Source organism: Psychrobacter sp. FME6, assembly GCF_014861365.1.
Classification (GTDB): Bacteria; Pseudomonadota; Gammaproteobacteria; order Pseudomonadales; family Moraxellaceae; genus Psychrobacter.
Genome location: NZ_RRYW01000016.1, coordinates 1 through 47,784, shown reverse-complemented (window position 1 = coordinate 47,784; position 47,784 = coordinate 1). Strand labels below are relative to the sequence as shown.

Below are 47,784 nucleotides of genomic sequence, written 5' to 3'. Positions count from 1 at the left end.
AAGACAGTGCCATAACGTGCCACCTTTGCTCTTGTCTTTCCAGATATAGCGATAGATGCTCATATGGCTGATACCACCATGAAACCCAGCTATTTGTTCAGGACTCCAGCTCTGTTTAAGCTTGTCTGTAACCCAATCCCATACGTCAGCGATGATAGTGAAAGCGTTGTTTGATCGTCTTGCACAGGCTTCGTTGTCGGCATAATTAGCTCGGTAACCTCGCAGGCTTTTATTACGCTTAAGCTCTCTTGATATGGTGCTGGGACTTCTGCCTAATGCATCAGCTATAAATTTAATACTATGTTTCGCCCCTTTTAAGGCGGAAATCTGATATCGTTCACCTAGGCTTAGATGTGTATAGTTCATGGTTGCAATCTCACTTTGGTCGGTGGATAAAGACTTTGATGCTAGCGCATCTAGGTCTTTTTTTCACCTCGCATTTGGTATTGCACTTCATGTGTTAATCTAAGTTTTTTATCATAAGATTTATAAGAGTTTAATTTACAGATTATCTTTATGAGCTTTATAAGCTTGTCTTAATAACTCATAAGCGTATTCAAAGCTTGACTCTCCTTCTTCATCTATGTTTTCTTTAATGTATCTCATTGCTACTGTGCATTTAGTGAAACCTTGTTCTAGCATAACTTCAAGATATTGCTTCTTCTTTCGTTCACGGTACTCAGGGTTGTCAGCCCATCTTGTTTTGGCCGCCTTAGTGCCTTGTATTGAAGATATTTTTCTAAAATAGTCAGCACTATCATAAAAGATGGATTTACTACTACTAAAATACAATTGCATTGCATAGTCGTGATACATCAAGGCTATATTGAATGCTTCTGTATAATAGGCGATAAAAGATAGCTCTTTGAATGCATATATTCGAAATACTTCGAGGAACTTTAAGCTCAATCTTTTAGATTCAGATGAGGAGTATTTTGATAAAATATGATTGAACAACGAGGTGTTAGATAAAACCTCATTCAAAGAAATAGCTATTTTACTGAATAGTTCACTTATGTATTGATTTAATGCATATTCTTCTTTATTACCTGCAAAACCACTATCTTCGTATTTAGTTGAAAAATTATCTATATTGTTGAGAAAGTAAGGTGTATCTACTTTAAAGTTTTCTCTAACATATTGCATAGATGCAATTTTAGCATCTTCTAAAAAAAGTAAATTATGTTTTTTTTGCGTGGTAGTGCATTGCTCATGATTATATAGGTTGTTAGCTATACCTATATTTTCGGGCATACCTAAAATTACTTCAACAGCGTTTGATAAATTATGGTAATCACTTAACATTTTATCAATAAGAAACATATCTTCCGAAGTAATAGTACTATCGGTATTCAATTTATTTTGCATGAAATCACCTGATTTTTACCTCAAATGGAAGTTATAAGTTACTATAGTCGATCCACTATAAAATAAATACAGTGCTACTAGGATGGATTTTGCGCAGCCTCTGTGCAAGCAGCACGCAAGGAAAGTTTATACCAGTAGCACGCTGTAATGGCTGCACTCTTTTTATTTAGGACTCACTATAGCTGATAGTTATTTTATATAATCAACAAGCTGTCCTAATAACCTATCCGGTACACCTTGCGCTTGCAAGCTCTTTATCAAAATATCTTTGTCATGCAGCGCTATATCAGTAGCCTGCTCATTACGATTATTCATCTCTCTCTTAATTTCATCTGGCGTTAGTAGATCAAAACTAATCGCCTTGCCAGCCCGTAGGTCATCTAAATGATTTGCCCACTGATTCATCATCATCTGCCTTTCTGCTAGATGTGCAGATAAATCATATCTTTTTTTAACGCTAGACTGCTCAAGGTGAGCTAATTGTATTTCTATCAAGTTTTGACTAAATTGCAACTCGTATAATCCAGTGCTGGCAAGCTGCCTAAATCCATGCCCAGTCATTTTAGGATAGGGATCACCTGTATAGCCCATACGTTTTAATGCCTGATTGAACCAGACATCACTATAAGGCTTGCTACGCTCAAAGTTAAAAAATACGTAACCTGTTTTTTCTGTTAGAGGTCGCATACGCTCAATGATAGCCATAGCTTGTGGCGATAGTGGAATGATATGATCTTGACGCATTTTCATTTTATGTGCCGGTATACGCCATACGTTCTTATGATAATCAATCTCTGACCACTCAAAAAACCTTAGCTCTTTCGTTCTAACAAAGCATAACGTCATTAACTGCATGCCAGCGATAGTCTGTTGATGCGCGTTTGGATTATCTGCACCGTATCGATCAATATTGCGTAATAGCTCAGGGAATTGGTGCTGCTCGATTGCTTTCATACGTTCAGGCTTGTGAGGTCGTAATGCTTTGCTGCGACCATAAGCGATATTAATAATGTCGTAGCCTAACGTGTTGATAGCATATTCAAAAACTGAGCTAATAAGAGCAACGCATTTATGCGAAGTATCGGTTGTAAATTTACCGCGCTCTTCAAAATAGGTTTGGATTGCTAATCCAGTTTTGATGATATCTTGTGCCGTAATAGAGCCAATAGGGTAGTCGCCTATATGCGGTGCGATATGCTTATCTAAATAGTTATGAAGTTTTTGAATATTCTTAGGTGTGGTGCTAGATCTTTCGTTGATATAGCTCTTGGCGATAACTCTAAATAAGTCCTTCTGCTCAAAGTTATTTTTCTCATGGTTTTTATGCTCTGTAGGATCGATGTTATCAGCCAGTAATGCTTGAGCTTTATCACGTGCCAGCCGTGCCTCTTTTAGCGACACCTCTGGTTTGAATGTAGAGTCAATGACTTGTTTAGCTGGCTTGTAAATTCCTATTTGATAGGTCTTTTGCTTGGGCTTAAGATCTTTATCAGATTGATAGCGGTATGTCATCTGCCAAAATAATGAGCCATTTGGATGTTGTATAAGATATAAATTGTTGCCATCACCATGGCGTGTGACTTTGGTAGGTGTGGACTGTTTGGCAATGGCTTTCACGCCAGCGTCAGTTAATCGGTAGTCTTGTCTTCTCGTCATGGCTTATACCTCAAGGTGTTGAGAGGTTTAACAACAACCTCACTGCATAATTAACAACAAAAAATGGCGTTGTATATTACTTAACAACTAATTTAACAACATTGTAGAGGTGCTAGTAGGTAATGACAAGTGTTTAATAAAGACTAATAACTATATATAGTAGGTGTTTCAAGGGCTTGAGGTAATGCGAGGTTATGTCTAAATACAATGATTGGTGCGCCCACCAAGACTCGAACTCGGATCGATCGCTTAGGAGGCAACTGCTCTATCCTGTTGAGCTATAGGCGCATAATGGAGTGCTATTGTAAAAAAAAGCACTTATAAAAGCAATCAGTAATAGATAAATAAATAAAGAGGTTTTGGTTTACTTACCATTGCTCAGGGCATCAGCGATATTGACTGAGTCATCATCTGGTGCTTTTTTTGTACGTGATGTCGGATTAAATAGGTCATCTACACTGTTTTGGTAGCCATCAATATTATGGTAATTATACTTTTTCAATATGCTTTGTCCTGTACTTGAAAGGAGAAAGTTGCGAAAATTAACGGCGATAGTATTGTCTGTCAGAATAACACCTTCCAGTGCTTGTTCGTCCTTCAAAGCATAGTTGAAAGAGTTTAGGGTACGAGATTCTGTGTTATCGCGCTCGGTATCCTGCGTCTTATCATTGATATCACTATTACTTTCATCAACAGTAGAGCCCTCGGCAGCACGGTCATTGTTATTTGCTTTGGTTTGATGGTTTTTATCTTGAGCGGCTGTTAGCTTTGTTTGTAGTGGTGCAAGACGTTCAGTAGATAGGTTGCCGTCAGCGATAATCATGTCTGTACTAACCAGAAACTCAGAGCGCTCATTATTAGTGAAAGCATCACTTGATAATGTCAAAAGGGCAGTAGAGGCTACATAGTTTGTTATAACGTCCACATGAGGATAACGAGATTCGAAACCGACGATTACATCATCCAACGGACCTTGTAGGTTTTCTTCCGCTTGAATATGTAGGGTGCTTTTAGAGTCGGTGCTTTTATCATCGTTCATTCCAGCAGTTGCACTGTCATTTTCACTCGCCATAATAGGTAACGGATCTGCATTTTTACGATTGCTACTCCATAACCAAGTAAAGATAGCGATAAAGATTACTAATAGTAGTAAAATTAGCCCAGCCAGTAGCAGCTTGTAGTCTTTCATATATTACCGTTCTTTTTTTGGTTTACTTGATATGGGAGTCAGTTATTGTATTAGAGCTAGAGCTTGCTTTACAACTTTCGATGCAAGACTTCATCGGCTAAATCTGCCAGCATATCTGCAAAAATATCGGTTGCGCCGGTTGCGACAGGCATGGCTTTTTGCTTAGCACTTTTACGATTATTGGTATCATTGTTATTTATAGGAGTAGCTGGGTAGTTTGAGGGCGAGATAGGTTGAATGTCAATCGCTTTTGCCGCTTGATGCGCTGCTAAGGGCGATTGATTGGTCGTCAGCTTGTCTTTGAGCCATTTAAAACCATGTGCTTCCCACCATGCCTTAAACCGAGGTAACGTGCTGCCACGTACGGCGGCAGGCAGGTTCAACGTCCGTAATTTCTGTGCTAAAACAGGATCGCTAATGGCTTGGTGAATACTGAGGTAGAGTCCACTGCTATCATCCGTATAAGGCTTTCTGTTTTGCCATGATCGATCATCGATTTTCATACGTGGCAATTGCCACAGCTCACCACGATAGTATACAACATATAAACGTCGTTTCGGATGAACAAAGATGGCATCAATGGGACGCAAGGGCATAGTGTTTAAGTATCTCGTTGATAAAAGAATAAAAAAGAGGCAATGGTTAAATAAAAATCGTCACTGTTTTTTTAAATGATGAATCAAGACGACAGTAATTGTCGCAAGGTATTGTCATGCTAGTATCTATACTAGTAAACGATTCTTATCGGTGGCACACTGATAATTGTTATTGAAGGGGGAGCACCGCTTATCATTGCTATTACAGACTTAGATTCATTATCCTAGCAGAAACGCATAGCAGTCACGACCGCGAAACATGGATTGCTCAGTGTTGTCTGTCGTCTTTTTTATTTATAGCGCATGTGCATAGATGAGTTTTACTAATTTTTAATTTATCAAACCAATATTTATTGATGACACTCTTTCACTACCTCAATCAAACCATTAATCAGACCATTAATCAGATCACTATTTATGTTTACCATTATTCAGTCGCACCGCACCGAGCACCTAGTTGAGCAGTTACTTAACGCTTATCAATCTAAAAACCTGCCTATATTTGAAGAGTTTATTGTCATTGTGCCATCGATGGTGCTGGGCGATTGGTTAGATAAATCCATTGCCAGCCAAGCAGGCATTAGCACCTTGGTTACCACAAAGTTTTGGGGGCAGTATCAATGGACGTTGATGCAAAAGGTATTGGCTGAGCACAATGTTTGGTTAGAAGCCAATCAACGTTCGCAAGAGGTTTTGACCGTGCCAGAAGTAGCGGTATTGACTGGGGCTGTGATGCAATGGCGACTGTTTGGTTACTTCACTTATTATCAAGCACAAATTATGGCGGATGATAAGCACCCTTTATACCCATTATTATCGGCATTACTGGATGAAGAAGCAGATCGTAGTCAGCAAGATGTGCGGTTGTGGTCATTAGCGACAGACTTTTCACGAGTATTCAGCCGTTATTTGACCCATCGTGAGGATTGGTTGACGTTATGGTCTGATAATAAATCGGTTGATGTAGAGCTGCTTGTGGCCGAAAAAGACAAGCTAACGATGGAGTTTGATAAATACGCTGGCATCACGCCTGATTGGTTGGTGGCGCATTATACGGAGCTTGAAGTCGCCCAACGTCACTTATGGCGTTTGTTATTTGCCTCGGTATATGAGCATCGCGCCTCGATTGAGACGCGTTTCTGGCAAATTATGGCCAAAGATAAAGCCAATAGCGGGGTAGATATCAAGGCGATACTGCCAACGCAACTGCATATTTTTACCATTCAGCAATTACCCCAAAACGAGCTCAATTTCTTGCAACGTTTATCAACTTACCTTGATATCACTTTATTACATTACAATCCGTCGCAACTGTTTTGGGCAGATATCGTTGATAAGCAGTGGTTACAACGTCAGCAAGTGATCAACCCTGACAGTGTGTTTTTACGAGATTATGGGCACACGCTATTGTCACGTTTGGGTAAGCAATCGCGTGAGACTTTTGCCATGCTGGCGAGCTTATCAGGTAATGAAGAGTCAGATAACTTTAAGCTCGATTGGCAAGATAAGTTTGATGTCGATTATCCGCAGGCAGAAAGAACTCAATCCGGACAGCCCTTAAGCCTGCTTGCGCACTTGCAGCAAGATGTATTGATGCTCGATGAAAGCGCGACACAAAAAACCACTGCTGGGCGCTTAAGTGCCGCGCTTGGTACGCAAGTGCAATCGGATAGTCATAACGCTTCAGAAAATAAAGCTATTAACGATAATAATAGCCTAGGTAATAGTAATGATTCCGACTTATGGTTTAGCGACAATACTCTAAAAGGCAAACGCTATGAGCAGCCGCGTCATTGGCAACTCTCGCAATACGATAATAGCCTAAGTATTCATTCTTGCCATAATTTACAGCGCCAGCTTGAAGTGCTGCGCGGCATGATTGGACGCTGGCTAAACGAGGCAAATGAAGATGGTAGCACACGCCATTTGTCTGATATCGTTGTACTTCTCCCTGATGTCGATCGTCATCACGAGCTGATTAACTCAGTGTTTGTTAATGGAGAAGGGCAGGATGGTCTGACGCTACCGGCTAAAGTCACGGGTGTGGTTGATAAGTCGATTCGCCAGCTATGGGAAGCAATACGCGGCTTTTATGGGTTATTAGGCAGTGAAAGCGCACGTTTTGAAGCGGCTGAAGTTTTTGATTGGCTGATGCTGCCACCACTTTATGAAAGCCTTGGCTTAACGCATGAGCAGATGAGCCGAGCCTGTGACTTATTAGAACAAGCAGGATTTGTACGTGGCTTTGATGAAGCTCACTTGCAGCAAACACTTGATACAGATGACTATGATTACCGCTTTAGCTTTGCCCATGCTTTGGATAAAGTCGCGCTAGGTTTGATCATGCCAGAAGCGAGTATCAGCGATTGTCTGTATCCTGAACATTGGCAAGATAATGTACTGGCAGAAAAAACCGTGCCCATATCTGCCATCAGCTTGGCGGATGCTGCGATTATTGAAGCACTATGTCGTGTCTATAGCGGCTTACATCATTGCCGTTACGAGTTTCAAGCCCGCTATAATGCTGAGAATTGGCTCAATAATATTGAGAACCATATTATTCATCCGTACTTTGGTGTCCTTGATCAGACGCGTCCGATGCGTGCTATTTTTAATGCGATGAATGGTTTTAAGAGTAGTTTGCGCGCCAACCGTCATTATCAGCGCTATCATGCTGAGGATATGAATTCTACGACGATAGATAGTACAGCGACTCCATTAGAACTTGAAGCCAGCCAAGTTGAATCAAAACTATCGCAAGTCAGTAATTTGCCTTTAAAGCTCAGCTTTATGCTCGATAGTATTGAAGACGAACTTGAGAGTCAGCAGGTCAGTGCGGAACCGACAGGCGTGATTACCTTCGGGCGTTTTGGTGCACTGCGTAACGTACCGTTTGGGTTGGTTGTTATGCTCAATATGGACTTGGCGGAGTTTCCCAATCGTGACCATGACAACCGTTATGATTTGATGAAATCTGGGCTGGCACGTCGCGGTGATAGATTTAGTGAAGATGACGATAATGGCGCGTTTTTAGATGCGCTGCTGTGTGCTCGCAATGCCTGCTGGATTTTTTATAATGGCCAGCGTCTTACCGATACTCACGAACACTTACCCGCCAACCCAGTGAGTGAGTTACTACAGTTTTTAAAAGGTGAGGTTCAGTGGCAGTGGGACCCTTTAAAAACCGAACAACTTAAAAATCAATCATCAACGATTATTGAAGAGCAACAATCAGCATTGGCAGCGCAAGTACAGCGTTACCTGCCCAAGCTTATCGAGCAGTGGTTGGTCACTCATCATCCAGCGCTACCCTTTGCCCAAGAAGTGTTTGTGCAGTCAGAAACGCTTAATGAGCAAGCAGCGAGTGGTTCATTTGATGGTGTTTCATCTGGCTCAACGGCTGATGAAGATGCTGGTCAAGCACTAATAAACTTACTTACGCGTGCTATGCAAAAAGAAAAAGCCTATCAGCAAAGTACCAATGCTCCAGCACGGGTGTGGCATGAAGTGTTTGAGCGTTTGCAGTCTCAAGATGACGGTGCCATATCAACTGTTAAAGTTAATCTGCCCAGTCAAGAGGACTATGCCAATATTGCTCAGCGTATTGTATTAGACAATGTATTAGACAATGCAACTGTACAAGGGATAGATGAGCGCTTTGAAATCAGCCAAGTAGATATGCAGTATCTGCACTACCAAGTGCGTCATCCCGCTAAGCATTTTTTACGAGAACAGCAAGTACATGTGGTATTGCCTGAAGATGAGATGGTGCACCAAGAGCCATTATCGTTGTCAGGCCTAAGCGCTTATGAGGTAAATAAGCAGCTACTCGATGAGTTAAATAAAGACAGTGACGTTGAAGGTAGCAGCGCAGACAATCACACCACGCACTCTGTAAGCAAGCTATTATACGATCCAGTGATGCCAGCTGGTGTGGCACGTCAGTCAACTCTGCAGTATCAACAGCTTAAATTACAACAGCAGTGTCGAGAGTTTGCCGAACAACTATCAGCATTAGGTATAGATACTCATCGTAGTGGTAATAATGCCCTACTAACTCCTTGTACTGAGATTATGACCACGGTTGCCGCACCAGATATCAATCTGCAAGGGAGGCTGCAAGTGAAAGGTATGATACCAGTAGAGGCGCTTACTACTAATTATAACTCGGAAGACGGCTCCTCCTCACCTGAGCTGTGGCTAAACATCTTGCCCAATAGTGCGCGTACCCAGTATTTACTGCGCTTTTGGTTGTCACATGTCTACTGGCAGGTCGCGCGGCGTACTACCGAGGTGCAAGTTGCTGCTGGCGATGGTAGAAGCATTTGGCGTTTTAATAAAGGCAGCGATGAGTACAAGAAATTCAAGGGAAAAACCACGTTTGAGCTTGCACCTATTGCCTATGACATTGCCTTGGCTGAGCTTCTTAAATGGGTGAGGTTTGCGCATATGGCTGGCAAGATACCCATGACTGTATTACCTGTTCATGCGCTTTCTTACCTTGACAAGGTCAATGATGCCAAAGCAAAAGATTTAGATTATCAGCCTAAACCCAGTGATTTTGAAAATTGGTTATGGCCAAGTTATAACAGCGACGTTATATATGATAGCTGCTCACAGCATGAGATATGGCAATATATCCTTTATAAGCAAGACGCCTTTACTAAATTAAAAGACGCTCTGCCAGCATTAGCCCAGCCTTTATTTGGTGCAATGGATGAATCCTTACAAGCGCTATAAGGCAGTCTGTTTTTATTAGTAAATAATAATGATGTTAATAGTAAGATTTTGAACAAGTGATTTTTTATGGATCAATATAACAACGCTAACAATACTGCTCATGACTTAGAGAATGTCGGTCATACCTATAGTGGGGATTATAATAATGATTATGGCCATACTAGCCCTGCTAATTTAGCGAATGATTTAACTCAAAACAATGCTAATAAGTCGGAAGAACCACCTGCGATTCGTATCAAATTAAACGGTCAGTATCTGATAGAAGCGTCGGCAGGTACAGGTAAGACATGGACCTTAACCGGTATTGTGCTGCGATTATTAATCGAAGCCAAACGTGCGCCTGAGCATATTATTGCCACCACCTTTACTCGTGCCGCTGCTGCTGAGATGCGCCAGCGTATCCACGACCGTTTGGTTGATTTTTATCAGCTTTTACAGTGGCTCAATAACGTCCAGGCAAATCCAGAGACTCATCACATTCTCTACCCGCAGCTTACGGTAACTCATACTAAAAATGATACTCGAGCGGCGAATGCAGAGCCGTTAGACCAAGAGTTATTAATCAAAGAATCATTAATCAAAGAGTCGTTGGATAAAAAGCCAGCGGACAAAAAAGTAAGCCCAGAGCAAAGGCAGCTACGTAAAGAGTGGTTAGAAAAAAAGGCTCAGTTGTCAGGTAATGCAGATCTAATGGCTGACCCTATCAATAGTTACTTGTTGACCTATCTATTAGACCATACCGAAGATTACCCATTGGCTGATGCCATGAGACGCTGCGCTCTGGTGCTAACCACACTCGATAAGCTGTTTGTTGGTACTTTAGATAGCTTGTCACAAAAATGGCTGTCTGAGTATAGTGCTGAGACCGGGCACCAGCAAGGCATGCAAATCAGCGACCAAGAGCAGATAGTGATAGAAAGCATTATTCATGATGCTGTACGTGCCCATCACAGCTATTTGTATAACCACCAGCCTGAGATTTATCAATTATTGCAGCATACCAACCGCTTGACGGCGCCTGCCGATCATATTGGCGTTGCCCAAAAATCACTCCAATTTATCTCAACGCCCATCGAAGATGTCGAAATGGGTGAGGAGATAGACTTTGTTGCTTATCAGCAGGCACTAGAAGCTTTTAAGCAGTGTGACTTAAAGGATATCGAACCGTATTTTGATAAAGATTATCGTAAAGCACAAGGCTTCAATGCCCGAGCTAGCATTGGCACAAGAGCAGAGACGATATTCAGTATCAGGTCTGCTGTCGAACAGTATGATAACGCTTTCTTTGCCAATTTAGATGAAGATGCGCAAAAGTTTTATGAGGCAGTGCCTTATGTTTTTTTGAGTAAGGATGATGGCGGTAAAGGCTTTAATACAGGTAAAGAAGAGCAGCGTCTTGCTTTTATTAATCTTGAAAGCATGCAGGCATTAAGAGCGATACAAGAATATGCCAATCAGATAGAGATGTATCTTGACGCGCTTATAGAAAACCTTAATCGTGACATCGCATTGAAGGTGCGCCAAAAACTCCCATCGATATTAGAAGCACGCCGTGAGACGACTTTTGCCTTACAAATGGTACGCCTAAATCAAGCGCTAGCAGGTAAGCAAGGTGAGCGGCTGGCACGTTATATTCGTCATCATTATCCTGTGGCCTTGATTGATGAGTCGCAAGATATCAATGGTGAGCAAGCGCGCATGATTGAGCGCATTTACTTGTCTAAAAATGCTGACAGTAATAAAGATAATGCTAATCAAAGAGGCAGTCGCGGCTTCTTATTGCTCGTCGGTGATCCAAAACAAGCGATTTATGGTTTTCGTGGTGGTGATGTTGCCAACTATAACGCCATGAAAGCCAAGTTTGCTAAAGATACTATTATGAGCTTGGATATCAATCGGCGCTCTAATGAGCGTTTGATTACCGCCTTAAACCATTGGTTTGGTAGACCAGCTCCTGTAGCGGATTCACAAGATGTTGGTTTTGACAAAGCCAGTCAGTTAGCGCAGTTGGGTAAGAGTATCTACTACCAGCATATTACAGCGGCAAATACCAATCCGCGACTCTCATGGCAAATATCTGCAGAAAGACGAGTAAAGGCGTCATCAGCAAATTCGGATGTTTTATCTAGCAGCCCTGTTAGTGTGATTCATCTGCCGTATGATAAACAAGCCAAGTACGATGCGTGTGAGCTCACTGCCTTACATATCGCCGCGTTGCTGGCAAGTCAGCAAACCATCGAAGGGCGACCGATTAAACCAAATGATATAGGCGTATTGGGACGACGTAAGCATGAGCTAAAACAAGTCGAGGTCATGCTCAGTAAGCTTGGCGTACCGACTTTAGAGACTGCAGAAAAAAACGTCTTTGATACGCCTATCGCCGCTGATTTGGCGGCTTTATTAGAAGCAATGCTACGGCCCCATCGCCGAGACATCATTAATCGTGTATTGACCAGTAACTTTTATCAGATGAGTTTGAATGACGTACAGGTATTGATGTCAAGTGATGAAGCTGATGCTGACCAAGCAGAGATAGAAGATGACAGAGCGAGCATAGAAAAAGAAATAGATACAGAGCAAGCAGAATTAAAACAGCGTTATCAAGACTTCCAGCTGTACTTAAAGACCGCCGCATCATATTGGCAGCACAACGGGATTTTATCGGCATTGCATTACCTGTTTGGTCGCAATCCTATGGTTAGCCAAAATACTCGACAAGCTGATAGACAAGCAAAGAATCAAAACGTTTGGGTCGGTCTAGCTGACCTAGAAGACGGTGCGCGCTATTTGATGGATTTGCGTCATTTGCTCGACATTTTGGCGCAGCACGGCATGCATATCGGAGAGTATGAGCTACTGGCATGGTATAAGAAGAACATGCATAGCAGTCGCACGCCTGAATGGGCACAGCAGCAGCCATTACCGACTGAGTCAGGTGTGCAGCTGATGACCATTCATAAGTCTAAAGGGCTTGAGTTCCCAATTGTCTATGTCGTTGGTATGGATGGCGCCAGTCCCAAAGCTGGTGGTCGTAGCAATCATAATTTGTTTTTATACGACCATGACGTTCATGACATTGAGGCAGATAAGACAGAGCGCTGTTTATCTGCCAGTAAAGGCAAGCCGCATAGTAAGTCTGCTAAGGGTGAAACACCCACAGACTATTACGCCCAATTTGAAACCACTGAAAACTATGAAGAGCTCAGACGGCTGGGTTACGTTGCCTTTACACGTGCCAGTGAGCAGTTATATATGGTACTCAAGGACAGCTATAATAAAACGGATGCTGAGCGTAAGCCAAGCTTACAATGGCTAAGCTGTGAAGATCATAAGTTTGTACTACCAGACAGACTAAAGCCCTATATTGGCTGGCTAGAATATGCCGCTGTTGAGCCCGCTGCCGAAGAGGTTGTGAATAGCAAAGCTTCTAAGAAATCCGATATTAATGAACCTACTTTGATTGCTGATACGGGGTTACGCATCGATTATCAAGGTGCGTATGCACAGTTACAACGCAACTCATTTAAAGGTTGGGCTAAGACCAGCTTTACCGCACTATCGCGTCAGCTGAATGAGCAGAGCCAAGCATTGGCTGTTTTCGATGATGGGGTAGAGGATGATTTAGACCTGACTGATAGTATGAACTTAGCATCTAAGTATCTAGATGGTAGCGAGTCGCAGCAGGATTCACAGAATGGCGGTAATGCTATTAATCCAATCACCAGCGATGACATTCGATTTCGTTTTGTCAAAGGTGCTAATGCTGGTACATTTTTGCATGAAGTTTTTGAAAGGATAGACTTTACAGATAACAGCAAATGGTCAGTGATTATTGATCAAAGCATTCGTCAGTATCAGTTGCCGATAAGCTATGCCAGCGCCACTTCGCAACAACGCCTACAGCCAGACAATACGATGTCTTTAGAGTTGGGTGCCGATGGTGTTCAGTCAGAGTCAGATGAAGCCCGTCAGTTAGGTGTTGCCCATGATCAATTAATATCATGGGTAGAAGATGTGTTGGCAGCACCGTTATTAGCCTCTGGTCAGGCTTTGCAGGAAATACCGGCTAGGCAGCGTATTGCAGAGCTTGGCTTTAATATGGGGCTGTCAGAAGATTTTACGCCTGAACATATCAATCAAATATTTACACAGTATTTACCCGACGAGCCAGAAAAACACATTGAGCTTTCCCCGCAGTTTTCTAACCATATTTATCGTTATTTACGTGGTGAGATTGATCTTGTATACGAGTGCGCTGGCAAGTTTTATGTAGTTGATTATAAAAGTAACTATTTAGGAAATAGCCTAAGCAATTATAATGGCGACAATCTAAGTGCAGCCATGAATAAAGCAGGCTACTGGTTACAAGCCGCCATTTATCAAGTGGCATTGCATCGTTTTTTACGTTTACGTCTAAAAAACTATGAAGGCAATGAGATGCAATATTTAGGCGCTGTAGAATATGTATTTTTGCGTGGTATTGACTCAACAGGTAGAGAGAACTACGGACGTATTCAGTGGCAAATACCGTTTGAGCTGGTCAACGCATTGGATGAGATGTTCGGTAGCCCCAGTGTCTAGCCGATTAACAGATTAAAACAATGATAAAAATGGATAGATAATGAGTGACATTAAAAGTACAGCTAGCGGTATCAAGCAAGAGAAAACAACCAACGCGGGTCACAAGACTAATGATCAAAATATTATGAGTAATGATATCGGCAGTAGCTGGGCGACGACTGTTAGCCAGTATCTATTGCAGCGACGCGCACAAACGCAAGTGGCTTATCAGAGTCAGTTGGTACTTAATACGTCTGAGCAGGCTAAAGACGCACAAGGCTGGTTGTTTGAGGTATTATTTGAAGTGCTGATACAGCGCTTAGAAGAAGGGCATACCGTATTGGTACTCGATGTATCTAATGATAAAGCAAGCAATAATACACTTAATATAGATACTGGCTTATTTGCTTGGCAGCAACAGTTACTGCAACCTTTATTACAGCCACTATGGTCGGCATTAGTGAGTGCGACGCCGGATATATCGGTTACTGAGCTATTAGAAAACGAATTAATATGGGTTACGGCAATGCGTCAATCAACATTGCCAGTGTATGAGAGGCAGGTATTAGGACAACGCCACAAAGTATGCGCCGAGCTTTATAAAGCTTTGGTAGACATAGCAAAGAGTTCTACTTCAATAGAAAATAGCCTAAGCAAATTTATCCAGCTATTAGAAAAAAACACACTATTTACCAATACTAAAAAAGAGGAAAGTGAAATTGCCAGCCCAATTATTTTTCAAATGGACAAAACCTCAAATAACAACATAACCAAAACTACCTTATGGCTGCATCGTACTTGGCAAGCAGAATACGCATTGGCACAGCATGTTATGCGTATCAAAGACCAAGCTCTTATAGAATTACCAATAACGCTCAACCCGCTATTAAATACCGAACAACAGGATGCTATCCATATGGCAAACCGATCGGCGTTCAGTATCATCACCGGTGGGCCAGGGACCGGTAAGACCTTTACCGTAGCCCAGCTAGTCATGGCACTGCAGCCAGAGAGCGCTGAAGACAATGAAAGCCACGAGTCAAAAGCCAATTTAGCATTGGCAGCTCCAACGGGTAAAGCTGCTCAGCGCATGCAGGAATCATTACAGGACGCTATACAGCAAGCCGGCGTCTCTATACAGCTACCAGAAGCGAAGACCATTCACCGCTTGCTTGGCATCGGGCGGGGTGGTCGCCCTCGCTACAATAAAGACAATCCGCTCAGTGAAGACATTATCATCGTTGATGAAGCTTCTATGCTTGGGGTGGAGTTGGCCAATCATTTAGTGAGTGCTATTAAGCCCAATGCGCGGTTGATACTACTTGGTGATGCCAACCAACTGGCAGCAGTCGATGCAGGGGCGGTACTGGCAGATTTGTGCCGTATACCTGTGCTACAGGACGTACATCAGTGCTTAGTAGCCAGTCGGCGTTTTACAGAAGATTCAGGTATAGGCAAGCTTGCCAAATTGATTAACCAAGCCGATGAAGACCAAATAAGCGCTCGCAATATGTCAGCCGTTTGGCAGCTCCTTCAAGACGACGACACCTTAGATTTTTATCATTTAGAAACATCTACTACGACGGATGAAGATATTAATAATAGTATAACAACTGATAAGATGAAAAATAGCCTAAGCAATTATAAATTCTTAAAAGAAATCTCAAATAAATACTTTCAATACTTTAAAAAAACCCAAAAAATACTAACAAAAATAAAAAAAGCGAAATCTATACCAACAAAGGAATACCTTAATAACTTTGTTGAACTTATAAACATATTAAATCAGTTTCGAGTATTAACGGCTGGACATCATGGACGTTGTGGCGATCATAAAATTAATAGCTACTTAAGTGAGCAGCACAAAACCCAACTAAAATTACCACTATCAAAATCACCTTGGTATCACGGTCGTCCAGTGATGGTTCTACAAAACAATTATGAACTAGGGCTATTTAATGGCGATATTGGTATTTGTTTGCAAACTGAGAAAGGACGTTTGCAAGTATTTTTTGAAAACAAAAAGCAAGGTATTAATATTAATATGCTAAGTGATGAGATGATTGCGACTGCTTATGCGATGACTATCCATAAATCGCAAGGGTCAGAGTTTGATCATGTGGCTATCAGCTTTGACGATAATAATGCGCGCTTGCTGAGTCAAGAGTTAATATATACCGCTGTAACACGTGCTAAAAAGCAGGTTTCTATTTTTAGTACAGCATCTGCATTCACCCGCGCATTATCAACGCCAACGATGCGTCAAACTGGGCTAAGTTTACAGTTTGAAAGACTGATAGATAAGTCTTAAAAAGAAAGATAGAAAAAGGATTAAAATGCATGTTTTTTCTACTGTGCTAGAGTATATAAATGAATTCATATACAAGCCTAATCAGTTGACTGCAGCTTCGGCTGTAGAGGAGAAGCAAAATTCAGAATACGCAGCTGGTAGGTTTGAGTTATCCTGTAAATCAGCGATTAGAACCGTTCGATTTAGAGTTGCCAAACAAACACCTAGCAAAGTAGGGCAGTTTGTTACTTTCTGGGAAAAAGATGATGAAGGTGCTAACCAACCTTTTCAGTATAATGAATCACCAGATTTATTAGTTATAACTACCTTTAAAGATGATAATACACTTGGACAGTTTGTTTTCCCAAAAGATATTCTACTTAAAAACAATATTCTTAAATCTCATTCTACCAAAGGTAAGATGGGGATAAGGGTTTATCCTAGCTGGGACAAACCAACTAGTAAGACCGCCATAAGAACCCAAAATTGGCAACTGGATTACTTCTTTACCGTTGCCGATACACGCGTATTGCCGTCTGCAAAAATACTAGAGTTGTACGAGTAAAAGTATGAACATTTCACCAAAAAAGAAAAAAGCATCCAAACGGATGCTTTTTTTAAATTCAAATCCGTAGATTTAAACTTTGTCTTCTTTGATAGCGTAGATACCAGGCAGATGACGTAAGTAACCATGAAAATCCATACCGCAGCCATAAACATAACGATCTGCGACATTGATACCCACAAAATCCACTGCAAAGTCTGCAACTTTACGGTCGTGTTCTTTGTTAAGTAGTACACAAGACTCAATAGATAATGGCTTTTCTTTACCCAGCTCTTCAACGATGGCTTTTAGAGTAATGCCTTCATCAAAAATATCATCAATCAACAATACGTGTTCACCAGCGATACTGACATCAGGTTTAAACTTCCAATCAAGATCATTAGTACCTTCGTTATCACGATAGCGTGACGCATGGATGTAGTGCATACGATGGTAGAAGGTCAGATGAGTCAGTAATTGACCAGCGGGAATAAGTCCACCGTTCATAACGACCATAACAATTGGATTCAAGCCAGCATAGTGTAAGTTGAGCTGGGCGGCAAGGCGCTCATAAGCAGCGGCGACTTCGATACTGCTGATAAGGCAGTCTGAGTTACGCAGGGTTTTTTCGATTTCTTGGTTACTAATTTGGGTCATGAGTTGCGCCTTCGATAAAAGTGCCGCCTATTTTAGCAAATTTTAGCAAACTTGCCCAACATTACATTTCTAATAAACCCAAAGACTCTTGTTTTATTCTGGTTTTTCTACGATGAAAGGACGGTAATAGTTTGCTAAACGATTCAATGAATTGTCAGGTAAGTCAGGCAGTAGTTTATTCAGCGCCATACCCATCCCTTTATCAATAGCAGCTTTAGCGACTGGGACAGACTTACGTTTAATCATGCCTAACTTGAGAGTATCAGCATAGCGACTGATAAAGTGAGTCAGGGTCTCTTCATTCATTGTTTCAAGCGCTGTTTTGAATATCTTCATATCTACGTGTTCAGGGGTAATAGCAGCAAAGCCTTTATTGATGGTTTGAGCATCTGCTTCAGATAACTTAAAACCCACACGTTTTACACCTTCATTATCAGTAAAAGTTGCTTGATCTCTTAAGAAATGAAAGCTTGGCAGTACTTCCTCATTATTTTCTTTACCCAGTAAGATATTTAACAATGTATCTGTCGCCCGTTCAACCGTAGCCACAACTTTACGCATAGATGCCTGGCGTTCAGGGTTCGGAATAATCTCAACCAACCCAACCAATAAGTTGTCGATAAGGTCACGCGCCGTTTGATGGGTTAACGCATCGCGATAAGGGTAGTAGTCTACTTGTTCATCTGATGTGATGACTTGCTCGGCCTCAATGATTAGCTCTTTTAACTTATCTGAAGGGACGAATCCAAAATAGTATGTCATTAATTTTCCTTAGGTTTAATTGCCACTTAATATATTCAACTCACTCAAAAGTGCTTAGGGCGTATTTTTATTTGCGGCCCATTTAAAAATTTTGTTCAGATTAAGAACACTCGTTGCTATTATTTATGTGCTTGGAGCTTACTTGCCAGCGCCCATGCCATATCTGCACGTAGTAGCTGAGCTTGTTCGGACTTACCGCTACTGAGTGATGACCATTGCGGTTTACCACGCGCTTTTTTTAACTCACTTGGTAGTTTATGTACAGGCCATAACGTCACTAAACTCTCACCTTCAGTGTCCGATTTAGTCTTATCTTTCTCACCATTATAAATCAGCTGGGTAGCATCGGTGGCAGCATGACCACGGTGGCGTAACGCCGTTAGTAAATCGATTGCCCGAGTAGCCAGTAGAGTCAAAGTAGCAGGGTCAATATATAAGCGTTTTACCCCGGTAATTCTATCGGCGATACTGCTGGTATTAGATAGTAACCCGCCTGCAATACCACCAATGGCAGCGCCCAAGCCTAAGGTAGTGCCTAGCGCGGCTGCATCAATACCTAACCCTAATAATGCACCAGCTGCCGCACCAGACGTCGTGCGAATACCGTAACTTTTGAGCAGTTCAGGGTCAAAGGGATCTTGTTGGTACGCTTTTAGCTCAAGCGGTGTTGCTGCTACTGCATTATCATAAAATTTATATAAATTGAATAAGTTGTTTTGCATTGTACGTTCGCTTTGCCTAACAGCCTCTTGCATTTGCTCTAATACAGGCAACGGATCGTCATCTTCATTAATATCACGGACGAAAGCGGCCACATTGAGCAAAAAGTCAGCGATGATAATATGCGCCTCGTCATACAGCTGTTCCCAGTTTTCAGTCCGGCGCACCATTAACTGTTCAAGCAGCTCAGAATGAGTCAACATGGTGGCAAGGTTTTGCCACAGACGCATCTCATCCTCAAACTCGAAAGCAACTGAATCGAAGCGCGTAGAGATGTGCAGATTACGTCTTGCCAGCATGGTCTGCCATTCATCGATATTGGCATCCTGACTGTCCGTGAAGTTAAACACTGGCATAACGGGTATCGCGGCCCAAGATAAGATAGCTAACTCGTCTTTATATTTGCCCAATACTGGTTCACGCGCATCGACGACGTAGATTGCCATATCGCTAGCCAGCAGCTGACGGATAACTTTGGCTTCTTGGCTATAGTCGTAATTCTGCGAGTCATAGCCTGGTGGATTATCTTTACTCGAGCGACTATTATACGAAACATCACTACCGTTGCTTTGAGCGATATCTGCGGCCAAAAACTGTTGTAGGCGTTCAATACCATCCCGGCGACTGGCCGTATTGTCTTCAAGCCAATCCATCAACCCTGATGCATCTTCTAGACCAGGTGTATCATATAACGCCACCAGAACCTCACCAGTTTGGCTATCCGTTAGCTGGGCTTGCTCTACATGGCGTGTGGTTGCGGCCTCATTTTTAACTTCACCAAAATATACATCGCGTAGTAGCGTGCGTAATAGTGAGGTTTTACCGGTATTAGTATGACCAACGACTGCTAATTTAAGCGCTTCGCCACTGGCAATTGTTTTTTTATGAGGGGGTGTATTAATGGGCGCTGCTTGTTTGCTTAAAGACAGTTCCTCGTTATTAACAATGACTTGATCTGATTGGTGGTTTTCTTGATTCTGAGGCATTGGTGGGTTTGTTGCATCAGCAGGATAAGCTTTATCCGCAAAAAGGCTATCAGCATGACTACCGCTCCGAGCATTATTTTGATTGTTATCATCGTTATTCATAATAAAATCTTATCGTTATTATTAATATCCAAGAAATGTCTTAGCTGATTATGACAAATTATCAAAACAATCTGGTTGAGTATCGGTATTAATACCTATAAGGATTGTTAATTACGCATTGTCGCTAAGGCGAACTAAACCGATTTTTCGGGCGGCAAGGGCGGTTTGCCATTGTTGATAACGAACATCCTTTTTCGCTAAGTACTGCTCTTGTGCTTGAGCTGAACCCAATTCATCCGTAACCATATTATTATCAATAACATCCTTAGTAATACGGTTATCACTAAGCAGCTGTACAATAAGTCCGTCTTTTGCGTGACTAGCAATTTGATCGAGTTTACGCAATGTGCCACGGTCAGGCAACGCTTTGCTGTGAATGCCGAGTAACACTTGTACCGGATGACCTTCTAAATAAGTTATCAGCCGTGCCAAATCATCACGGTCATCAAGGATGCCAAAGTCTTCAATCTCGCTATGGTTATTCATCTCGGTATCAAGACCCAACTGCCACCAGTTATTCTGCTCTGATGGATATTCAAGTAACGCTACCAGTTTCTTGCCGACGCTGACAGTCGCTTTGGGTGCGATAGGCGCAGGTGCTTCATTAAAATCATCAGCATCAACCACATGACGCTGCCAAAAATTTAAAATCTTTTGATAATAAGGTAGTTTGATATCCAAACGCATTTTTTTACGACGGAACATCAATGCACAAAACGCCCAAGCAATCGCTCGCGGTACAATGCCGTACATCAGCAAGCTACCTACCAACAAGCCTGCCCATTGCCGCGCGACAGTTAACGGCATCGCATCCGTCACCAAGCGGCTCTGTACGATAGCAGTACTGTCTGGCACCGTAAACCCAACTATGCTTGGCAACCAGCCGAGTACTTGGGTGAGGGTAATTAGCGCCTGATCTGATAATAATGTGGACTCCCAGCTAAAGCTATACTGACGCACAATCAATAAAAAAATAATCGCCAGCAGCATACCAGTCAATGTAGCAAGCCATAACTGGTGGCTAAATCGTCCCAAATACCAGCGCATCCCACTGTGTTGTAATTGACGTTCGTATAAATCGACTGCTGCCTTAGTCACATCATCTTTTCCACGGATTAGATAACTGGGGCTCACAAAACTGGCAAACCAATTTGATGAATGCTTCCCTTGATTAATCAAAGTCATCACCAGCCAGCCTAACAGCATGATCGTATGAAAACCTAATAAGCAGACCAACACATAAAAGAAATTAACGACATTGGTCTGTAAAAGGGTAAACAACCCCAAAAAACCAGATACACACCAGACCACGCTCATGACCGCCATGATGCCTTTAATACGACCATCAATCTTACCGAGTACTCGTGCCAGCGCACCATTACTATCGATGCGTGAGGCACGGCGGTGCAACTTTTGCAGAGGTTTGCCGTCTTCCCCTTGCAGCTTTTCAGTGATGAGAAGTGGGTCAGTAGCAAAAACATGCTGCTGAGTCTCAAGCGTACGTACCAGCTCAGTCAACTGATCTTGGGGTGCTAGCATGATTAGATGTCCATATAAACAATTATAGTGTAAAAATAGGTGTTATTATCGTTACTAATATTGGGTAAATACTTTCCAATGACAAAAAATCCTGACCATATGGTCAATAATCACTGGCAGTTATGATAAATACGCGGTATGCTAAAATCGAACCAGCAATTTACTCTAAATATCTAGCTCAAACACTCATGTACATTCTAATGTCAAACTCAGCTAATACCTAGCGCTATATAACGTAAAGTTATAGCTTAAAACTGATTGAGATTAATTGAAAGGGAGGTTGATACTCCTTTTCGTGGGCTGTGTGTGTGAAATCTTAGATAGATAAAAGTTTTTTTGTAATTCTCATGAATTCCAATCTAGAAGTTGTCAAAGAACAAGTCTAGAATATATTAACAATAGAATATGTAGGATACTATTTAATATGGATATTAAATCTACTTCTCAATCAACACTTGCGCGCCCAGAAGATGAAAACCTGGGTCTTGTAGCAAATATTGCTTATGGCTTTCAACACGTCCTTACTATGTATGGCGGCATTATTGCTGTTCCACTAATTGTTGGTCAGGCCGCCGGTCTAGGACCTTCTGAAATTGGTTTGTTGATTGCCGCTTCTTTATTTATTGGTGGTCTGGCAACCTTATTGCAGACCATGGGTGTACCTTTCTTTGGTTGTCAGCTGCCTTTGGTACAAGGTGTATCTTTTGCAAGTGTTGCAACTATTGTAGCAATCGTAACCTCGGGGGGTGGGCTACCAGCAGTATTTGGTGCGGTAATAGCAGCTGCTGCTCTTGGGTTTTTAATCACGCCCATTTTCTCCCAAATTATTAGATTCTTTCCGCCACTGGTCACTGGTACGGTCATCACAACCATTGGTTTAACCTTGATGCCAGTAGCTGCACGCTGGGCAATGGGCGGTAATAGCAACTTGCCAAGCTTTGGTAGTATGACCAATATCGGCCTTGCCGCGTTTACATTGGCAGTGGTATTGCTATTAAGTAAGCTTGGTAACGCCGCTATCAGCCGTTTATCGATTCTGCTCGCTATGGTTATCGGTACTTTTGCTGCTTGGGCGTTTGGTTTGGTTGATTTCTCTGGCATCTTGACTGGCGATATCTTCGCATTCCCAAGCCCATTCCATTTTGGCGCTCCTAAATTTGAGCTTGCAGCCATCATCTCCATGTTCATCGTCGTATTGGTTATTTTAGTCGAAACCTCAGCAGATATTTTAGCGGTTGGCGATATTATCGATACCGAAGTGGACTCAAAACGTTTAGGCGATGGTCTTCGCGCTGATATGGCTGCCAGTATCGTTGCGCCAATTTTTGGTTCATTTACCCAAAGTGCCTTTGCGCAAAACGTTGGTCTGGTTGCAGTTACGGGTGTTAAAAGCCGTTTTGTAGTGGCTTTTGCCGGTATTATCTTAGTCGTGTTAGGCTTGATGCCAATCATGGGCCGCGTTATTGCTACCGTTCCGACTGCAGTATTAGGCGGCGCGGGTATCGTATTATTCGGTACGGTTGCTGCCAGTGGTATTCGTACCCTTGCACAGGTCAGCTATGAAAACAACATGAATCTAATCATTGTGGCGACCTCTATCGGCTTTGGTATGCTGCCTATCGCTGCACCAGCGTTTTATGACCAATTTCCAGACTGGTTTGCCACTATTTTCCATTCAGGCATCAGCTCTGCTGCTATTATGGCCATTGCTCTAAACTTACTATTCAACCATTTAAAGGTTGGTAACTCAGAGAACCAGTCGGTATTTGTCGCTGGTACCCAAGATCGCTCTGTACGCCCTGCAGTGATCATCGATTTAACTGAAGGTGATTACTTTAGTGAAGGTAAATTGTTTGATATAGACCATAATGAGGTACCTGTTGTGGCTGTTGAAACAGTTGATACTGAGCAACCGCCTCCTCACTAAACTAATTGTTTAGAGTGTTTAGAAAGTCACAACGCTACAAACTCTAGAATAAAATATATTAACGTATAAAAAGCCACCTTCGACGGTGGCTTTTTTATTGTCTTTCATCTTGTGTTTTATTAAAGATATTAAATATTGTTCGACAAATGACACACCGATATCATGGTAAAAACATAAAAACTCAGTCAAGATATAAAAAAGCAATCTGAAATCTATTTTAATAAAAAAGGAGGAGTTTCTTATGAGCCCTAAAAACTATCTAATTATTGGCGGTACAGGCGGCATCGGCAAGGCCATGATCGAGCAATTATTGAGTGGTATTTCTGATGCCAGTAGTGATAAAGATGGTGATAAAGATGGCGATCAAAGTGATAGTGCAAAAAACGGCATTCAGGTCTTTGCCACTTACCATAAAAGCCTTCCTGATTATGAAGCGGAAAACTTACATTGGTTACCCATGAATATCTGTGATGAGCAGAATATCAAACAAGCAGCTGACATCATCAAGCAGCAAACCACTCATATAGACTGGGTGATTAACTGTGTGGGGCTGTTGCATACTGAGCAATCGCAACCAGAAAAAGCACTTAAACAAGTTGAGGCTGATTTTTTCTTACAGAATATGCAAGTGAACGCCTTGGCTAGTCTGCTCATTGCGAAGCATTTAAAGCCACTTTTGGCTAACGCTAAACGAACTAATAACCAGCCAGCAATTTTTGCGACGATATCGGCACGCGTTGGTAGTATCAGCGACAATCAGCTGGGCGGTTGGTATAGCTATCGTATGAGTAAAGCGGCGCTTAATATGGGTATGAAAAACCTCAGCATCGAATGGAGTAGGTCACTTAAAGATGTGTGCGTGGTCGTCATGCAACCTGGAACCGTCAACACACAATTATCAGCACCTTTTCAGGGTAACGTGGCTAACGAAAATTTATTCTCGCCAGCCTTTAGTGCCGACTGCTTATTGGACGTGTTAAGCAAAATGACCGCAGAACAATCAGGCAGTTTTGTGGATTGGGCAGGGGAGTCAATACCTTGGTAGGGTTTTTAGAAGCCGTTACTGTTAATAGAATAGATAAGAAAAGGGCGTGTCGTTAAATTAATGACACGCCCTTTTATTGGATAATCAGATAGTGGTTAAAATACCTAGTTCACCACAAACAAATCCATAAATTCATTGACCGGTGTTTGCTCTAAGCGCGCTTGGTCGCTACAAAGGGCAAAAATATCCGCGCAACGACTGTCTATAAACCGTGTTGCCAGACTCGCTCGAAACTTGGCTTCTAACACAGGGATGCCTTCTTCACGGCGGCGTTTATGACCGATAGGATATTCGACAGCCACCTTATCGGTACTACTACCATCCTTAAAGAATACCTGAATGGCATTGGCAATCGAGCGCTTACTTGGATCGTGGTAATCTTTTGAATAACTTTCGTCTTCCTCTACCACCATCTTTCGGCGTAAGCCATCAATCATAATATGATGCTGAGCGTGGTAATCGTCTTCATAATTCTCCGCCATCAAATCACCCGTGAGTAAAGGCACCGCAACCATATACTGTAAACAATGATCGCGATCAGCAGGATTGGCCAGAGCCCCTTCCTTGGAGATGATCCGAATGGCTGAATCATGGGTGGTCAAAACAATTTTTTCAATCTCATCAATTCTGTCATCAATTCGTGGATGTAGAATAACCGCAGCCTCGCATGCAGTCTGCGCATGAAACTCAGCAGGGAAACTTAATTTAAATAAGATATTTTCCATCACATAACTACCAAATTCGCGCTGGAAGGTAAATTTGCGTTCATCCTCGGGCTTGAGAGCTAGGTCTTTATTGGTGTGGCTAAATAGCACGTCATAAAACCCCCACTGCGAGGCGGTTAAAGCCCCAGGGATACCCATTTCCCCGCGCCGAGTAATATCGACTAAGCGTACCGCACGACTGGTCGCATCTCCTGCGGCCCATGACTTACGGCTACCAGCATTGGGTGCATGACGGTAGGTACGTAGTGCTTGTCCGTCGACAATCGCTTGTGAGAGGGCCGCCATAATACGCTCACGGGGCAGCTTGTATAGTTTTGCAACGACAGCGGTTGAGGCCAGTTTCACCAAAAACACGTGATCCAGCCCGACACGGTTGAATGAATTGTCTAATGCCAGCACCCCTTGAATCTCGTGCGCCATAATCATGGCTTCTAACACCTCCTTCATGGTAAGCGCAGCATCGCCTTGGCTGATATTTTGCTGACTGATATAGTCTGCGACCGCTAGGATACCACCCAAGTTGTCTGAGGGATGACCCCATTCAGCCGCAAGCCAGGTATCATTATAATCAAGCCAGCGTACCATACAGCCGATATCAAAGGCGGCTTTGATAGGATCTAGTCGGTAGGAGGTGCCCGGAACACGCGCACCATTAGGGGTGATTTGATCGGCGCAATCAGGACCTAAATGCTTGGTACATTCAGGAAAACGTAGCGCGAGTAGTCCACAGCCGAGGGTATCCATCAGGCAGTAACGCGCCGTACTCCAAGCTTCCTCACTATCTGGGGAGTCATTATCTATAGAGTAACTGAGCACATAATCGGCGATTTTTTGAATCTCAACGTCGTACTCTGGACGGACATTGCTCTCTACCGTCGCATTTTGGTCATTTGAACCATCTAATATGGTTGACATGGTTGTCTCCTCTTCCTTGGGTTTGCTGCTTCATTGACCAACTATCTCGGTCATCATTTAAAAGTAGCATACTCAATATGGAACAACCAAATTGAATTATGTTAAGAATTAAAACCTTGCACGCCGCTTAAATCATTAAATACAGCAAACCTAACACAAATAAAGCCGCCATTATAAATAGCAAAAAACTTAATATTTTGGTCGTTGTAGAGGCGGTATTTGCACTTTCTTTCTTAACCTTGGTTTTTTTAATCACGTATAAAACCATCTTTACATGCTCAATGCCATCTTCGAGATAATAATCCCCTTCGGGTATAAACCCCAAGGATTCATAAAAGCTGAGCAAGTAGGTTTGTGCAGAGATGATAATCGGTCGCTTTTTGCCGTACTTTTTACGGCAGTGGGCAATGGCTTGCGTCATCATCTGCCGTGCTAGGCCGTCGCCTCTGTGCTCTGATAGTACCAGCACGCGACCAATGGCAGGCATAGAAGTATGATTGGACTTGATGGCAGGGTCAGCGACCGATAGATTGGATTTTAATTGATTAAATTCAGGTGGAATGATGCGGCAATAGCCCACCAACGCTTCGTTCTGATGGGCGATAAGATGCAAGCAATCAAAGTCTAGCTCATCCATATCTTGATATGGGCAGTTTTGCTCAACCACAAATACTTGCGAGCGCGCTTTTAAAATATGATACAGATCAACTGTGGTCAGCTCATCAAAAGTTTTTATAGAGAAATTACAGGTCATAATTCAGTAGCTTCTAACAATTTAAAGGACAATCAAGGTAATAGTGTGAGCATTATAACGATTTCGCTCTGTATTAACTATTTAAGGTTTGACTGATTTTATCCAAATTTAAGCTATCAGACATGGCACTAAATATCTCAAAGTATTTACCGCGCTGCTCATATAAATCCTCGTGAGTACCTGTCTCGACCACACGCCCATTTTCTATCACCACCAAATCATCAGCATCGATGATCTGGGCAATGTTATGCGAGACCATAATCACCGTACGGTCTTTTTTAATCAAATCTAGGCTCTTTTTCACCTGTTGACTGGCAATGGCATCAAGGCTGGCGGTTGGTTCATCCAAAAACACAATCGGTGGGTCTTTTAAGAACATTCGTGCCAGCGCAATACGTTGCTGTTGACCACCCGATAGTGATTTAGCGGTACTTTCATAGCCTTCTGATAACGCCACGACTTGCTCATGAATCGAGGCTTTTTTGGCAGCAATGATAATATCTTCATCGCTCGCATTCATATCCCCATAACGGATGTTTTCACTGATGGTACCTGAAAAGATATGATTGCTTTGTAGCACTAAGCCGATATTCTGACGCAGCTCATGAGTATCATAGTCGGCCAGATTGTGCCCATCTAGGCATATCATGCCAGCATCTGGCTCGTAAAACCTCACCAATAGATTGATAATCGTACTCTTGCCAGCACCACTTAGACCCACCAGCGCGGTAATACGATTGGGTTTAATAGTGAAGCTGACATCCTTTAGCGCTTGGGTGCCATTCGGATAGGTAAAATCGACATTTTTGAGCTCAATATGACCTTTTAAGTGTTTACTACTCAAACCTGATATTTTTTCAACTTGTTCGTCAGCCTCTAAAATCTCAAAAAAACCTTCAGCGTAAGTCAGGGCATTGTTAATTTGGTCATAAATACGATGCAATTGACGGATAGGCGCAGCGACGTTTTGAAACAGCATGACATGAAATAAGATCATCCCAATGGTCATCTGACCGTTTAGCACAAAGTAGGCGGTCAGTAAGATAATCGCTACCACACCGATTTGTTCAATAAAGGTTTTTACCGCATCATAAATAAAACCAATGCTACGAATACGCAGCTGATTATCAGTCATGTCTTTTTGAATGGTTAAGTGCTTTTTCGCCTCGATAGGCTCACGGACAAAAGATTTAACCACGCTGATTGAATTAATCAGCGAGATAACCAGCCCGCTTTTGGCTTCTCGAAAGCCGCGCATCTGCCGCCGAAAACCTTGCAAACGCCGCGCTTGTTTTTGGCTAATAAAAAAGTAAATCGGTATGATAACCAGACCAACCAAGCCTATCCAAAAATTGGTCGAAAACATAATAATCAGTGAGACGATGGCACTGGCAAATAGCGGCAGCATATCGATAAAGAAGTTTTGCACCAAGCTGGTAAGGCTACTCACACCATAATCGATACGGGTTTGCAATTTACCACTATCGTTTTCGCTACTGGTGTAAAACGCCATGCGATAGGTCAAGATACGTTCGATGATTTTTTGTGATAAATCACGCGATAGATTGATACGAATCTTTTCACCGAAAAATCGCTGCCCAAATGAGATAAATATCGATAGTATCTCTTTAGTCAATAAAACAGCGCTGATGATACCGAGCATGCGTATACCAGCTTCCCACGGGTCGGCAAGGGTAGCGATTTCGGTCAAGGTATCGACGGTATAGCGCAGCACAAAGGCGTTGACCTGCGCGGTAAACGAACCCAGCACCGTCAATATCAAGGTAGCAACGATTAATAGCCGATAGGGCTTAGCAAATACCGCAAGCTTTTTGAGAATATCCCATAACAATGCCCTGCGCTCTTTTTTTGCGACCGGCGGTTTCTTATCGAGTGGGGGTTTTCTGAGATTAGAAGTGGTTGGCATGTATTAAACCCAACAGTTTGAGTATTTAATTGGTGAAACTTATTATGCCCTAATTAAGGTAAAATTTATTATTGATAATGTTTATATATACACTATTTATTTTTTGGGGCAGTCATTTGAAAATTCTTCCATACGTCTTAATCAGCCTTTTAGGTGGTGCGATTGTTCCGCTGCAACTGGCTATTGTCAATGCTTTTCGAGAAAGTACACAAGCCTCTCAAATACAATCCACCTTTTATTTATACTTAGGAGGTGCAATAGCTTCTTTAGTACTGTCGTATGTGATGAGTGGTGGTATCAAACCGCCAATGATTGAAAATGCGACGTGGTGGATGTGGTTACCAGGATTTCTGGGCAGCTTTTATATCTTATTCATATTTATTGCTGCGCCAAAGATAGGCGCAGGCAATACCCTGCTTTGGGTATTTCTTGGGCAAATGTATTTTGCCCTGATTCTAAGCCAAACTGGCTTGTTTGGCTTAGAGGTTAAAACGATAGATATTTATAAAATCGCTGGTTTAGCCTTAGTTACCATAGGCGGGATGTTATTGATATATGGTGAGACTAAAGTTAACGGTTAAAAAGCATCCGCTGGCACAAACACCTCACCAACCATAATACGACGCGCTGAACGACTCATGGAGACTTTTTTAGCTTGCCAGCGACCATCGACTTGTTCTGTTTTTCCACCTACCAAAAGCGTTCCAGAGGGATGGCCAAAACGTACTTCACCTAACTCACCGCCACCTGCTGCCTCATTGACCAGTGTACCTTGCGTCGTCGCTGCTGCGGCTATCGCGACCGCTGCTGTACCCATCATGGCATGATGCAATTGACCCATACTCATCGCCCGTACGACTAAATCAATCTCATTGACATCAACGGCTTTGCCACTAGAGGCGCTATAGCTTTGCGCAGGGCCAACCCAAGCAATTTTAGGAATATGCTGACTGCTTTGCGCCTCACTGACATCTTTAAACAAGCCCATCGCCACGCCGCCTTTGGCGCGGATATTTTCAAGTTTGGCAAGTAGCTCGCTATCACTATTGATATCACCTTGTAGTTCTGTGCCGGTAAAACCCAAGTCTTCTGCTTTCATAAAGATCGTTGGGATACCCGCACTGATAAAGGTCGCTTTTACGCTATCAGTAGCTAGACCACAGCCTGATACATCGAAATCATCGACTAGATTGTTGGTGGGAAACATAGCGCTAGAGGCATCAACGGGATCAATAAACTCGATTTTGACCTCAGCAGCAGGGAAGGTCACACCATCTAACTCAAAGTCGCCTGTTTCTTGTACTTGTACCTTGCCTTGCGCGTCGGTATAGACAGGCACATGGGCGATAATGGTTTTACCGATATTCTGTTGCCAAATACGCACTTCGCAAATGCCACTGTTCGTACCCGCACTGATGCTACGAGCAACTTTATCAGCGGCAACCAGACCCATATTAATCGCACAAGCACCAACCGCTGCGGTTAAATTACCACAGTTACCCGCCCAATCAATCATCGGCTTTGCAATATTGACCTGCCCAAACAGATAGTTGACATCGTGGTCTGCTTGTTTCGCTTCAGATAAGATAACCGTCTTAGAGGTGCTAGAGCTGCCATTGCCTAAACCGTCAATTTGTTTACCATAAGGGTCAGGGCTACCAATAACCCGCAATAGAAAATTATCACGCGACTCGCCAGCGACTTGGCAACGCTCCGGTAAGTCGGACAGTTTAAAAAAGGTGCCTTTTGAAGTACCGCCGCGCATATAGGTAGCGGAGACTGAGATTTGCGGGGCGAATTTTGGTTGGTTTGAGGTTGTTTGAGTCATTATTGGCAATCCTTGAGATAGAGTCTATGAAAAGTAATATCGATACACCACATACTGCTGGTATAGTTTTTCCTTGCTTGCTGTGCCTACGCAGACAGAGGCTGCAAAAAAACCATACAAGCAGTACCGTAGCGTTTTTAAAATGTTTTAACTACAGTTAGTATATGTTTGTACTTTTATTGGTAATATAAATAGATATGTATAGTAGCTAACAATAGAGAACATGATGGAAATAGATAAAAAGCTGAACGAAAGCTCAGCTAAAATTAAGCAGATTATGCAAGACAATCCTGATTTATCTTATGAGTTTGTGCGTCAATTACTAGTCGCTCAAGCAGAGGTGGACGCTGGTAAGGTTGAGCCTTTTGAGCTTAGTTAGATTAGGATTTAATTTAGAAACTAAGCCTAATAATGATATCGACACGAAATAACCGTCAAATAATCATCTTCAACTTTATATACTAGCCGATGAGTATCATCAATTCGTCGAGACCACAATCCTGATAAGTTCTCTTTTAAGGGTTCAGGCTTACCTATACCTTCAAACGGATTACGCATACATTCTGTAAGAAGTTTATTAATACGTTTTATAGTTTTTCTATCTTGGGTTTGCCAATATATATAATCTTTCCAAGTTTCATCTGTCCAAGCCAATTGCTCACTCATAACTTTCTACTTACAATTGTAGCCCTTAATATTAGGCGTCTTCAGCGTTTTTATTAAAATTTTCGTCTGTAGGTTCAATTAGACCGCGAACTACCGTTTTACCAGCCTGATATTGAGCCATAGATTTTGCTAAATGAGCAGCATTAGCAGGCGACTTTAATAAGTAAACGGTCTCCATCAGGCTATTATAGTAATCAAGTGACATGACTACGGCATCATCAGCATCACGACGAGTAACGATAGTTGCATTTGCATCATCATTTACTGTGTCTAAAACCGATTTGAGATGCTTTCTAGCTTCTGAAAAACTAATTACTCTCATGACATACTCCGATACTTGTACAATTAATAGTACATGTTATGCTATTTATTAAAGTATATCAATAAGTATAAAAAAGCCGACACCATATAAACCTACAGCATCGGCTCACTTATTAATCAATAATCATGATGCTTAAGCAATATCTAGCGTGCCATCGATGAACTCTTTGGCAAAGCGCTGGAGCATACCACCCGCGTTATACATTTTGACCTCATCAGCGGTATCTAAGCGGCAGATAATCGGGGTTTCAGTCTTGCTGCCGTCAGCACGGTTAATCACTAATGTCATCAGCCCACCAGCAGAGACTTCGCCAGTGACATCAAAGGTTTCTGAACCATCAATATTTAGCGTATGGCGAGTCGTACCTTCTTCGAACTGTAGCGGTAGGGCGCCCATGCCGACTAGGTTTTGACGGTGGATACGTTCAAAATCTTCAGCGACGACAACTTCCACGCCCGCTAAACGCACACCCTTGGCAGCCCAGTCACGGCTTGAGCCTTGGCCATAGCCGTCACCAGCGATGATGATAAGCGGCTGCTCGCGGTTCATATAGGTTTCAATCGCTTCCCACATGCGCATGACCTGACCTTGTGGTTCAACCCTAGCTAATGAGCCTTGGATAACTTCACCTTTTTCGTCACGTACCATCTCATTTAATAACTTAGGATTGGCAAAAGTCGCGCGTTGTGCAGTTAAGTGATCACCGCGATGGGTCGCATACGAATTATAATCTTCAGCAGGCAGCCCCATGGTATCTAGATACTCGCCAGCAGCCGAATCACCCAAAATAGCATTGGAAGGTGACATATGGTCGGTGGTAATGTTATCGCCCAATACTGCTAACGGGCGCATGCCTTTTAGCTTATTCATTGCGGCCATTTTGCCTTCCCAATACGGCGGACGACGGATATAAGTGGTCATTTCTCGCCAGTTGTATAATGGGCTCAGAGCCTTTCCAGCGTCCTTTTTGGCTTCATCAAACATCGGAATATAGACAGCATTGAATTGCTCAGGCTTCACCGCTTTGGCAACGATAGCATCGACTTCATCATCATCGAACCAGATATCTTTTAAATAAACATCATTGCCGTCTTTATCTTGGCCTAATACATCTTTTTCGATATCGAAACGGATATTACCAGCGATCGCATAAGCGATAACCAATGGTGGTGACGCTAAGAACGCTTGCTTGGCATATGGATGGATACGACCATCAAAGTTACGGTTACCTGATAGTACCGCGGTGGTGAATAAATCATTATCAACGATTTCTTTTTCGATATCAGGATCGAGCGCGCCACTCATACCATTACAGGTGGTACAAGCAAAGCCGACCACGTCAAAGCCAATTTCCTGTAGCTCAGGCATCAGTCCGGCTTCTTCTAGATACATTTTGACCGTTTTAGAACCAGGTGCTAAAGAGGATTTGACCCAAGGTTTGCGTAATAAGCCTTTCTCATTAGCGTTACGAGCAACCAAGCCAGCAGCAACCATATTGCGTGGGTTCGAGGTGTTGGTACAGCTGGTAATCGCGGCGATAATAACCGCGCCATCTGGCATCAAGCCATCTTTTGGTTCGGGCATTTTCTCATCAGCGCCGTGGGCAATACCTTCTTTGACCAAGTCCGTGGTTGAGACACGGGCATGCGGTCGAGAAGGGCCGGCAAGGTTACGTACCACTGCCGATAAATCAAACTCAAGTACGCGCGCATACTCGGCGTTTTCCATGCCATCAGCCCATAGGCCAGTTTGTTTGGCGTATTGCTCGACCAGCTTAATTTGAGCCTCAGAACGACCAGTGAGGCGTAGATAGTCGATGGTTTGCTCATCGATATAGAACATCGCTGCCGTCGCACCATATTCAGGCGTCATATTAGAGATAGAGGCACGGTCGCCAACGGTTAAATTTCGTGCGCCGTCACCGAAGAATTCAATATAAGTAGAAACCACGCCTTCATCACGTAAAAACTCGGTCATAGCGAGTACCAAATCGGTACCAGTAACGCCTTTTTGCAGTTTACCCGTTAGCTTAACGCCAACGAAATCTGGCAAACGCATGTACGATGGATTGCCTAGCATGACGCTTTCGGCTTCCAGACCGCCAACACCGATAGATATCACGCCTAGGGCGTCAACCATTGGCGTATGGCTATCTGTACCAACTAACGTGTCAGCAAAAGCCACTTCATGACCGTCTTTACCTTTTACTACCTGTACCACGGGCGACATTTTTTCTAGGTTGATTTGATGCATAATGCCGTTACCTGGCGGTACGACGTTGACGTTATCAAAGGCATATTCGCACCAGTTGATAAAGTGAAAGCGGTCATCGTTACGGCGTTCTTCGATAGCACGGTTTTTCTCAAAAGCGTTTTCTTCAAAGCCTGCGTGTTCCACTGCCAATGAATGGTCAACGATGAGCTGAGTTGGGACGATAGGGTTAACCTTAGAAGGATCACCGCCTTGTTCAGCGATGGCATCACGCAGTCCTGCTAAGTCAACAAAGGCAGTCTGGCCTAAGATGTCATGACAAACAACGCGGGCAGGATACCAAGGGAAATCTAAGTCTTGCCTACCTTGTATATGTTGGGTCAATGCCGCGGTTAAATCCTCTGGTGGGCAACGGCGAACCAAGTTTTCACATAGAACTTTTGAGCTAAACGGTAGCTTGTCATACGCGCCCGCTTCGATGCTTTCTACCGCTTCACGGGTATCGAAGTAATAAAGCTCGGTATCAGGTAAGGGTTTTTTAAACTTGTCATTCATCGGTTGTACTAGGGCGTTGTCCATAAGTCACCTTTGGCAGTTGGCTGGTTGGAATGGTTTTTGTATGACAGTATTACTTTAATATGCGGTTATCATTGATGTTATTTATAACTACCGACAATACCGTCGCATAAAATAAGTTTCTTGGCAGGATCTAAATGAGCACCAATTTTTTCATCATCAAGCTGCTCATATTTAAAATGCGGCTTTAAACCTTGCATTGATGTTTTTAGATATAAGGCATCGTAGAACATGTCTGAGTTGGGCACGACATAAATATCAAGGTGCGATATAGGCTTGTTTCTATAAGTCGCATTATTGAATTTCACGGTGTAAGTGACGCTATCACTACTATAGTCATCGCCTTTTTCCATGGTGATGGATGAAATGGCGTTTTTGTAAGGCGCTGGAATGACATAGTTTTCTTTTAAAGAAAATACTGTACCGTCATAAACACCATTGGTTGTCGATTCTTCGTGGGTAATAAAGCTATTTTTGAAAGTGTTATAAGTATTGGCAGCCTTCGTTGATTTGTCGCTATCTATATAACCGCATGCCTCTTCATAAACACTAAATAATGGAGTTAAATCTGTAGCCGCACTGGCGTAGGTTGAACCCAAAGATATTGATAGGAGTCCGGTACCAATTAGTGCAAACGATAGATTTTTTGTATTAAACATAACAGCCCTTGATTGACAGTCATTTAATGAGTAGTTGTAGGGTGCGCCATGCGTACCCTACAAGTTTATTTATTCGAGCGAAGAGGAAAGCGCTACAAATTAACGCGCACTCATCTCTGGTACTGAACGCAATTCTTCACCGATATATTCGGCACTTGGTCGAATAATACGGTTATTACCACGTTGCTCAAAGACGTGTGACGCCCAGCCTGTCAGACGTGAACACACAAAGATTGGTGTGAATAACTTGGTTGGAATGCCCATGAAGTGATACGCTGAAGCATGGAAGAAATCTGCGTTACAGAACAGTTTCTTTTCACGCCACATAACTTCTTCACAGCGTACTGATACTGGGTATAACACTTCATCACCAACATCGTTGGCCAGTTTTTCAGCCCAACCTTTGATGACCACGTTACGTGGGTCTGAGTCGCTGTAGATAGCATGACCAAAGCCCATAATTTTGTCTTTACGTGCCAGCATCGCCATCATCTCTTTTTCAGCTTCATCGGGTGAGCTAAAGCCTTCAATCATATCCATCGCTGCTTCATTAGCACCGCCATGTAAAGGACCGCGCAAGGTGCCAATCGCGCCAGTAATACACGAATGGATGTCAGACAGGGTAGAGGCACACACGCGCGCGGTAAAGGTTGACGCATTAAACTCGTGCTCAGCGTACAAGATAAGTGACACGTTCATGACTTTAGTATGTAGCTCGTTTGGCTTCTCGCCTTTAAGCAGATGCAAGAAATGACCGCCGATAGTCTCATCATCAGTTTCAGTTTCGATACGCTCATTGTCATGAGTAAAGCGATACCAGTAGTTAATAATTGATGGGAATACCGCTAGCATACGATCCGCTTTGTCATTCTCTTGCTCAAAGTCGGTTTCCGTTTCAAGGTTACCGAGCATTGAGTTGCCCGTACGCAGCACATCCATCGGGTGTGAGTCAGCAGGGATACGCTCAAGTACATCTTTTAGTGCTTGTGGTAGACCACGTAATTTTTTGAGCTTGGCTTGATAGGCATCAAGTTCGCTTTGGGTTGGCAAGTTGCCATAAAGTAGTAAGTAAGCCACTTCTTCAAAGATACATTTGTCCGCAAGCTCTGAGACATCATAACCGCGGTAAGTCAGACCTGAGCCTGATTTACCAACGGTTGATAGAGCGGTCTTGCCAGCGACTTGACCGCGTAGTCCTGCACCTGAAAGTTCTTTTTTTGCTGCCATGATTAAATTCCTTTTGTTGGTAGCTTTAGTAGTAAAGTTTATTAGATAGCCAATTTTAATAAATCGTTTCTTAAATCACTGTATTGCTTGCTTAAGTCTACTTATTATCAGCAAACAGTTTATCTAACGTTTGCTCGAATTCGTGGTAGTTTAAGAAGTCGTATAGCTCCATACGGGTTTGCATGGTATCGACAACTTTGTCCTGCGTGCCGTCATCGAGTAGATGTTGATAGACGTTTAATGCCGCTTTATTCATCGCACGGAATGCTGATAGCGGGTATAGCACCATATCGACACCCACACCGTGTAATTGCTCTGTGGTATAAAGGTCAGTTTGACCAAACTCTGTCATGTTGGCGAGTACCGGTATATTCAGCACATCGGTAAATTTACGGTACATCTCAATATCAGTCAATGCTTCGGCAAAAATCATATCGGCGCCAGCTTCTTGAAAGGCAACTGCGCGCTCAACCGCTGCGTCAAGACCTTCGACAGACAGCGCGTCAGTACGAGCCATAACCACAAAGTCTTTATCGGTTTTGGCATCAAGTGCTGCTTTTAGGCGGTCGACCATTTCTGAGATACTAACGATTTCTTTATTGGGACGGTGGCCACAGCGTTTTTGTGCGACTTGGTCCTCGATATGTACTGCTGCCACACCTGCTTTTTCCATTTTCTTGACGGTCTGAGCGATGTTAAACGCGCCACCAAAACCCGTATCGATATCCACCAATAGCGGCGTATCAACGGCATCAGTAATACGGCGCGCATCTTCTAGGACGTTATCAAGGCTAGTCATACCCAAGTCAGGCAGACCAAATGAGGCATTCGCCACGCCAGCACCAGAGAGATATAGCGCTTGGTGACCAACTTGGGTTGCCATCATAGCGGTGTAAGCGTTAATCGCGCCAGCAATCTGTAGCGGCTGGTTGTTATCGTTTTTTTGTTTCATTGCACTGCGAAAGCGAGCGCCTGCTGATGAGGTCATGTCATAATCCTTACGTGGAGGGTAATCTTATCGATGTTATGGATATTATATTTGATTGAATCGTTGTGATTGATTATACCCAATTATCCATGCTTGCAAAGCGGTCTTTCAATACTTTTAGTTAGGTGAATTTAATTAAAAGTTAATTTTTAATAAACATATTCGATATATGAATAGTACTATCCATTATCTAGAGGTTTACTGAGATTAGTATTCATATCGCTTAAACCAACCACCAATCACTCGCTAGATATTTACATTTATTTACAATTACTACCATCAAATGATTAAACCATTGCACAAAAAAGCCCTCATAGCTTCGCTAAAAGGGCTTTTTTGCATCAAGTAGATTTGTATAAAGCTGAATGTATACCTAAGCTAGCTAACCAAAGAGACCCGCAAGATTGGCTAAGAACAACAGTGCAAAACCAGCTAAGAATATCAAACCAGCGATAGACAATGCATTCATACCTACTGACAGTTTTTTATGGTTTTTGACCAAGGTATAGTTGAGCCAACCAAAGATGGGTGCCGAAACGAACGCCGATATCATGGCGAATTTTAGCATCGAGCCCAATTGTCCGGTAAAGAAAGTGATAATCACCAAACCACCACCGATGGCATAAGTGGTCCAAAAGGCGATTTGCTTTTTATTGATCTCATCGTCACCTTTAAGTAAGCGCCAGCACTCAGCATTGGCACGGCCATAACCATCGGCACAAGTAATGGTGGTGCCAAACATACACATAAAGGCGACGAAGGCGACCAGTAGTCGTGACCATTCACCGATGGTACTGGTATACATATTAATCAGCTGATTGATATAAGCGGCGCCTGCAATCTCAATCTCTTGTCCTGAGCCATACTGGACAAACACGCCTAACGATAAGAAGAACAACGCCAAGACACCAGAGACCGAGTAACCCACATTGAAATCAAGCAATCCCTGACGGTGCGTGGTGTGTTCGGCTTTGACTTTAGCGGATGTCCACATCGAGGTAATCGCCGCAAACTCAAGCGGTGCTGGCATCCAGCCCATCAATGCTACGATAAAACCTAAGGTCGCCAAATTCCAAGGCGAGGCGGCGACAAAATCGGTTGCCATAACCGTCGGCTTACCAGCGGCAATAATCACTGCTGCTACTGTTGCAGTGGTAAGGGCAATCATAATCCACTTAGTCACGCCATCAAGCAGCTTATAATGACCAGCAATCAGGAAGAACCACGAGACCGCAACGATAATCAAAGCCAATGTCATGGTGGACAAACCGAGGGAAGCAGGCAACATAAAGCCTAGGATAACTGCCGCAATCAAAGATACCGCGCCCGTACTAATGACCGCCGATAAGACGGATAGGATGAAATAAATCCATAGATAGGCTTTCGAGCGTTTGGCATAGCCTGCGATTAAGCTCTCGCCAGTGTCGTAGACGTAATCGGTACCAAATCGAAAGAACGGGTATTTAAAGATATTGGCTAAAATAATCATAATCGCCAGCTGCCAGCCATATAGTGCGCCCGCCTGTGTCGATGAAATCAGATGTGAGCCACCGATAGCAGCTGTCGCCATTAAGATACCGGGACCAAAAATTCGCCAGCTAAAGCCTTCTTGCTGCGGAGCGACGGTATCGTCGGTGGCGCTTGGGTTGTTGAGTGGTTGTGTGGACATGAATACCTCGAAATGGTTAAAACGGCAAATCATCACTTACCTGTGTCAGTCTGCCAATGATCGTTAGAAAATCGCTTTATACAATATATATAACGCCTATTTTATAACGTTAAATACAAAACGATTCATCTTGTATCGACTTTAGCACACCGATGCTATTCAGGAGAATGATTATTCTAATTATTATTACTATTTGTTTGCATAGCCATTCTTGATAGTTAGCATAATTAATTATTAATATCAAGAGTTAGTACTGAGTATTTTTTGGCGGTTCTTTATACCATAATCCGCAGCCGATAGCTGATAATTTATAGCTTTGAGGCAAATTTTTGCTTTCGATAGGTGATACCGCGCTGTTCATACACCTGATAAGTAGCAGTGAGTAAGTCAGGGATTTTAGGGTGGACAAAGTCTTTGAGGGTATGTAAATAAATAGGGGAGGTCACGTTTTCGTGTACCAAGCGTTGATAGCTGATTTGTTCTGTACGCACCGTTTGTAGGCTGGCAGGTACAAGCGTAACCCCTTCACCAGCAGCGACTAGTCCCAATGCTACTTGTAAGTCACTCACCGTGGTAGTCATCAGTGGCGCGATACCGTATTGTGCAAATAAATGCAGCAAAGGCTCGGTGACAGGCTCGTTAAGCGTACTAAACGATAGAGGCTGGCCTGTTGAGTTGGTTCTTTTTGTATGGGCAGGCAGTTTATTGGTCGATGTTGGTTTCGGTATGGACGTGGTTATTGCTGGCGTGGCTATCGGCAAATGCGTTTGATGGTATAAAATCAGGCGGTTATTTGCCAAATCTATCAAGCGTTGCTCGCGTACATGGGCTAATGGGTGTGCTTTAGGCAGCGCGACCACATAACGCTCATGGCGCAATAGTATTTGCTGAATCCAAGGGTCTTGGTGGGCAAAACGCCCAAAACCAACATCAATATCACCAGATTTTAGCGCATCTATTTGCTGGTAGGAGCTGATATCCTTTAGGTTGACCTCAATATCAGGGTTGGATTGTTTTAAACTAGCGATGACTTCTGGCAATAGCCCGTACAGGACAGACGGTACAAAACCAATGTTTAATGCGCTGCTGGGCGCAGACAATCGCTGGGTCATACTGGTGACGGTATCAATCTCTGTCAGTATAGCGCTGATTTTATCGTAAAAGAATGCCCCAGCTTCGGTGAGATGTAATGGTCTATTGTAGCGATTGATTAATTCTACGCCCATATCGGTCTCGAGCTGTTTGAGCAAGCGACTCAGACTCGGCTGTGACAATCCCGTTTTGGTAGCAGCGGCGCTGAAACTACGCAAATCTGCGATAGCAATAAAAGCCTTGAGCTGTTTTAAATCCATATTTTATGCTCACTTATATATAATGTCATCGATGCTTATGGTTGTTTTTTCAAAGAGCATTTTTGGCTATTTTATACCAATAATAGGGGTAACCATAAAATTGTGCTTGAAGCAAATGAAGCGACCCACTATATTGTTTGTTAACGATAGTGTTACACTTTAGCAAACAACAAAACCTTTATCCTTAATTCTAGCAGTCATCTTCTTTTTCGTGGTACAAACTGGTTTGGTATTACTTCATGAGTGATAAAAAAAATAGCCATAATTCAGATTTAGAGGCAAATTTAGCCAAAATTGCTAATACTAAGCCACGAAAGCGCATGCGTAAAGATAACATCTATGAGCGTTTTATCACACGTGTTGAAAATGTCGACGGTGTTGATGACGATGATGAGTCAAAAGACACCACAGCAAATGAATTAAAACCAGTAAAAGATGCCAATAAACTGTCCTCATATGAGCCATTAAGCGCAGCAGAGCTAGCGTTATTTGCTACTCAAGTACAAGAGGGTGAAACCCTAGAGGTCTATAACGACAAAGGTATCAACTTAGATTTTTCTGACGAAGATGAAGATTTAACGACAAAGCACGTCACAATAACCAACCCCGACGAGTCTTTGGATTGTGGTTCAGAAGAAATTGAAAATAAAGAGCCTGAAAACCATGAATTCATAAACGAAGAAGTCATAAACGAAAAAATATCAAATAAGAAGTCGATAAAATCCAAAGACAAGCAAGCGAGTAGCAAAAAACCGCTCGTCATTGGTATGGTTTTTGGCTCATTACTGATCGCTGCCATCGTCATGATGCTTGTTTTTACCGGTGTGCTGTCGACTTCAACGAAGACTGATATAGCGAATGGTGCAGAAATACCAGTAATAGCAGAGAATAATTCCGATGCCAGTAGAGAGGCTGAAGTGGTAGAAACCATTGAGCAAGATACTCAGCCTGCTGCTGACGCTACTGCAGCTCAATATCAAGGTGAGGTTATTGGTTCAGAGGCACAACCAGCACCGCAACCATCCAATGATAAACCAGCTGACGCATCCATCACTTATGAGGACTTTAGACAAGAGTCGCAAAGTACGCTATATCGTGAAACTGATGATTAATCTGGCTTTATTATAGTAAGGGAGTAAGCGGCTGTTGTCCTATGACAAGCTGACTTTTACTGTCTAAAACCAGTTTTCTTACCGCTTATCAGTCAATCATAGCGCTCATACCAAAAACCATTGCATAACACCAGAGTGCTCGTATCATGACATAGAGGATGCAGTTATATACTGCTGATGACATGGATTGATTGGGTATTGTTCTATGAAACACTCAGACAGTATTGAGACTACAGTGACGCAATCAGCAAAATTCGCAAAGGGCAGATCAGCGAATAATATAGAGTTTGTTGGCGTGCTAGGCATCCTTTGTACTTTATTCTTGGCAAGCGTCTTTATATTCGATGGTGTTTTTTCAACCTTTTCGACGAGCGATCAAATAGTGCTGGCGAGTCACCCAGTATCTTCTGTTAATAATGTTGCATCTACCAATCAAAGCAATATTGCGCTAGTAGCCGACGCTACACTCTCGCAAGAAAAAAATGGTGACCCAGCAGTAAACTCTGTGAAGAGTGGTTCTACCATGAGCGAAAATGACTTTAGGCAAGAGGCGCAGAACATAATACGTCGCGATCCAGAAAGTCTAGACATGCAAGCAGCAAACTTAAATACCCACTTAAATACCCAAGCTATGGCAATGAACCGAACCATCAGCAATGAGGACTTTAGAGTAGAAGCTAAGCAGGTGTTATATCGTGATGAAAATCAATAGAGCTTTTGAATTAGAATCCCAAGTAATTATTTATAAGTAATCATTCATAAGCAACCACCTACAGTTCAGCACTTACGTATAAGCCTACTAAATCTTAAGAAGATTCATCTATTTTGCGATATTTGCGTCAAAAAAATCAAGCCAAAGCCGACGACCTTCATCATTAAAGCGCCGCACCGTATTGAAATATTGTTGCCGTGCCGCCTCATTTACTAGGGGCTCGGGCAATAATGGATCGAAGATCACACTGCGGATACCTGCATCTCCAAGCGTAAACACTTCTCGTAAAGCCGCGTCATGGCTCAAATTATCCATATGTTTTAACCAATTGTTCAGTTGATAAGACATGTCTTCATAATATCTCTCTAATTGCATGTCAGACCAAAGTCCTAAGGCTTTTTTTTGGCGAATAGAATCAAAATCGCAAGCCTTAAATACGATGGCTTCTGCTCCTAACCCTAGATTCAATAGACGTTTACGAACGCTATCTATACCGCCCTGTAGATTATTCGGGCGTATATAGAGTCCTTTGTCTAGCTCGCGAAACCCTAATAACGATAAAGCCCGGTCACGTGCGCGTAGTATTGTGCGGTTACTGCGAGGTAGACCACCCGTGGCCACGGCTATCCATGAGCCGTCTGATTTTATGGTCTTTCTATCGGAGGTATGCCATGAGGCGACATCATCGCCTAATTTTTGTGCTTCTGGCCCCAATTGATAAGTAGCAGGCCCGATTGCCTCAGCGAGCTCTGCTTGGGTTAAACGCGCCATGGTTACGCGAATACTGTTCTCTGTCATGCCAAACACTGAGCCTGCCAAAATAGCTTCAGTAGCGGTAAGAGTACTGTTGTCCGCTACCGTTAATAAACGGAGGAGGAGAAGTCGGGGACTGGGTTTATTCATATTACACACCTTGACGAAATAATTTTTATTATGTAATACTAGCTATTGTAAAATAGTAGAGGTTAGTCAAAATCGAGGAAGATAACAATTATGTCAATGATAAATCAATTTAATACTCATGAAGTAAATAATCAACCCTTTGCCTTAGCTAACTACAACGCTTGGGAAACAGATGCTGCCCTTATCGAAGCTGTAACGAGAGAAGGAGCAGGGTGGGCAGAGGAACACCTGAGTGAATTCGGTGCTCGTACAGGCGGTGATATGATTGCTAGCGGGTTTTTAGCCAATGAAAACCCGCCTAAGTTACGAGATTTTGATAGTTATGGACGGCGTATAGATGAGGTGGATTTTCATCCAGCCTATCATGAGCTGATGACTGCTGGCATGAAATATGGCATGAGTAATTTTGCGTGGCGTAATGAAAGTCATAAAAACCCTCATGTAGCTCGAGCCGCTGTGATGTATCTTGGTTCGCAAGCTGATGCAGGGTTTGGTTGTCCGATGTCTATGAGCTACGCAGCGATTCCTGCCCTAAGGCATTCACCAGAGCTAGCAGAAAAATGGCTGCCTAAACTCTTATCGCAGGACTATGATCCGCGTAGTCTACCCATGGAAGAAAAGCTGGGTTGTACTATGGGTATGGGCATGACTGAAAAGCAAGGCGGATCCGACCTACGCCGCAATACAACGCGAGCACTGCTGCAAGAGGACGGAACCTATGAGCTTATTGGTCACAAGTGGTTTTTTTCAGCCCCGATGTGTGACGCCCATTTAGTATTGGCACAGACTGAAAATGGCCTCAGTTGTTTCTTAGTGCCACGTTTTCGTCCTGATGGTACGAAAAATGCCGTTCGTATTCAACGTCTAAAAGACAAGCTGGGTGACTGGTCGAACGCCTCTTCGGAAGTCGAATTTCAAGCCGCGTTTGGTGAGTTGGTGGGCTTAGAAGGTCGTGGTATTCCGACAATTATTGAGATGGTAGCACTGACTCGGCTGGACTGTATGACTGGCTCCTCAGCACAAATGCGCCAAGCGATTGTGCAAGCTATTCACCACACCAGCCAGCGTGAGGCCTTTGGTAAATTATTAATCGACCAACCCATTATGCGTAATGTGCTTGCTGACTTAGCGTTAGAGTCGGAGGCGGCATTGGCGCTTACGATGCGTATCGCACGCGCAGTCGGCATGATAGAAAAAGATCCCCATGAAGCCGCCCTTGCTCGTATCGCGACTGCGATTGGTAAGTACTGGATATGCAAGCGTGCGCCAGTTCTTATCAATGAAGCGCAGGAGTGCTTAGGAGGAAATGGTTACGTTGAAGAGAATATTATGCCGCGTCTCTATCGACAGGCGCCGTTAAACTCAATCTGGGAGGGTAGTGGTAATGTGCAATGTCTTGATGTGCTTCGAGCTTTAAAAAAGGAGCCAGAAACTCGTGACGCTCTATTTGCGGAACTGCAGAAAGCCGCTGGCAAGAACCCTCATTACGATAACGAGCTGAGTCTTTTATCCGAACGTTTCGATGACATTGAAACCTTAGAGTTTCGCAGTCGCTACGTGATTGAACGCTTAGCATTAATGCTCCAGGCTTCAATCTTACTATTAAGTGATAATACGGAAATTGCAAAAGCATTCTGTCTTTCACGGCTCGCAAGCGAACACGGGCTAGCCTTTGGAACACTGAGCCCTGATGCTCCAGTTGAGCTATTGATTAAACGCGCTGCAGGAGCTACAAAAGCGCTATTATGAACAGATTTTGCTATTTGATAAGAAGAGTTATCCGCTTGAGCTTTATAATTGCTCTTTGGAGCAACTCCGGAGCTTATCTATATAGTTTGCCCAATCTTGCATCATTTGCACCCTAGTATCTATTTCATCTAATCGATTATAGGCACCGCCATGCGTGTCCTTTACTCTATGGCCTAATTGCAGCTCAGTCACGATATCTGAATAACGCAGTTCAGGTTGCTCCATCAGTAAGGTTTTAGCGGATGCTCGAAAGCCATGAGCGCATTGAATATCCTTATATCCCAGCCTATGAAATATTTGTACTAGCGTGGCTTTACTAATATAAGTATTACTTGAGGCACGCATCGATGCAAATACGTATTCTTTATGACCGGTAATTGATTGCATTTCTAGTAAGCGCGTAATAACCTGAGAAGCCAATGGTGCAACCAAGTGCGATACCATATCTTCACGACCTTCGCCTTTAGTAGGAGAAAACTCCCATAGCTTGTTATCCCAATCTATATCTTGCCAGCGCATAGAACGCAAATCGATACTACGCACAAAGACATACGGTAGTAAATTCATTGCCTCTAAAGTAATCACACTTGCTCCTTTAAACGACTCCATATCTCGTAATAATACTGCAAACTGCTCAGGCTTGGTAATGGCTGGCAGGTGATTACCTGAATTGGCAGGTGCAAGCTCACCGCGCGTATCAACAGCCACATTTCTATCACATAGTCCTCTTGCGACAGCAAATGAGAATACTTTTTCAGTATAAAGCCTTGTGCTTGCACCAACGAAGGCCGCTTGATTTTCATTATTTTGAATGGCCTCACAGACATTTAATATAATCTCACTAGTAATATCATTCATTCTTAAGTCGCCAATTTCACGACACATATATCCTAAGCATAAATCCCAATATTCTAGCGTCGATTCACTAAACGAGAGTTTATTAGACTTGGCTGTGCGACGACTGGCCATTTTATTGTCTCTCCAAGCTCGAACTATCTCGGCAAACGTTGCATTTTTTAAGTGAGCATATTTATTTACTTTTTCTTGTTGGCTTGTCGCCTTAGGATCAACACCCTTAGCAACCATTGCCAGTATAGAGTCAGCTTTATACTTAACTTCATTCAGACCAATCTCATCCACTCGGCCAAGCATCATTCTAGGGCGTTTACCTTCAATATGCGGATGAGGATAACGGAGGTAGTATTCCTTTTTACCATTGGGGTAAATGCGTACGCTTAAACCCGCAATGCCAGAAATACTGACAGAGTAATCTTTATCTCGACATTCAAGAACATTGATATCGTTTATATTATTGACAGCCATTATCTATATCCGTGGACGTTGTAGGTACGATAAATTAAGCATATTTATCTATTAATTTAATACTCAAGTTACAAGTATACTTCTCGCAGTCGTCATAGCTTATGAAGAGTACTTTTTGCGAATATTGAAATATAATTGGACACCATATTGGACACTGATTATTATATTATAATCATAAAACCCTTTAAATAAATAGGCTTAAGGTATAATCATCCCCAAGGCTACCTTGGGGATAAATATACCATAATAAACTAATAAAGCGTAGGCGATGCAATTATTGCCTTAAAATACTCTAAATGTTGTTTTTATCTATGATTACAGTACATAGTTAGCTATAAAAAATTGTTTGTACGCCTTATTTATCAATGTGTTCATAGGTTTTTCTATAGAAAATATGCTCGCGTACGTGCACATAATAATGAAATAGGGGTCATAGTACTGTTCTGTGCAAATTTGAGAGGGCTATTTTAAGTAGTCTATAAATGTATGTATCAGCTTAATAGACTAGCTCTGTGTAAGTAGTGATATAATGCCGCGATAATCGATATTTCATGAAAGGTTCACATTATGGCTCGTACCGCTAGCGCATTACACATTTTAGTAAAAGACAAAGAACTGGCTGACGACATTATTGTCAAGCTTAAAAAAGGCGCCCAGTTTGATGTGCTGGCTAAAAAACACTCAACCTGCCCATCAGCTAAAAAAGGCGGTAGCTTAGGGGAGTTTCAAAAAGGCGACCATGGTACCGGCATTTGATAAAGTCTGCTTCAATGGCGAGCTCTTCACCCCGCATTTAGTAAAAACTAAGTTTGGCTGGCATGTGGTTAAAGTGCTTTATAGAATGTAAGAGCTAAAGTCGGAGCTGCATAATCCTTATATGCTGACTTGTTATCTTCTCTTAAAATCAAGTCAATAAAAAGCAGATGCCATAATCAGTATCTGCTTTTTATTTATTATGATAAGAGCTAAAAAAGCTGAATGAGGGGGCAAGTAAGGTAGTCAGTTGTATTTATACTAGATTATTAATAGTTTCTTAGATTAACACATGAAGTGCAATACCAAATGTGAGGTGAAAAAAAGACCTAGATGCGCTAGCATCAAAGTTTTTATCCACCGACCAAAGTGAGATTGCAACCATGAACTATACACATCTAAGCCTAGGTGAACGATACCAGATTTATGCCCTTAAAGGGGCAAAACATAGTATTAAATTTATAGCGAGGGCGTTAAACAGAAGTCCCAGCACCATATCAAGAGAGCTTAGGCGTAATAAAGGCCTGCGCGGTTACCGAGCAAAGAATGCTAATAACAAGGCTTGTGACAGACGGTCAAACAATGCGCCCAGCATCATCGCTGACGTATGGGATTGGGTCACAGATAAGCTAAAAGACAGCTGGAGTCCTGAACAAATAGCCGGCGTTCATGGTGGTATTAGTCACATGAGCATCTATCGCTATATCTGGAGGGACAAGAGACAAGGCGGCA

The 47,784-nt window shown here is 42.7% G+C and carries 35 protein-coding genes, 1 tRNA gene and 1 pseudogene; 13 read left to right on the top strand and 24 right to left on the bottom strand.

Annotated features, from left to right (window positions below):
• The 6 genes from EI162_RS04030 to EI162_RS04005 form a co-directional block, all read right to left on the bottom strand.
• The coding region (locus tag EI162_RS04030) for a helix-turn-helix domain-containing protein (RefSeq protein ID WP_192523140.1) at positions 1–366 on the bottom strand (366 nt) is incomplete at its 3' end.
• Between the two features lie 135 nt (positions 367–501).
• Positions 502–1,368, bottom strand: coding sequence for a hypothetical protein (locus tag EI162_RS04025; RefSeq protein WP_192523139.1), 867 nt, complete (start codon positions 1,366–1,368; stop codon positions 502–504).
• Positions 1,369–1,557: 189 nt separating this feature from the next.
• Positions 1,558–3,024, bottom strand: a complete 1,467-nt coding sequence (locus EI162_RS04020) for a tyrosine-type recombinase/integrase (protein ID WP_192523138.1) — start codon at positions 3,022–3,024, stop codon at positions 1,558–1,560.
• A 212-nt stretch (positions 3,025–3,236) separates the two neighbouring features.
• Positions 3,237–3,312 (bottom strand) — tRNA-Arg (locus EI162_RS04015).
• Positions 3,313–3,388: 76 nt separating this feature from the next.
• Positions 3,389–4,213, bottom strand: a complete 825-nt coding sequence (locus tag EI162_RS04010) for a hypothetical protein (RefSeq protein WP_192523137.1) — start codon at positions 4,211–4,213, stop codon at positions 3,389–3,391.
• A 68-nt stretch (positions 4,214–4,281) separates the two neighbouring features.
• Complete coding sequence (locus EI162_RS04005) at positions 4,282–4,809, bottom strand: hypothetical protein (protein WP_192523136.1); 528 nt, start codon at positions 4,807–4,809, stop codon at positions 4,282–4,284.
• A gap of 417 nt (positions 4,810–5,226) precedes the next feature.
• On the opposite strand from EI162_RS04005, the gene EI162_RS04000 reads away from it, so the two are divergent.
• From EI162_RS04000 to EI162_RS03985, 4 genes are all read left to right on the top strand, one after another.
• Positions 5,227–9,549, top strand: coding sequence for an exodeoxyribonuclease V subunit gamma (locus EI162_RS04000; RefSeq protein WP_192523135.1), 4,323 nt, complete (start codon positions 5,227–5,229; stop codon positions 9,547–9,549).
• Between the two features lie 66 nt (positions 9,550–9,615).
• Positions 9,616–14,130, top strand: coding sequence for a UvrD-helicase domain-containing protein (locus EI162_RS03995; RefSeq protein ID WP_192523134.1), 4,515 nt, complete (start codon positions 9,616–9,618; stop codon positions 14,128–14,130).
• Between the two features lie 40 nt (positions 14,131–14,170).
• Positions 14,171–16,420: an exodeoxyribonuclease V subunit alpha gene (gene recD / locus EI162_RS03990; RefSeq protein ID WP_225735193.1), complete on the top strand. Its 2,250-nt coding sequence runs from the start codon at positions 14,171–14,173 to the stop codon at positions 16,418–16,420.
• 25 nt (positions 16,421–16,445) lie between these two features.
• Entirely contained in the window at positions 16,446–16,964 is a 519-nt protein-coding gene (locus tag EI162_RS03985; RefSeq protein WP_192523133.1) for a MepB family protein, read from the top strand.
• A gap of 72 nt (positions 16,965–17,036) precedes the next feature.
• On the opposite strand, the gene EI162_RS03980 is transcribed toward EI162_RS03985, so the two are convergent.
• The 4 genes from EI162_RS03980 to EI162_RS03965 form a co-directional block, all read right to left on the bottom strand.
• Positions 17,037–17,600: a hypoxanthine-guanine phosphoribosyltransferase gene (locus EI162_RS03980; RefSeq protein WP_192523132.1), complete on the bottom strand. Its 564-nt coding sequence runs from the start codon at positions 17,598–17,600 to the stop codon at positions 17,037–17,039.
• Positions 17,601–17,693: 93 nt separating this feature from the next.
• Positions 17,694–18,362, bottom strand: coding sequence for a hypothetical protein (locus tag EI162_RS03975; protein ID WP_192523131.1), 669 nt, complete (start codon positions 18,360–18,362; stop codon positions 17,694–17,696).
• Between the two features lie 119 nt (positions 18,363–18,481).
• The gene (locus EI162_RS03970; RefSeq protein WP_192523130.1) at positions 18,482–20,170 is read right to left on the bottom strand and encodes a DUF3482 domain-containing protein; all 1,689 of its coding nucleotides are present in this window, start codon (positions 20,168–20,170) and stop codon (positions 18,482–18,484) included.
• Between the two features lie 111 nt (positions 20,171–20,281).
• A complete protein-coding gene (locus tag EI162_RS03965; protein WP_192523129.1) occupies positions 20,282–21,709 on the bottom strand; it encodes a DUF2868 domain-containing protein in 1,428 nt (475 codons plus the stop codon).
• Between the two features lie 424 nt (positions 21,710–22,133).
• On the opposite strand from EI162_RS03965, the gene EI162_RS03960 reads away from it, so the two are divergent.
• Together EI162_RS03960 and EI162_RS03955 are read left to right on the top strand one after the other, a co-directional pair.
• Positions 22,134–23,636, top strand: a complete 1,503-nt coding sequence (locus EI162_RS03960) for a nucleobase:cation symporter-2 family protein (RefSeq protein ID WP_192523128.1) — start codon at positions 22,134–22,136, stop codon at positions 23,634–23,636.
• Between the two features lie 241 nt (positions 23,637–23,877).
• Positions 23,878–24,681 (top strand): SDR family oxidoreductase, encoded by an 804-nt coding sequence (locus tag EI162_RS03955; protein ID WP_192523127.1) that lies wholly within the window; start codon positions 23,878–23,880, stop codon positions 24,679–24,681.
• Between the two features lie 104 nt (positions 24,682–24,785).
• Here EI162_RS03955 and EI162_RS03950 read toward each other — a convergent pair whose 3' ends face one another.
• The 3 genes from EI162_RS03950 to EI162_RS03940 form a co-directional block, all read right to left on the bottom strand.
• Entirely contained in the window at positions 24,786–26,321 is a 1,536-nt protein-coding gene (locus EI162_RS03950) for a bifunctional 2-methylcitrate dehydratase/aconitate hydratase (protein WP_192523126.1), read from the bottom strand.
• 127 nt (positions 26,322–26,448) lie between these two features.
• Positions 26,449–27,075 carry a GNAT family N-acetyltransferase gene (locus tag EI162_RS03945; RefSeq protein ID WP_192523125.1) on the bottom strand — a complete coding sequence of 209 codons (627 nt, stop codon included), beginning with the start codon at positions 27,073–27,075 and terminating at the stop codon, positions 26,449–26,451.
• A 73-nt stretch (positions 27,076–27,148) separates the two neighbouring features.
• Positions 27,149–29,002, bottom strand: coding sequence for an ABC transporter ATP-binding protein (locus EI162_RS03940; protein ID WP_192523124.1), 1,854 nt, complete (start codon positions 29,000–29,002; stop codon positions 27,149–27,151).
• Positions 29,003–29,118: 116 nt separating this feature from the next.
• Here EI162_RS03940 and EI162_RS03935 point away from each other — a divergent pair, with 116 nt between their 5' ends.
• Complete coding sequence (locus EI162_RS03935) at positions 29,119–29,583, top strand: DMT family transporter (RefSeq protein WP_192523143.1); 465 nt, start codon at positions 29,119–29,121, stop codon at positions 29,581–29,583.
• Here the strand turns inward: EI162_RS03935 and prpF are convergent.
• Complete coding sequence (gene prpF, locus EI162_RS03930; RefSeq protein ID WP_192523123.1) at positions 29,580–30,830, bottom strand: 2-methylaconitate cis-trans isomerase PrpF; 1,251 nt, start codon at positions 30,828–30,830, stop codon at positions 29,580–29,582. The genes EI162_RS03935 and prpF overlap by 4 nt on opposite strands.
• A 226-nt stretch (positions 30,831–31,056) precedes the next feature.
• On the opposite strand from prpF, the gene EI162_RS03925 reads away from it, so the two are divergent.
• On the top strand, positions 31,057–31,209 hold the full coding sequence (locus tag EI162_RS03925; RefSeq protein ID WP_192523145.1) for a hypothetical protein: 153 nt from the start codon (positions 31,057–31,059) through the stop codon (positions 31,207–31,209).
• Positions 31,210–31,235: 26 nt separating this feature from the next.
• Here the strand turns inward: EI162_RS03925 and EI162_RS03920 are convergent, their stop codons facing one another.
• The 8 genes from EI162_RS03920 to EI162_RS03885 form a co-directional block, all read right to left on the bottom strand.
• Positions 31,236–31,496 (bottom strand): Txe/YoeB family addiction module toxin, encoded by a 261-nt coding sequence (locus EI162_RS03920; protein WP_192523122.1) that lies wholly within the window; start codon positions 31,494–31,496, stop codon positions 31,236–31,238.
• Between the two features lie 31 nt (positions 31,497–31,527).
• Positions 31,528–31,818: a type II toxin-antitoxin system Phd/YefM family antitoxin gene (locus EI162_RS03915; protein WP_192523121.1), complete on the bottom strand. Its 291-nt coding sequence runs from the start codon at positions 31,816–31,818 to the stop codon at positions 31,528–31,530.
• A 132-nt stretch (positions 31,819–31,950) separates the two neighbouring features.
• A complete protein-coding gene (gene acnD, locus EI162_RS03910; protein WP_263972254.1) occupies positions 31,951–34,608 on the bottom strand; it encodes a Fe/S-dependent 2-methylisocitrate dehydratase AcnD in 2,658 nt (885 codons plus the stop codon).
• A gap of 77 nt (positions 34,609–34,685) precedes the next feature.
• The gene (locus EI162_RS03905) at positions 34,686–35,264 is read right to left on the bottom strand and encodes a hypothetical protein (RefSeq protein WP_192523120.1); all 579 of its coding nucleotides are present in this window, start codon (positions 35,262–35,264) and stop codon (positions 34,686–34,688) included.
• Between the two features lie 99 nt (positions 35,265–35,363).
• Positions 35,364–36,491, bottom strand: a complete 1,128-nt coding sequence (gene prpC / locus EI162_RS03900) for a 2-methylcitrate synthase (protein ID WP_192523119.1) — start codon at positions 36,489–36,491, stop codon at positions 35,364–35,366.
• 97 nt (positions 36,492–36,588) lie between these two features.
• Entirely contained in the window at positions 36,589–37,479 is an 891-nt protein-coding gene (gene prpB / locus EI162_RS03895; RefSeq protein ID WP_192523118.1) for a methylisocitrate lyase, read from the bottom strand.
• 382 nt (positions 37,480–37,861) lie between these two features.
• Positions 37,862–39,148 carry an NRAMP family divalent metal transporter gene (locus EI162_RS03890; RefSeq protein WP_192523117.1) on the bottom strand — a complete coding sequence of 429 codons (1,287 nt, stop codon included), beginning with the start codon at positions 39,146–39,148 and terminating at the stop codon, positions 37,862–37,864.
• A 308-nt stretch (positions 39,149–39,456) separates the two neighbouring features.
• A complete protein-coding gene (locus EI162_RS03885) occupies positions 39,457–40,500 on the bottom strand; it encodes a LysR family transcriptional regulator (RefSeq protein ID WP_192523116.1) in 1,044 nt (347 codons plus the stop codon).
• 239 nt (positions 40,501–40,739) lie between these two features.
• On the opposite strand from EI162_RS03885, the gene EI162_RS03880 reads away from it, so the two are divergent.
• Together EI162_RS03880 and EI162_RS03875 are read left to right on the top strand one after the other, a co-directional pair.
• Positions 40,740–41,612, top strand: a complete 873-nt coding sequence (locus EI162_RS03880) for a hypothetical protein (protein ID WP_192523115.1) — start codon at positions 40,740–40,742, stop codon at positions 41,610–41,612.
• Positions 41,613–41,817: 205 nt separating this feature from the next.
• Positions 41,818–42,324, top strand: a complete 507-nt coding sequence (locus EI162_RS03875; RefSeq protein WP_192523114.1) for a hypothetical protein — start codon at positions 41,818–41,820, stop codon at positions 42,322–42,324.
• Positions 42,325–42,432: 108 nt separating this feature from the next.
• Here EI162_RS03875 and EI162_RS03870 read toward each other — a convergent pair whose 3' ends face one another.
• The gene (locus tag EI162_RS03870; RefSeq protein ID WP_192523113.1) at positions 42,433–43,227 is read right to left on the bottom strand and encodes a PaaX family transcriptional regulator; all 795 of its coding nucleotides are present in this window, start codon (positions 43,225–43,227) and stop codon (positions 42,433–42,435) included.
• Between the two features lie 90 nt (positions 43,228–43,317).
• On the opposite strand from EI162_RS03870, the gene EI162_RS03865 reads away from it, so the two are divergent.
• Positions 43,318–44,976: an isovaleryl-CoA dehydrogenase gene (locus EI162_RS03865; RefSeq protein WP_263972253.1), complete on the top strand. Its 1,659-nt coding sequence runs from the start codon at positions 43,318–43,320 to the stop codon at positions 44,974–44,976.
• Positions 44,977–45,018: 42 nt separating this feature from the next.
• Here EI162_RS03865 and EI162_RS03860 read toward each other — a convergent pair whose 3' ends face one another.
• Positions 45,019–46,299 (bottom strand): tyrosine-type recombinase/integrase, encoded by a 1,281-nt coding sequence (locus tag EI162_RS03860; RefSeq protein ID WP_192523112.1) that lies wholly within the window; start codon positions 46,297–46,299, stop codon positions 45,019–45,021.
• Between the two features lie 567 nt (positions 46,300–46,866).
• On the opposite strand from EI162_RS03860, the pseudogene EI162_RS03855 reads away from it, so the two are divergent.
• Both EI162_RS03855 and EI162_RS03850 read left to right on the top strand, forming a co-directional pair.
• A pseudogene (locus EI162_RS03855) lies at positions 46,867–47,146 on the top strand (peptidylprolyl isomerase).
• A 289-nt stretch (positions 47,147–47,435) separates the two neighbouring features.
• Positions 47,436–47,784 (top strand): helix-turn-helix domain-containing protein (locus tag EI162_RS03850; RefSeq protein ID WP_192523111.1); only part of this gene is annotated, 349 nt, incomplete at its 3' end.

Coding starts and splice junctions, on each gene's coding strand:
- EI162_RS04025 (WP_192523139.1), bottom strand. CDS start 1,368: ATGCAAAATAAATTGAATACCGATAGTACTATTACTTCGGAAGATATG.
- EI162_RS04020 (WP_192523138.1), bottom strand. CDS start 3,024: ATGACGAGAAGACAAGACTACCGATTAACTGACGCTGGCGTGAAAGCC.
- EI162_RS04010 (WP_192523137.1), bottom strand. CDS start 4,213: ATGAAAGACTACAAGCTGCTACTGGCTGGGCTAATTTTACTACTATTA.
- EI162_RS04005 (WP_192523136.1), bottom strand. CDS start 4,809: ATGCCCTTGCGTCCCATTGATGCCATCTTTGTTCATCCGAAACGACGT.
- EI162_RS04000 (WP_192523135.1), top strand. CDS start 5,227: ATGTTTACCATTATTCAGTCGCACCGCACCGAGCACCTAGTTGAGCAG.
- EI162_RS03995 (WP_192523134.1), top strand. CDS start 9,616: ATGGATCAATATAACAACGCTAACAATACTGCTCATGACTTAGAGAAT.
- recD (WP_225735193.1), top strand. CDS start 14,171: ATGAGTGACATTAAAAGTACAGCTAGCGGTATCAAGCAAGAGAAAACA.
- EI162_RS03985 (WP_192523133.1), top strand. CDS start 16,446: ATGCATGTTTTTTCTACTGTGCTAGAGTATATAAATGAATTCATATAC.
- EI162_RS03980 (WP_192523132.1), bottom strand. CDS start 17,600: ATGACCCAAATTAGTAACCAAGAAATCGAAAAAACCCTGCGTAACTCA.
- EI162_RS03975 (WP_192523131.1), bottom strand. CDS start 18,362: ATGACATACTATTTTGGATTCGTCCCTTCAGATAAGTTAAAAGAGCTA.
- EI162_RS03970 (WP_192523130.1), bottom strand. CDS start 20,170: ATGAATAACGATGATAACAATCAAAATAATGCTCGGAGCGGTAGTCAT.
- EI162_RS03965 (WP_192523129.1), bottom strand. CDS start 21,709: ATGCTAGCACCCCAAGATCAGTTGACTGAGCTGGTACGTACGCTTGAG.
- EI162_RS03960 (WP_192523128.1), top strand. CDS start 22,134: ATGGATATTAAATCTACTTCTCAATCAACACTTGCGCGCCCAGAAGAT.
- EI162_RS03955 (WP_192523127.1), top strand. CDS start 23,878: ATGAGCCCTAAAAACTATCTAATTATTGGCGGTACAGGCGGCATCGGC.
- EI162_RS03950 (WP_192523126.1), bottom strand. CDS start 26,321: ATGTCAACCATATTAGATGGTTCAAATGACCAAAATGCGACGGTAGAG.
- EI162_RS03945 (WP_192523125.1), bottom strand. CDS start 27,075: ATGACCTGTAATTTCTCTATAAAAACTTTTGATGAGCTGACCACAGTT.
- EI162_RS03940 (WP_192523124.1), bottom strand. CDS start 29,002: ATGCCAACCACTTCTAATCTCAGAAAACCCCCACTCGATAAGAAACCG.
- prpF (WP_192523123.1), bottom strand. CDS start 30,830: ATGACTCAAACAACCTCAAACCAACCAAAATTCGCCCCGCAAATCTCA.
- EI162_RS03925 (WP_192523145.1), top strand. CDS start 31,057: ATGGAAATAGATAAAAAGCTGAACGAAAGCTCAGCTAAAATTAAGCAG.
- EI162_RS03920 (WP_192523122.1), bottom strand. CDS start 31,496: ATGAGTGAGCAATTGGCTTGGACAGATGAAACTTGGAAAGATTATATA.
- EI162_RS03915 (WP_192523121.1), bottom strand. CDS start 31,818: ATGAGAGTAATTAGTTTTTCAGAAGCTAGAAAGCATCTCAAATCGGTT.
- acnD (WP_263972254.1), bottom strand. CDS start 34,608: ATGGACAACGCCCTAGTACAACCGATGAATGACAAGTTTAAAAAACCC.
- EI162_RS03905 (WP_192523120.1), bottom strand. CDS start 35,264: ATGTTTAATACAAAAAATCTATCGTTTGCACTAATTGGTACCGGACTC.
- prpC (WP_192523119.1), bottom strand. CDS start 36,491: ATGGCAGCAAAAAAAGAACTTTCAGGTGCAGGACTACGCGGTCAAGTC.
- prpB (WP_192523118.1), bottom strand. CDS start 37,479: ATGACCTCATCAGCAGGCGCTCGCTTTCGCAGTGCAATGAAACAAAAA.
- EI162_RS03890 (WP_192523117.1), bottom strand. CDS start 39,148: ATGTCCACACAACCACTCAACAACCCAAGCGCCACCGACGATACCGTC.
- EI162_RS03885 (WP_192523116.1), bottom strand. CDS start 40,500: ATGGATTTAAAACAGCTCAAGGCTTTTATTGCTATCGCAGATTTGCGT.
- EI162_RS03880 (WP_192523115.1), top strand. CDS start 40,740: ATGAGTGATAAAAAAAATAGCCATAATTCAGATTTAGAGGCAAATTTA.
- EI162_RS03875 (WP_192523114.1), top strand. CDS start 41,818: ATGAAACACTCAGACAGTATTGAGACTACAGTGACGCAATCAGCAAAA.
- EI162_RS03870 (WP_192523113.1), bottom strand. CDS start 43,227: ATGAATAAACCCAGTCCCCGACTTCTCCTCCTCCGTTTATTAACGGTA.
- EI162_RS03865 (WP_263972253.1), top strand. CDS start 43,318: ATGTCAATGATAAATCAATTTAATACTCATGAAGTAAATAATCAACCC.
- EI162_RS03860 (WP_192523112.1), bottom strand. CDS start 46,299: ATGGCTGTCAATAATATAAACGATATCAATGTTCTTGAATGTCGAGAT.